The sequence below is a fragment of the Arcobacter sp. s6 genome, assembly GCF_040884245.1.
Taxonomy (GTDB): Bacteria; Campylobacterota; Campylobacteria; order Campylobacterales; family Arcobacteraceae; genus Aliarcobacter.
Genome location: NZ_JBEVTN010000003.1, coordinates 115,343 through 173,013 on the forward strand (window position 1 = coordinate 115,343; position 57,671 = coordinate 173,013).

General features: G+C 26.7%; 62 protein-coding genes and 1 tRNA gene (2 of these 63 running past the window's edge). 22 read left to right on the top strand and 41 right to left on the bottom strand.

Annotated features, from left to right (window positions below; all coding sequences use genetic code 11):
• The 3 genes from alaS to ABVS04_RS02570 form a co-directional block, all read left to right on the top strand.
• Positions 1-100, top strand: the 3' end of a protein-coding gene (gene alaS, locus ABVS04_RS02560; protein ID WP_368029097.1) for an alanine--tRNA ligase. Its footprint begins 2,456 nt before the window's first position; only the last 100 of its 2,556 coding nucleotides appear in the window; its start codon lies beyond the left edge, outside the window; the stop codon is at positions 98-100.
• 9 nt (positions 101-109) lie between these two features.
• Positions 110-589 carry a hypothetical protein gene (locus ABVS04_RS02565; RefSeq protein WP_368029098.1) on the top strand — a complete coding sequence of 160 codons (480 nt, stop codon included), beginning with the start codon at positions 110-112 and terminating at the stop codon, positions 587-589.
• Between the two features lie 110 nt (positions 590-699).
• Positions 700-1,269, top strand: a complete 570-nt coding sequence (locus ABVS04_RS02570) for an NlpC/P60 family protein (RefSeq protein WP_368029099.1) — start codon at positions 700-702, stop codon at positions 1,267-1,269.
• Between the two features lie 36 nt (positions 1,270-1,305).
• On the opposite strand, the gene ABVS04_RS02575 is transcribed toward ABVS04_RS02570, so the two are convergent.
• A complete protein-coding gene (locus ABVS04_RS02575; RefSeq protein WP_368029100.1) occupies positions 1,306-1,872 on the bottom strand; it encodes a hypothetical protein in 567 nt (188 codons plus the stop codon).
• Positions 1,873-1,988: 116 nt separating this feature from the next.
• Here ABVS04_RS02575 and ABVS04_RS02580 point away from each other — a divergent pair, with 116 nt between their 5' ends.
• Entirely contained in the window at positions 1,989-2,606 is a 618-nt protein-coding gene (locus ABVS04_RS02580; protein ID WP_368029101.1) for an NlpC/P60 family protein, read from the top strand.
• A gap of 18 nt (positions 2,607-2,624) precedes the next feature.
• Complete coding sequence (locus ABVS04_RS02585) at positions 2,625-3,272, top strand: NlpC/P60 family protein (protein WP_368029102.1); 648 nt, start codon at positions 2,625-2,627, stop codon at positions 3,270-3,272.
• Between the two features lie 285 nt (positions 3,273-3,557).
• On the opposite strand, the gene ABVS04_RS02590 is transcribed toward ABVS04_RS02585, so the two are convergent.
• Together ABVS04_RS02590 and ABVS04_RS02595 are read right to left on the bottom strand one after the other, a co-directional pair.
• Positions 3,558-4,844 carry a tellurium resistance protein TerC gene (locus tag ABVS04_RS02590; protein ID WP_368029103.1) on the bottom strand — a complete coding sequence of 429 codons (1,287 nt, stop codon included), beginning with the start codon at positions 4,842-4,844 and terminating at the stop codon, positions 3,558-3,560.
• A complete protein-coding gene (locus tag ABVS04_RS02595; protein WP_368029104.1) occupies positions 4,841-5,731 on the bottom strand; it encodes a DMT family transporter in 891 nt (296 codons plus the stop codon). Before ABVS04_RS02595 ends, ABVS04_RS02590 begins: the two co-directional genes overlap by 4 nt.
• Before the next feature lie 87 nt (positions 5,732-5,818).
• On the opposite strand from ABVS04_RS02595, the gene maf reads away from it, so the two are divergent.
• Positions 5,819-6,364, top strand: a complete 546-nt coding sequence (gene maf, locus ABVS04_RS02600; protein ID WP_368029105.1) for a septum formation inhibitor Maf — start codon at positions 5,819-5,821, stop codon at positions 6,362-6,364.
• Between the two features lie 43 nt (positions 6,365-6,407).
• Here maf and ABVS04_RS02605 read toward each other — a convergent pair whose 3' ends face one another.
• From ABVS04_RS02605 to gap, 10 genes are all read right to left on the bottom strand, one after another.
• On the bottom strand, positions 6,408-7,433 hold the full coding sequence (locus ABVS04_RS02605) for a cytochrome-c peroxidase (RefSeq protein WP_368029106.1): 1,026 nt from the start codon (positions 7,431-7,433) through the stop codon (positions 6,408-6,410).
• 190 nt (positions 7,434-7,623) lie between these two features.
• Positions 7,624-8,094, bottom strand: a complete 471-nt coding sequence (locus tag ABVS04_RS02610) for a hypothetical protein (RefSeq protein WP_368029107.1) — start codon at positions 8,092-8,094, stop codon at positions 7,624-7,626.
• Positions 8,094-9,899 carry a 1-deoxy-D-xylulose-5-phosphate synthase gene (gene dxs / locus ABVS04_RS02615; protein ID WP_368029108.1) on the bottom strand — a complete coding sequence of 602 codons (1,806 nt, stop codon included), beginning with the start codon at positions 9,897-9,899 and terminating at the stop codon, positions 8,094-8,096. The genes ABVS04_RS02610 and dxs overlap by 1 nt, the downstream gene beginning before the upstream one ends.
• Before the next feature lie 12 nt (positions 9,900-9,911).
• Entirely contained in the window at positions 9,912-11,018 is a 1,107-nt protein-coding gene (gene hisC, locus ABVS04_RS02620) for a histidinol-phosphate transaminase (protein WP_368029109.1), read from the bottom strand.
• Positions 11,019-11,043: 25 nt separating this feature from the next.
• Entirely contained in the window at positions 11,044-12,120 is a 1,077-nt protein-coding gene (gene pheA, locus ABVS04_RS02625; protein WP_368029110.1) for a chorismate mutase, read from the bottom strand.
• Positions 12,121-12,140: 20 nt separating this feature from the next.
• The gene (lysA, locus tag ABVS04_RS02630) at positions 12,141-13,349 is read right to left on the bottom strand and encodes a diaminopimelate decarboxylase (RefSeq protein WP_368029111.1); all 1,209 of its coding nucleotides are present in this window, start codon (positions 13,347-13,349) and stop codon (positions 12,141-12,143) included.
• Positions 13,350-13,574: 225 nt separating this feature from the next.
• Positions 13,575-14,399 (bottom strand): enoyl-ACP reductase FabI, encoded by an 825-nt coding sequence (fabI, locus tag ABVS04_RS02635; RefSeq protein ID WP_368029112.1) that lies wholly within the window; start codon positions 14,397-14,399, stop codon positions 13,575-13,577.
• Position 14,400: 1 nt separating this feature from the next.
• Positions 14,401-15,108: a triose-phosphate isomerase gene (locus ABVS04_RS02640; protein WP_368029113.1), complete on the bottom strand. Its 708-nt coding sequence runs from the start codon at positions 15,106-15,108 to the stop codon at positions 14,401-14,403.
• A gap of 1 nt (position 15,109) precedes the next feature.
• Entirely contained in the window at positions 15,110-16,312 is a 1,203-nt protein-coding gene (gene pgk, locus ABVS04_RS02645) for a phosphoglycerate kinase (RefSeq protein ID WP_368029114.1), read from the bottom strand.
• 19 nt (positions 16,313-16,331) lie between these two features.
• Positions 16,332-17,327 (bottom strand): type I glyceraldehyde-3-phosphate dehydrogenase, encoded by a 996-nt coding sequence (gene gap, locus ABVS04_RS02650; protein ID WP_368029115.1) that lies wholly within the window; start codon positions 17,325-17,327, stop codon positions 16,332-16,334.
• A gap of 88 nt (positions 17,328-17,415) precedes the next feature.
• Between gap and nadD the strand changes: the two genes are divergently transcribed.
• Both nadD and rsfS read left to right on the top strand, forming a co-directional pair.
• Positions 17,416-17,958, top strand: coding sequence for a nicotinate (nicotinamide) nucleotide adenylyltransferase (nadD, locus tag ABVS04_RS02655; RefSeq protein WP_368029116.1), 543 nt, complete (start codon positions 17,416-17,418; stop codon positions 17,956-17,958).
• A gap of 6 nt (positions 17,959-17,964) precedes the next feature.
• Positions 17,965-18,294, top strand: a complete 330-nt coding sequence (rsfS, locus tag ABVS04_RS02660; RefSeq protein WP_368029117.1) for a ribosome silencing factor — start codon at positions 17,965-17,967, stop codon at positions 18,292-18,294.
• A 14-nt stretch (positions 18,295-18,308) separates the two neighbouring features.
• Here rsfS and ABVS04_RS02665 read toward each other — a convergent pair whose 3' ends face one another.
• The 10 genes from ABVS04_RS02665 to ABVS04_RS02710 all read right to left on the bottom strand — a co-directional run bounded on the left by ABVS04_RS02665 (position 18,309) and on the right by ABVS04_RS02710 (position 25,747).
• A complete protein-coding gene (locus ABVS04_RS02665; RefSeq protein WP_272953559.1) occupies positions 18,309-18,431 on the bottom strand; it encodes a hypothetical protein in 123 nt (40 codons plus the stop codon).
• Complete coding sequence (gene argS / locus ABVS04_RS02670; protein ID WP_368029118.1) at positions 18,431-20,020, bottom strand: arginine--tRNA ligase; 1,590 nt, start codon at positions 20,018-20,020, stop codon at positions 18,431-18,433. The genes ABVS04_RS02665 and argS overlap by 1 nt, the downstream gene beginning before the upstream one ends.
• Positions 20,021-20,029: 9 nt before the next feature.
• On the bottom strand, positions 20,030-20,260 hold the full coding sequence (locus tag ABVS04_RS02675; RefSeq protein WP_368029119.1) for a twin-arginine translocase TatA/TatE family subunit: 231 nt from the start codon (positions 20,258-20,260) through the stop codon (positions 20,030-20,032).
• Positions 20,261-20,326: 66 nt separating this feature from the next.
• The gene (locus tag ABVS04_RS02680) at positions 20,327-20,713 is read right to left on the bottom strand and encodes a CrcB family protein (RefSeq protein WP_368029120.1); all 387 of its coding nucleotides are present in this window, start codon (positions 20,711-20,713) and stop codon (positions 20,327-20,329) included.
• Positions 20,703-21,389: a lysophospholipid acyltransferase family protein gene (locus ABVS04_RS02685; protein ID WP_368029121.1), complete on the bottom strand. Its 687-nt coding sequence runs from the start codon at positions 21,387-21,389 to the stop codon at positions 20,703-20,705. Before ABVS04_RS02685 ends, ABVS04_RS02680 begins: the two co-directional genes overlap by 11 nt.
• On the bottom strand, positions 21,376-22,446 hold the full coding sequence (locus ABVS04_RS02690; RefSeq protein WP_368029122.1) for a hypothetical protein: 1,071 nt from the start codon (positions 22,444-22,446) through the stop codon (positions 21,376-21,378). The genes ABVS04_RS02685 and ABVS04_RS02690 overlap by 14 nt, the downstream gene beginning before the upstream one ends.
• 30 nt (positions 22,447-22,476) lie before the next feature.
• Positions 22,477-23,148, bottom strand: a complete 672-nt coding sequence (gene purQ / locus ABVS04_RS02695; RefSeq protein ID WP_368029123.1) for a phosphoribosylformylglycinamidine synthase I — start codon at positions 23,146-23,148, stop codon at positions 22,477-22,479.
• Position 23,149: 1 nt separating this feature from the next.
• The gene (purS, locus tag ABVS04_RS02700; protein WP_368029124.1) at positions 23,150-23,395 is read right to left on the bottom strand and encodes a phosphoribosylformylglycinamidine synthase subunit PurS; all 246 of its coding nucleotides are present in this window, start codon (positions 23,393-23,395) and stop codon (positions 23,150-23,152) included.
• 91 nt (positions 23,396-23,486) lie between these two features.
• Positions 23,487-24,440, bottom strand: coding sequence for a phosphoribosylaminoimidazolesuccinocarboxamide synthase (locus ABVS04_RS02705; RefSeq protein WP_368029125.1), 954 nt, complete (start codon positions 24,438-24,440; stop codon positions 23,487-23,489).
• Between the two features lie 8 nt (positions 24,441-24,448).
• A complete protein-coding gene (locus ABVS04_RS02710) occupies positions 24,449-25,747 on the bottom strand; it encodes a S41 family peptidase (RefSeq protein WP_368029126.1) in 1,299 nt (432 codons plus the stop codon).
• A 114-nt stretch (positions 25,748-25,861) separates the two neighbouring features.
• Between ABVS04_RS02710 and ABVS04_RS02715 the strand changes: the two genes are divergently transcribed.
• Both ABVS04_RS02715 and ABVS04_RS02720 read left to right on the top strand, forming a co-directional pair.
• Positions 25,862-26,443 (top strand): hypothetical protein, encoded by a 582-nt coding sequence (locus tag ABVS04_RS02715; protein WP_368029127.1) that lies wholly within the window; start codon positions 25,862-25,864, stop codon positions 26,441-26,443.
• Positions 26,444-26,452: 9 nt separating this feature from the next.
• The gene (locus tag ABVS04_RS02720; protein WP_368029128.1) at positions 26,453-27,436 is read left to right on the top strand and encodes a hypothetical protein; all 984 of its coding nucleotides are present in this window, start codon (positions 26,453-26,455) and stop codon (positions 27,434-27,436) included.
• Between the two features lie 74 nt (positions 27,437-27,510).
• Here ABVS04_RS02720 and ABVS04_RS02725 read toward each other — a convergent pair whose 3' ends face one another.
• Positions 27,511-28,509 (bottom strand): tRNA pseudouridine(13) synthase TruD, encoded by a 999-nt coding sequence (locus ABVS04_RS02725; protein ID WP_368029129.1) that lies wholly within the window; start codon positions 28,507-28,509, stop codon positions 27,511-27,513.
• Positions 28,506-28,877 (bottom strand): RNA polymerase-binding protein DksA, encoded by a 372-nt coding sequence (gene dksA, locus ABVS04_RS02730; RefSeq protein WP_368029130.1) that lies wholly within the window; start codon positions 28,875-28,877, stop codon positions 28,506-28,508. Before dksA ends, ABVS04_RS02725 begins: the two co-directional genes overlap by 4 nt.
• Positions 28,878-29,326: 449 nt before the next feature.
• On the opposite strand from dksA, the gene ABVS04_RS02735 reads away from it, so the two are divergent.
• The 3 genes from ABVS04_RS02735 to ABVS04_RS02745 are packed head-to-tail and all read left to right on the top strand — an operon-like array spanning position 29,327 to position 32,134.
• Positions 29,327-30,505 carry an ABC transporter permease gene (locus ABVS04_RS02735; protein ID WP_368029131.1) on the top strand — a complete coding sequence of 393 codons (1,179 nt, stop codon included), beginning with the start codon at positions 29,327-29,329 and terminating at the stop codon, positions 30,503-30,505.
• A complete protein-coding gene (locus ABVS04_RS02740) occupies positions 30,502-31,173 on the top strand; it encodes an ABC transporter ATP-binding protein (protein ID WP_368029132.1) in 672 nt (223 codons plus the stop codon). Before ABVS04_RS02735 ends, ABVS04_RS02740 begins: the two co-directional genes overlap by 4 nt.
• Positions 31,166-32,134 (top strand): hypothetical protein, encoded by a 969-nt coding sequence (locus tag ABVS04_RS02745; protein ID WP_368029133.1) that lies wholly within the window; start codon positions 31,166-31,168, stop codon positions 32,132-32,134. Before ABVS04_RS02740 ends, ABVS04_RS02745 begins: the two co-directional genes overlap by 8 nt.
• A gap of 53 nt (positions 32,135-32,187) precedes the next feature.
• On the opposite strand, the gene ABVS04_RS02750 is transcribed toward ABVS04_RS02745, so the two are convergent.
• Positions 32,188-32,475: a hypothetical protein gene (locus ABVS04_RS02750; RefSeq protein WP_368029134.1), complete on the bottom strand. Its 288-nt coding sequence runs from the start codon at positions 32,473-32,475 to the stop codon at positions 32,188-32,190.
• 151 nt (positions 32,476-32,626) lie between these two features.
• Here ABVS04_RS02750 and ABVS04_RS02755 point away from each other — a divergent pair, with 151 nt between their 5' ends.
• On the top strand, positions 32,627-33,742 hold the full coding sequence (locus ABVS04_RS02755; protein WP_368029135.1) for a DUF475 domain-containing protein: 1,116 nt from the start codon (positions 32,627-32,629) through the stop codon (positions 33,740-33,742).
• Here ABVS04_RS02755 and ABVS04_RS02760 read toward each other — a convergent pair.
• On the bottom strand, positions 33,739-36,003 hold the full coding sequence (locus ABVS04_RS02760; protein ID WP_368029136.1) for a cache domain-containing protein: 2,265 nt from the start codon (positions 36,001-36,003) through the stop codon (positions 33,739-33,741). The two genes, ABVS04_RS02755 and ABVS04_RS02760, sit on opposite strands and share 4 nt — an antisense overlap.
• Positions 36,004-36,100: 97 nt before the next feature.
• Entirely contained in the window at positions 36,101-38,047 is a 1,947-nt protein-coding gene (locus ABVS04_RS02765; RefSeq protein WP_368029137.1) for a cache domain-containing protein, read from the bottom strand.
• A 311-nt stretch (positions 38,048-38,358) separates the two neighbouring features.
• Here ABVS04_RS02765 and ABVS04_RS02770 point away from each other — a divergent pair, with 311 nt between their 5' ends.
• Positions 38,359-38,955: a peroxiredoxin gene (locus ABVS04_RS02770; RefSeq protein ID WP_368029138.1), complete on the top strand. Its 597-nt coding sequence runs from the start codon at positions 38,359-38,361 to the stop codon at positions 38,953-38,955.
• Between the two features lies 1 nt (position 38,956).
• Positions 38,957-39,277, top strand: coding sequence for a thioredoxin (trxA, locus tag ABVS04_RS02775; protein ID WP_368029139.1), 321 nt, complete (start codon positions 38,957-38,959; stop codon positions 39,275-39,277).
• 123 nt (positions 39,278-39,400) lie between these two features.
• Here the strand turns inward: trxA and ABVS04_RS02780 are convergent, their stop codons facing one another.
• The 10 genes from ABVS04_RS02780 to ABVS04_RS02825 all read right to left on the bottom strand — a co-directional run bounded on the left by ABVS04_RS02780 (position 39,401) and on the right by ABVS04_RS02825 (position 50,959).
• On the bottom strand, positions 39,401-41,152 hold the full coding sequence (locus ABVS04_RS02780; RefSeq protein WP_368029140.1) for a transporter substrate-binding domain-containing protein: 1,752 nt from the start codon (positions 41,150-41,152) through the stop codon (positions 39,401-39,403).
• 99 nt (positions 41,153-41,251) lie between these two features.
• Positions 41,252-42,553, bottom strand: coding sequence for a leucine-rich repeat-containing protein kinase family protein (locus ABVS04_RS02785; RefSeq protein WP_368029141.1), 1,302 nt, complete (start codon positions 42,551-42,553; stop codon positions 41,252-41,254).
• Positions 42,554-42,627: 74 nt separating this feature from the next.
• Positions 42,628-43,221, bottom strand: coding sequence for a nucleotidyltransferase family protein (locus ABVS04_RS02790; RefSeq protein ID WP_368029142.1), 594 nt, complete (start codon positions 43,219-43,221; stop codon positions 42,628-42,630).
• A complete protein-coding gene (locus ABVS04_RS02795) occupies positions 43,208-44,098 on the bottom strand; it encodes an XdhC family protein (protein ID WP_368029143.1) in 891 nt (296 codons plus the stop codon). The genes ABVS04_RS02790 and ABVS04_RS02795 overlap by 14 nt, the downstream gene beginning before the upstream one ends.
• Positions 44,099-44,102: 4 nt before the next feature.
• The gene (locus ABVS04_RS02800) at positions 44,103-46,238 is read right to left on the bottom strand and encodes a molybdopterin cofactor-binding domain-containing protein (RefSeq protein WP_368029144.1); all 2,136 of its coding nucleotides are present in this window, start codon (positions 46,236-46,238) and stop codon (positions 44,103-44,105) included.
• Between the two features lies 1 nt (position 46,239).
• Complete coding sequence (locus ABVS04_RS02805) at positions 46,240-46,695, bottom strand: (2Fe-2S)-binding protein (protein WP_368029145.1); 456 nt, start codon at positions 46,693-46,695, stop codon at positions 46,240-46,242.
• A gap of 351 nt (positions 46,696-47,046) precedes the next feature.
• Positions 47,047-47,859: an ion transporter gene (locus ABVS04_RS02810; protein WP_368029146.1), complete on the bottom strand. Its 813-nt coding sequence runs from the start codon at positions 47,857-47,859 to the stop codon at positions 47,047-47,049.
• A gap of 100 nt (positions 47,860-47,959) precedes the next feature.
• On the bottom strand, positions 47,960-49,969 hold the full coding sequence (locus tag ABVS04_RS02815) for a PAS domain S-box protein (protein WP_368029147.1): 2,010 nt from the start codon (positions 49,967-49,969) through the stop codon (positions 47,960-47,962).
• 19 nt (positions 49,970-49,988) lie between these two features.
• Positions 49,989-50,738: a CHASE domain-containing protein gene (locus ABVS04_RS02820; protein ID WP_368029148.1), complete on the bottom strand. Its 750-nt coding sequence runs from the start codon at positions 50,736-50,738 to the stop codon at positions 49,989-49,991.
• A gap of 133 nt (positions 50,739-50,871) precedes the next feature.
• A tRNA-Ser gene (locus ABVS04_RS02825) sits at positions 50,872-50,959 on the bottom strand.
• A 571-nt stretch (positions 50,960-51,530) separates the two neighbouring features.
• Between ABVS04_RS02825 and ABVS04_RS02830 the strand changes: the two genes are divergently transcribed.
• The 3 genes from ABVS04_RS02830 to ABVS04_RS02840 all read left to right on the top strand — a co-directional run bounded on the left by ABVS04_RS02830 (position 51,531) and on the right by ABVS04_RS02840 (position 52,274).
• Positions 51,531-51,833 carry a DUF2958 domain-containing protein gene (locus tag ABVS04_RS02830; RefSeq protein WP_368029149.1) on the top strand — a complete coding sequence of 101 codons (303 nt, stop codon included), beginning with the start codon at positions 51,531-51,533 and terminating at the stop codon, positions 51,831-51,833.
• A gap of 65 nt (positions 51,834-51,898) precedes the next feature.
• Positions 51,899-52,075, top strand: coding sequence for a hypothetical protein (locus ABVS04_RS02835; RefSeq protein WP_368029150.1), 177 nt, complete (start codon positions 51,899-51,901; stop codon positions 52,073-52,075).
• Position 52,076: 1 nt separating this feature from the next.
• Positions 52,077-52,274: a hypothetical protein gene (locus tag ABVS04_RS02840; protein WP_368029151.1), complete on the top strand. Its 198-nt coding sequence runs from the start codon at positions 52,077-52,079 to the stop codon at positions 52,272-52,274.
• 176 nt (positions 52,275-52,450) lie between these two features.
• On the opposite strand, the gene ABVS04_RS02845 is transcribed toward ABVS04_RS02840, so the two are convergent.
• From ABVS04_RS02845 to ABVS04_RS02855, 3 genes are all read right to left on the bottom strand, one after another.
• Positions 52,451-52,762, bottom strand: a complete 312-nt coding sequence (locus ABVS04_RS02845; protein WP_368029152.1) for a hypothetical protein — start codon at positions 52,760-52,762, stop codon at positions 52,451-52,453.
• Between the two features lie 67 nt (positions 52,763-52,829).
• Positions 52,830-53,099: a type II toxin-antitoxin system YafQ family toxin gene (locus tag ABVS04_RS02850; RefSeq protein WP_368029153.1), complete on the bottom strand. Its 270-nt coding sequence runs from the start codon at positions 53,097-53,099 to the stop codon at positions 52,830-52,832.
• The gene (locus ABVS04_RS02855) at positions 53,092-53,358 is read right to left on the bottom strand and encodes a type II toxin-antitoxin system RelB/DinJ family antitoxin (RefSeq protein ID WP_129094293.1); all 267 of its coding nucleotides are present in this window, start codon (positions 53,356-53,358) and stop codon (positions 53,092-53,094) included. The genes ABVS04_RS02850 and ABVS04_RS02855 overlap by 8 nt, the downstream gene beginning before the upstream one ends.
• 305 nt (positions 53,359-53,663) lie before the next feature.
• Between ABVS04_RS02855 and ABVS04_RS02860 the strand changes: the two genes are divergently transcribed.
• The 3 genes in view from ABVS04_RS02860 to ABVS04_RS02870 are tightly spaced (at most 25 nt apart) and all read left to right on the top strand, a layout consistent with a single transcriptional unit that may run on beyond the window.
• On the top strand, positions 53,664-55,706 hold the full coding sequence (locus tag ABVS04_RS02860) for an ATP-binding protein (protein ID WP_368029154.1): 2,043 nt from the start codon (positions 53,664-53,666) through the stop codon (positions 55,704-55,706).
• A gap of 25 nt (positions 55,707-55,731) precedes the next feature.
• The gene (locus ABVS04_RS02865; protein ID WP_368029155.1) at positions 55,732-57,228 is read left to right on the top strand and encodes an AAA family ATPase; all 1,497 of its coding nucleotides are present in this window, start codon (positions 55,732-55,734) and stop codon (positions 57,226-57,228) included.
• On the top strand, positions 57,228-57,671 hold the 5' portion of the coding sequence (locus tag ABVS04_RS02870) for an HNH endonuclease (RefSeq protein ID WP_368029156.1). 399 nt of this gene lie beyond the right edge of the window; 444 of the gene's 843 nt are visible here — the first part of the coding sequence; the start codon lies at positions 57,228-57,230; its stop codon lies off the right edge, out of view. Before ABVS04_RS02865 ends, ABVS04_RS02870 begins: the two co-directional genes overlap by 1 nt.

The following is a 57,671-nucleotide window of genomic DNA, read 5'->3' on the forward strand; positions in this document are numbered from 1 at the left end:
AGGAGGAAGACCTGACTTCGCACAAGCTGGTGGAAAAGATGTAACAAAAGTTGAAGATGCAAAAATTGCAGCTTTAGCGTATGCTAAAGAAAACTTATAGGAAATAATTTTGACTGAATTATTTAATAGTTTTTCATCTTTAATAGTTTTTTTACATGTTATTTCTGCTGTAATTTGGGTAGGAGGAATGATAGCAATTAGATTTGCTGTACATTACTCTATTCAAGAGATTGAAGAGCCTAAAATAAAACTAGGAAGAACCTTAGAAAATTTACGAAGATTTTTTAATATGGTTATTCCTGCTATCTTGGTTCTTCTAATTACTGCTATTATAATGATAATAGCTCTTGGATTTAAAGGTACTGAACTTTATAATATAGTAATTATAAAAGAAGCTATATGGTCTATAATGACTGTAATCTTTATAACTATATATATAAAGAGAAATAAAGCACAAAAAGCTTTTAACAATGGTGATTTTGCAAATGCAAAAAACAATTTACTTCCAATTGCAACTTATTTTATACCTGCAAATATAATCTTAGGATTAATTGCAATCTTTTTAGGAATAACTCTTAGAGGATTTTAATAAAGATTTATTTTAAATAAATCTTTATTTAAGATATTAAATTCTAACTTGACATAATTGTTATTTTTTCTTATCATAATAAATATACTTTAATATTAGGACTTAAAACTATGTATTTTAGAATTTTACTTACATTTATTTTTTCAATTATCATTTTTACAGGTTGTTCTCAAAAATATGAAGATCAAAATATTGATTATAGAAATAACAACACTCAAAATACTCTTCAACAGAGATATTTAAATATGCTAAAAAACAATAACTATGTTTTGAATAAAAAATATGTAGATTTTAATAAAGCTCAACAAACAGATTTAAATAGCGCATTAATAGAATTTTATAAAGATTGGTCTGGTGTAAAATATGAATATGGTGGTAATTCTAAAAGTGGCATAGATTGCTCTTCATTTATACAAAAAGCTTATGAAGATAACTTTAGTATAGTTTTACCTCGTACAACAGATTCTCAAGCTAATGCAGGAATGCAAATAGATAAATCACAACTTGAAATGGGTGATTTAGTTTTTTTTAAAACTAGTTCAAGTTCAAATCACGTGGGAATTTATTTAGAAAATGGTAAATTTATGCATGCTTCAACAAGTATTGGTGTTACAATTTCTTATTTAGATAATGTTTATTTTGACAAATATTATTGGAAAGCACAAAGAATAATTTATTAAACAAAAGAATGAAGATTTAAATTAAATCTTCATTTTTTACTTATCATACATAGTTTCTCTTTCTCTTGAGAAATATGAATTTATAAAATTCATATTAACTAAGCTTTTTGAATAATCACTTTTAAATCTTAATTTATCTATATATCTATTAGTGTATGTTTTATCAAATTTTGTTCTTAATAATGAATAATATTTTCCTTCATAATCCAAAATAAATAAATCTTCATATGTTGAGTATTTATATATTAAATCCACATAATATTTATCATCTATTATATATGTAGTAAATTCATAATTTTCATAATCTACTCTTTCAACAACTTTCATAGATTTTAGTTTTAAAGTTGATTTTAATAAATATTCAAAATCACCCCTTTGAAAACTATTCCATGAACATGAACTATCTAAATAAATATATTCACTAAATAATCTACCAAATTCTTTATCATTTATATTAGATATATATGAAGAAATTGCACAAGAATCTGAGGTATTTTTTTTTATAATTCCATTAAATTTTTCAATATTATTATCAAAATGATTAATTGAATTACAGCCATAAATTAATAGGCTTAATATAAAAATGACAAAAAAATTTCTCATAATAAATCCTTTTAAACAAAAAAATATTATACTCCTAATACAATTAAGACTTGACATATTTTTTATTTTCTACTAATATAAGAAAAAAATTGTGTCTTTGAGGAGCTAATGTTCGTATGAATTTTAAAAATTTACTAATAATATCTATGTGTATTTACCTGTTTACCGGGTGTTCATATAAAAATATAGAAGATGCTATAGATATATCAGATAACAATTCAAATTCTACTTTTAGAAGTGCTTCATTAGAAAATACAATAAATCAGAAAGATTTAAAGTATAATAAATACAAAACAAACCCAACAACTCAAGCTGAAAATGAAACTTTTGAAAATTACGATTATTCAAGTTTTATAGAACCCAAGCACAATTTAAATAGTGACTTATATGATTTCTATGCTAAATGGGAAGGTGTAAGATATAAATTAGGAGGAGAGTCAATGACTGGCATTGATTGTTCTGCTTTTATTCAAAAAGCCTTTGAAGAGAAACTTGCTTTAGAAATGCCTAGAACTACTTTGTTACAAGCGAAAGTTGGTAAAGAAGTAAGCAAGGATGAATTAGAAGTTGGTGATTTAGTTTTTTTCAAAACTGGAAAAACTAAACATGTAGGAATTTACATGGAAAATGGTAAATTTATGCATGCATCAACAAGTAACGGTGTAACTATTTCTGACTTAGACAATTCTTACTTCGCTAAGAATTACTGGAAAGCCAAAAGAATATTAAATTAATTAACTCAAGGAGTAATAATGACCAAGAAAACCTTTCTACTTTTACCTGTAGTTTTACTATTTACAGCATGTAGTAATAAAGATGTTCAAGTGAACTCTAATGAAATTAAAACAAATGAAATAACTCTTACATATAATGAATACAAAAGCTTATATGAGTCAAAGAATCAAAAAGTAAAAAACAAACCTATTGCTAAATATGAACCTATCATTACACCTGATGAGTACAAAAAACTTATATTAACAGAAGATAAAGAAGAAACTACTACTGCTACTTCTTCAAATAATATTGAAGCACCAGTTAAAAAACAAGCTTTTACAGATTTTTATAATGAATGGAAAAATGTAAAATATAAAATGGGTGGAGAATCAAAGAGCGGCATAGATTGCTCTGCTTTTACACAAAAAATATATAAAGATAAATTTGGAATAGAGTTATCAAGAACTACAAGAACTCAAGTTAATGAAGGGGTAGAAGTAGCAAAATCAGACTTACAGCCTGGAGATTTAGTTTTCTTTAAAACAGGAAAAACAGATAGACATGTTGGTGTTTATGTTGGAAATGGTAAATTCTTACACTCTTCAATAAAAGGTGTTAAATATACAAGTCTTGATAAACCTTTTTATAAAAAGAACTACTGGACTTCTAGAAGAATTATTGAATAATTCTTCTTTCTAAATATTAAGAGACTTTTTTAAGTCTCCATTTTTAAACTTTATTCCAAGCAAATTAAACTTCACAATCCCTTAAATTAAAACATCAAAATTAAATCACATAATATAAGAAAAATTGATTGATTTATATAAAAAATAGAATATAGAAAGAGATTTATAATAAATAAGGTAACGCAAATAATTTATAACTTAGGAAGCAGAAAGGATACAAATGAAATACGCTAAGCCTTATTTGAATTAATTCTACAAAAGATATATGATAATTGTATGATTTTATTACATCAATAAATATTTTGATAATAAAAATAGACAAAATGTACAAACTAAGTACATTTTTATTGCATAAAAAATATTTAAGATAAGAATCTCTTTTGCATCATAATTATATCTAGCCACTATAGTAAGATTTAATCCAGAAAAAGGCGAAGTTGAAACTGTCGTTGACCAAGCCATTAAAAATGTAATTGCTAATAAAGTATGATTAACTCCACCTAAAAAATCTCCAATGATTGCAATTGTAATAATTGGATGAATTCCTACAAATCCTAATATTATAAATACTCCTAGTAATATGGAAGCTATAAACCAATCAAAAATTTCAAAAGGAAGTTTAAGATTTAATCCTAAAAGAATAGAGCCTACCAGAATACCGAACATACCTGCAACTAAAAATAAAGATAATTCTGTTTTCATTTTTGGCAATTCTTCTAAAATATGGTTTTTTAATTTTATTTTAGATTTTAAATAACTATATTTAAGTGGTATTACAAAAATAGTTAATAGAAATGAAAATAGCGATATTAAAATTATAACTTTTATATTTGGGAAGAATGTATGTGTAAGTAAAACAAAAAAAGCTAGAAGTATAGGTAAATAAATTGTATCAAAAGAAATTGGATAACCTCTAAATTCAGCTAAATTAAACTTTTTATTCTTTTTTACTTCAATATATGTAATTATAAATCCAATTAATGCTAAAACAATTCCATTTAAAACTATTATTAGTGTATTTAATTTTGGTGCATAAGTAATCGCAGCTGCAAAAGCTACAAAAAAAGGAGACCAATAAGCATCACTTGCAAATGCTCTTGTGAGTAAAACAATCTGAGTATTACTTAAGGATGCTTTTTTATACATTTTATCTGCAACTAATATAAGTGATGATAGATTAATTACTGAACCAAAAAGATGTACACCTAAATATGTTTTTAAAAATGAACTTTCACCCTGTGGTAATTCTTTTATTTTTGCTATTTTAGGAGTGGCTATTAATCTTAAAAAACCAACTGCAATTAAAAGCGTTATTAAGTATTGATTTACAGTAAAAACCTTATAGAAGTCAATTTTATAACCATTTATAATACAAATTGCAAATGATAAAAAACTTAAAGCAAAAAGTGTGTAAAGAAACTTCTTATTTTTTAAACTTGAAAATAATAATATAAAAGCAATCCAAGCAAATAAACCAGATACTATTAATAAATTTTTTTGGAAAAAATATGAATATATACTAAGAATAAATGATAAAAAGATTAATATCCCTGCAAAATTTGATCTATTCAATTTAAATTACCTCTTTTAAAAAACATTGTTAAATATATTCCAATTGCAATTAAAATAATTCCAATTATATGATAAAATTCTAATACTTCATCTAAAAAAATATAAGCTAAGAAAGCACCAAAAATTGGCATTAGATGAGCAGATTGACCAGCTTTATTTGCCCCTAATTCAATAGTTGCCATATTCCAAAAATAAAAAGATAGTATTGAAGGGAAGATTACTATATAAATAAGTGAATATAATACATCTTTATTTGATAAAAAGCTAAATCCTACTTTATAACCTTGTAATACAAACGCAATATACAGAATAATAACACCAATAATAGTAGTAATAGTTAAAAAATCAAATGAACTCAACTCTTTTGGTTTAAATTTTAATAACACTGAATAAATAGCCCAATCAAGTGCAGCTGCTATTATCCACAAATCACCAGGAGTGAAATGTAATTCTAAAATATGATTTATATCACCTTTTAATATAAGATACAAAACTCCCAATGTGGAAAGAACAACTCCTAATATTTGTATTTTAGTAATTGCAATTCTAAAGATAACACTTGTTATAAGTATTATAAAAATTGGGGTACTTGAGTTAATTAAAAGTGCATTTGTTGCTGTTGTTGTTTGTAAACCATAATATAAAAATGTATTAAATCCAGCAATTCCAAATGCTCCAAAAACAACTAAAAGCAAGGAGTCTTTTTTAAATCCAATAATTAAATTTTTATAGTTCATAAATATATAGGGTAATAATAATACTAAAACAAAAAACCACCTATAAAATGATAATTGCATGGGTTCAATACTATTTGAGATATATCTTCCAGATATAAAATTACCTGACCAAAATAAAACCGCTAAAACTAAGAATATATAATATTTCATTTAATTAATTTCTTTTATAATTTATTGTATTTTTTTAAAAAGTTATTATATACAAATTGAGTATAATCTAAATAAAAAAGGCTTAAATTGATTAGATTAGGTTCAAATTCTCCAACTCGTGCACTAATTCTTAGAAATTTTGAAATTGATTTTATTCAAAATGGTGGCGAATTTGATGAAGACTCAATTCAAACTACAAATCCAAAATCTTTTTGTTATGATGCTACAAAAGGTAAGTTTGATGAGTTATATAAAAAATATGGAATTGAAGATATGCCTTTATTAGTAGCTGATTCAGTTGTAACTTGTGATGGTAAACTCTTAAGAAAAGCAAAAAACTTAGACGATGCAAGAAATATGCTAGAACTTCAAAGTGGAAATAAAACTTCTGTAATTACTTGTATGATTTATAAATCAAAAGAAAAAGAACTTATTGATATTTCTATTACAACATATGAATTTTTACCCTTTAGTAAAAAGCATATGCAAGAGTATTTAAATTCAGGTGAATGTTTTGGAAAAGCAGGTGCTATTATGGTTGAAGGATTTTGTAAACCTTATATAAAAAATGTTAAAGGCTATGAAAGTACGGCTATGGGTTTATGCGTTGAAAAATTAAGTTTTTTTCTTTAAATATATTTTCAAATTAAGATTATGGGAAAAATCCCATAATCTTTTAGTTAGATTCAGGTTTTGCAGTATCTATTGTTGATTCTGGAAGTTGAGGATAAGAAATAGCTGGTTTATCACCTTTTAATGTTTTTAAGAACGTCAAGATTTTACTAGCTTCATCATCAGAAATTTTTATTCCTAATTGAACAGATCCCATCTCTTTTATTGCATCTGTTAGAGCCCAAATTTGTCCATTATGGAAGTATGGTGCTGTTTCTGTGATATTTCTAAGAGTTGGAGTTTTTACCATACCTTGAGCATCACCTTTAAAGTCACCTACAGCAGTAAATTTATATTTAGCAGCTAATTCAAATGGTTGCATTGTTCCACCTAAAGCAATACCAGTATGACAAGAAGCACATCCTTTATCAATAAAAGTATTTAATCCTTCTTTTTCTTCTTTAGATAATGCATTATCATCACCATTTAAGAATTTATCATATTTAGATGGAGTTACTAAAGTTTTTTCAAAAGTTGCAATAGTATCTGTAATTTTTGCAAAATCAACTTTCACATCTTTTCCATATGCAACTTGGAATTCATTTACATACTCAGGAATTGAGTTTATTCTTTGCTCAACTAGTGATGGAGGTGCTGCCATTTCCGGACCTGCTTGAACTGGACCTTGAGCTTGATCAGCTAAGTGAGGACTTCTACCATCCCAGAATTGTGCTTTAAAGAACACAGAGTTATAAACAGTTGGAGAGTTTAGGTGATGAGGATTTGCTGTCCAACCATGACCAATAGCAGCAGGAATACCATCTGCACCACCTAATCCTAAATTATGACAAGTATTACAAGAGATAATTCCACTTTTAGAAATCCTTGGATCAAAGTATAGTTTTTTTCCAAGTTCTACTTTTTCTTTTGTAATTGGATCTTTTTTATCATCAATTAACTTCATTAATTCAACTTCACTTGAAGGAATAGCTTGTAAACCATTTGTTTTAGCTTTTTCAATCAAAGATGTATTAGCAAATAAAGAACTTGCACCTAAAACACAAACCGCTAAAGAAACTACTAATTTCATATTAAACTCCTTAAATTATAATTTTAAGTTTAGGATAATAATTATTAATTGAATATTAAATTTATAGTTTTTTATGATTTTTTTTATAAATTTTACTTATAATAGTAGATAAAAAATGTCCTATTTAAAGGGATTTATTGGAATTTAATAGGATATTTTTTGTCTTGTTTTGTATAAGTTTTATGAAAGATTAGTTTAAAAGATTTTTGATTATTGTAATCATTCCTTGATGAAGGTTATAAATAGACATGGGAAAATCTAAACTATCTTCATCAATTATATTTACTTTATTTGAAGATAAATAGCTTCCTAATTTTTCTAGATCTATCTCTTTATATTTAACATCAAGATAATCAGTTCTAAGTAATTTATGTTTTTCATTGCTTTCTTGAAGAATAAAAGCAAGTGTTTTTAAGCAAACTAAATCACTCCATCTAAAAAATATTTCACTATTTAGTTCTTCTACTATTTGACCTTCTGGATTAAATAGTAAGTTTTGTTCTTTTAAAGGCATTAAAACTGAAAGAATAGCTTCAGTAAAAGGAATAATTTTTTCTTTCCAGAAATCAGGTTCTTCACTTTTGTCTAATTTATCTTTTAATACTTCTAAAATATCTTCTATAGAAGAATTTTGAAGCATTTTTGTGAAATTATCATTCATTATTTTACCTTTGTTACAAGTTGTTCTGCTAATAATCCTAAGTTTTTCTCAACAATTTTAGTATCACCATGTTCTATAAAACTATCATCATATTCAAAGCTTGTAACTTTTATATTTTGTATATTTTCATCATTTAGAACTTCTAAAATTGCACTTGCAACTCCACCTTGTTTTTGTGAATCTGAAAATACATACCAATCATCATATTTTTTTGAAAGCTCAAGTAAAATATCTTTATCAATTGGTTTTATAAATCTTAAATCTAAAATAGCTATATCATCATTATGTAATGCTTCTGTATCAATAGCTCTACTAACTCCTGCTCCATATCCAATAAATAGTTTTTTTGAACTACCCTCTTTTAGAAGCTCTGCTTTACCCAAAGTAAATGGTGTTGAAGTAAATTCTAACTCTTTAAAAGCACCTCTTGGATATCTAATAGCACATGGAGAACTTAGACCATATGCGAATTCTAAGCCCTGTTCTAATGTTTTATTATCACGAGGTGCAAATAAAATCATATTAGGGATAAATCTTAAAAAAGAAATATCAAATACACCTTGATGAGTTTCTCCATCATTTCCTACTATTCCTGCTCTATCCATTGCAAAAACAACTGGAAGATTCATAATACAAACATCATGTATTATTTGATCGAAACCTCTTTGAAGAAAAGTTGAATATATAGTAATAAATGGTTTAAATCCTTCTTTTGCCATTGCTGCCATTGAAGTAATAGCATGTTGTTCAGCAATTGCAACATCCCAAAATCTTTCAGGAAATTTATCCATAAGTTTATTTATCCCTGTACCACTTGGCATCGCAGCTGTTACTCCAACTACATTGTCATATTTACAGGCTAATGCTGATAAGGCATCTGCAAAAACAGCAGTTGCTGCTTTTGGAGCTTCTTTTTTTACAAATGCTCCATCTTCTACATTAAAAGGACCTACTCCATGCCAGTGTTCATGTTGACCTTCAGCTACTTTATAACCTTTTCCTTTTACTGTTCTTGCATGAACAATAACTGGTTTTCCCATAGCTTTTGCAATTTCTAATGTTTCAATAATTTCTTGTATATCATGTCCATCAATTGGACCAATATAATCAATTCCCATCTCTTCAAACAAAATCCCAGGAGTGATAAGCTTTAGAGCTTCTTCCATTCTTTTTGCTATATAAGTTGTTCCCTCGGGCATATTATTTTTGATAAATTTATCAACTTTTCCTTTAAACCCTTGATAATATTTACCAGCAAGAAGTTTTGATAAATATTTTGAAATAGCACCAATTGGTTTTGCAATCGACATTTCATTATCATTCAAAATAATTACAACTGGAAATTTCAAGTCACCCAATTCATTTAATGCTTCATAAACCATACCAGCTGTCATAGAACCATCACCAATCATAACGATTGGAACTCTTTTTTCTTTTTTTAATTTTATAGCTTTTGCAGCACCTACAGCTAAAGAAATAGAGGTTGAGCTATGTCCTGCTACAAAATAATCAGCATCACTCTCATTTGGCTTAGTAAAACCACTTAAACCATCAAATTGTCTTATAGTTTCAAACTCTTCCCAACGTCCTGTTAATAATTTATGGGGATAACACTGATGAGATACATCAAAAATAAAAGGATCACTATATGCATCAAATACATAATGCATACCAAGAGTTAATTCAACAGCTCCAAGTGTAGATGAAAAATGCCCACCCTTCCTTGATACCACATCAATAATTCTATCTCTTATTTCTTGTGATAGTGCTTCTAACTCTTTTAATGATTTGTCTTTTATTTCCATTTCTTCAATACTTTATTTTAAATTTTCTAATACTTTGTCTAACTGTTCAAATACTTTTGTATTTTGTTCATTTCTTCCTATTGTAATTCTAATTGCATTTTGACCATAACCTGTTAAGTCTCTTACTATTACACCTATTTCAAGTAGTTTTTGAGCAACTTCTTTTGAAACAAACTTGTCACCAAATTTAATAGTGATAAAATTTGTATATGAAGGAATATATTCAAAACCTTTTGCTTTTGCATACTCTTCATATCTTGTCATCTCTTCAAAATTTTTAGCAATACACTCATTTACAAACTCTTCATCTTTTAGAGCTTCAATAGCAGCTGCAAGTGTTAGAGTTGTAATATTAAATGGAGCTCTTAATTTATAAAGTGTTTTTATAATAGAAGCTTCACCAATACCATAACCAACTCTCATTCCACCAAGGGCATAAGCTTTTGAAAAAGTTCCTAAATAAATAGCATTTGGAAATTTAGCAATTAAATCTTTTGCGATAATTCTTTTTTTCTCATCTTTAAAAGCTGCATACTCTTGATAAGCTCCATCAACTACAACTAAAGTATTTGAATCAATTGTTTCTAAAAAAGAATAGACATCATCTTTATCTAAACACTCTCCTAATGGATTATTTGGCAAACATAAAAATATTACATCTGCTCCATGCTCTTTATAAAGTTTTGAAAACTGCTCAAGATTATGTTGATCATCAGCAGTTTTTATGATTGTTGCACCTGTTTGTTTTCCATAAATCTCATACATTGCAAATGTAGTTTTTGCCATTAAGATTTTTGAATCTTTCTCACATTTTGCATGCACACAAAATTCTAATATTTGGTCACTTCCTGAACCAATAATCACATTTGAGCTTTCAACTTCGAATTTATTTGCCAAGGCTTCTTTTAATTCATACATTGAATCATCAGGATAAACAAACATATTTTTAGCTAATTCTTGAATTTTTGAAGTAACTTTAGGACTTGTTCCATAAGGATTTTCATTCGAAGCTAATTTTATAACATCTTCAGGTTTAACACCATACTCTCTTACAACAAGTTCAATTGGTTTCCCAGCTTCATAAGTTGTAACATTTTCTAATACTTTATTAAATTTCATCTATATTTCCTAAATTAATTAATTTTTAAATATCATTTATCTCTTTAACATATGATCCTAATACTTTAACACTATTTGTGTATTTTTGTAGGATATTTTTAACATTTTCATCGTCTTTATGTCCATCAAAATCTATAAAGAAAATTGAATTTCCCTCGACAATATGTGATTTTATTTTTGTTAAATTTATTCCAGCATTGTTAAAATCTGTTAAAAATTCAACTAATACACCTTGTCTATCAGGTAATTTTACTAAAATTGATGTTTTATCATTTCCACTTTGAGCATTTTCAAAATCACTTATAATAAAAAATCTTGTTTTATTGTTATCTTTATCTTCAATATTTTCAAATAAAATTGGAAGATTGTGTATTTTTGCTCCAACATGGGCGCAAATTGCTGCAGTTCCTGGTTCTCGTGCTGCTAATTTAGCTGCTTTTGTTGTTGATTCAACAGGAATTTGTTCAACTTCATCAAGTCCCATATTTGTCAAAAATTTTCTACACTGATCAAAGGCAATATCTTTTGAATATATTCTTTTTATGTCTTGTATTTTATCACAAGTACTAGCTAATGTATGATGAATATCTAATACAACTTCTGCAATTATTTTTAAATTATATTCACTTAAACATGTAATTGTATCTGTAACTATTCCATTTGATGAATTTTCAATTGGAATTACACCAAATTTTACTTTTTTAGTACTAACTTCTCTAAATACACCTTTTATTGAACTAATTGAAATATATGAACTCATAGCTCCAAATCGACCTTCAGCTGCTTGATGAGTAAAACTTCCCTCAGGTCCTAAATATGCAATATTTTCAGGCAACTCAATATTTCTAGAAATTGCAAATATCTCTAAAAATAATGCTTCAATAGCACTTCTATTTAATAATCCATTTTTTTCATTATTAATTTTTTCAAGTCTATCAATTATTGCTTTTTCTCTTTCAGGTCTATAAATTGCTCCACCACTTTTTGCTTTTAAAGCTCCAACTTGATGTACAATATGCATTCGTTCATTTATTAGTTCTAAAAGTTTATTATCAATATTATCAAGCTTATTTCTTAAGTCTAATAATCCCTCTTCACTCATATAAAGCCTTTTTAATCAATTTATTTAATAAACTCTTCTTCTAATGCAATTAAATCTTCAAAAGTTTCTCTTTTTCTAATTAATCTATCATTCCCATTTTCAATAGCAATTTCAGCAACTCGGCCTCTTGTGTTGTAATTACTAGCCATCGTAAATCCATAAGCACCTGCACTATAAATAGCGACTAAATCATTGTGTTCTGTTTTTGGTAATTGTACATTTTTAGCAAAAAAATCTCCACTTTCACAAATAGGACCAACTAAATTGCAGTCTGAAAAATCTTTATTATCGTTTAAAACTTCAATCCTATGATATGCATTATATAAAGATGGTCTAATTAAATCATTCATAGCACCATCAACAATAACAAATCTTTTATTTCCATTTACTTTTTCATATAAAACTTTTGTTACAAATGTTCCAGAATTACCTACCATAAACCTACCTGGTTCACAAATAATTGTAATATCTAAACCAAACATATTTTCTAAAACTGATTGAGCATACTCTTTTGTATCAATTAGTTTTTCATCATCATAAACAATACCTAAACCACCACCAATATCCACAAATGATAATTCAATTTTAATTGCTTTTAGGTTTCTAACTAAATCTGTAACAATTTTTATAGACTCTTTTATTGGATCAAGCTGTGTTAACTGAGAACCAATATGACAATGCATTCCAACAGGCTCTAAATTAGGCGAATTTTTACATTGAATATACATTCTTTTAGCTGTATCAATATCAACACCAAACTTATTTTCATGAAGACCAGTTGAAATATAAGGATGAGTTTTAGGATCAATATTTGGATTTACTCTAATAGAAATTCTAGCAACTTTTCCAAGCTCAGCAGCAATTGTTTCTACCCTATTTAACTCAGCATCACTTTCAACATTTATCATTAAAATATCAAGTTCTAAAGCCTCTTTAATCTCAGAATCAATTTTCCCAACACCAGAAAAAATAATCTTATAAGGAGCAATACCAACTTTTAAAGCTCTTTTAACCTCACCAATACTAACACAATCAGCACCAGCACCTAAATTTGCAAGATGTTTAATAACAGACAAATTTGAGTTTGCTTTTACAGCATAAGCAATAAGCGATTTTCTAGCTTTAAAAGCCCCTTTTAATTCTTCATATTGACCCGTTATATAATCAAAATCATACACATAATAAGGTGTTTGATATTTTTGCGCTAATTCTTTAAAATTTATACCCATATTCTATAATTATCCTATTCTTAAAATCTTAATTTAAAATTTCATTAAATTCAAAAGTAAAATTTTGTTTTAAAATACTCACACCCAAAAAATAGCTATAAAGTGTGAGATTTTGAGTGGAATTCAAGGCGACAAGTAAATTTAAAATAGGAGCTTACTAAAGTAAGTGAGTATTTAAAATTGACTTGTCAACGCAGAAATACGCCAAAAGCTTACGCTTTATAGCTATTTTTCACCGTTCCAAGCTATTGTTGGTCTTCCTTCATCATCGAATTTCACTGCTGGCATACCCATAATATTATATCCACAATCCACATAATGAATTTCACCTGTAACTGCAGAACTTAAATCAGAAAGTAAATACATTCCAGAGTTTCCAACTTCTTCAATTGATACGTTTTTCTTTAGTGGAGAGTGAGCTTCATTCCATTTAAGCATAAATCTAAAATCACCAATACCTGCTGCTGCTAAAGTTTTAATAGGACCTGCACTTATAGCATTTACTCTAATTCCATCTTTTCCTAAATCTTCAGCTAAATATTTTGTAGTCATTTCTAAAGCTGCTTTTGCAATACCCATTAAATTATAATTTGGGATATATTTTGCTCCACCATAATATGTTAGAGTTAATACAGATGAGTTATCACTTAATAATGGTTTCAATTCTCTTACTACTTCAATTAAAGAGTAAACAGAAACATCCATAGCGATATCAAAAGCTTGTTTTGAGATATCATAGAATCTACCTGATAATCCTTCTTTTGGTGCAAATGCAATTGAATGAACTATAAAGTCAATTTTTCCCATATCTTTTTCAATAGATTCTTTTAAAGCTTTGATTTCATCAGGATTTGATACATCACAAGGATATACAAAATCTGCACTTCCAAACTCTGCAGCAATTGGTTCAACTCTTTTCTTTAAAGAATCATTTAAATAAGTAAATGCAATTTGAGCACCTTGGTCAGCACAAGCTTTTGCAATTCCATAAGCAATAGACTTATTGTTTGCAACTCCTAAAATTACACCTTTTTTACCCTTCATAAACATCTTATAAATCCTTTGTATTTTCTAATATTTGTATAAAATCTTCTGTTTTCCAAGAAGCTGTTCCAATTAATGCACCATCTACATTTGGTATTTGGCAAATTTCTCTTACATTTTCTACTTTTACACTTCCACCATATAAAAGTGGTTTTGAAATTTTTTCTTTTATTGCACTATGTATAATTTTTATATCATCATTAGTTGCACTTACGCCTGTACCAATTGCCCATACAGGCTCATATGCTAGAATTAAATTTTCATATTTTGTATCAATTTCATTAAATTGTTCATAAATATACTCTAATGTTTGCTCAAGTCCTCTATTTTTAACTTCTAAAGGCTCTCCTATACAATAAATTATTTTATACCCTAACTCTTTATAAAATTCATATTTTTTAGCAATCTTATTTTGCGTTTCACCTAAAATATGTCTTCTTTCACTATGACCTATTAAAATTGTTTTAATTCCAAACTCATCAAGTTGAGAAGTTCCTATTTCTCCTGTAAACGATCCTGCAACAATAGGGTATGCATTTTGAGCACCTATAGAAAAATTTGGAACAGTATTAAAAGAATCAAGAGAAGTAGTTGTTGGGAAAACATAAACTTCACTTGAAATATTATTTTCTTTCATATAATCATTAACTTCATTTACAAATAATGCTGTTGATTTTCTTGTATGATTTGTTTTGAAATTACTTGCAATTATCATATTAATTATCTTCCTCTATAACAAGAGCTTTAACACCAGGTAAAATTTTTCCTTCGATTAACTCTAAAGAAGCTCCACCACCTGTAGATATAAATGTCATTTCATCTTCATCACCTGTAACTCTTACAAGGTCAGCGGTATCCCCTCCTCCAACTACTGTTGTAGCAAATGAAGATGCAACTGCATGGGAAATTTTAGTACTTCCTTTTGCAAATTTATCCATTTCATAAACACCCATTGGACCATTCCATAAAATAGTATTTGCATCTTGTAATGCTTCTGAAAATAATAAAGCACTAGCAGGTCCAATATCTAAGCCCATCCAATCTTTTGGTATTTCTTGAACAGTTACAATTTTTGCAATTGCTTCTGCGTTAAATGCTTCTGCGGCAACAACATCAACAGGTAAGTACAATTTAACACCCAAAGTTTTTGCTTCTTCCATTATCTTTATTGCTTCTGGAATTAAATTTTCTTCTACTAAAGAGTTACCAATTTCATGTCCTAAAGCTTTTAGGAATGTAAATGCCATTCCTCCACCAATAATGATTTTATCAACTTTTGGTACAAGATTATATAAGGCTTCAAGTTTTCCTGAAACTTTTGAACCTCCAACAATAGATACAAAAGGTCTTTTTGGGTTATGAACAATATGATGGAAAAATTTAATCTCTTTTGCCATTAAGAATCCAGCTGCTTTATGCTCCATATCAAAATATTTTGCAATTCCTTCAACTGATGAATGAGCTCTATGAGAAACCCCAAAAGCATCATTGATATAAACATCTGCCATTGAAGCAAGTTTTGAACTTAATTCTTCATCATTTTTAGTTTCACCTAATTCAAATCTCATATTTTCTAATAATAAAATTTCACCAGCTTTTAACTCTTTTGCCATTTTCATTGTTTCATCACAAATAATACTTGGTGCCATTTTAATTTCTTGCTTTAAAAGAGTATGTAATCTTTTTGCAATTGGTTGTAATGAAAATTCTTCTTCAAATCCACCTTTTGGTCTTCCAAAATGTGATGCTAGAATAACTGGACAATCATGATCCATACAATATCTAATAGTATTTAATGCACTTCTAATTCTTCTATCATCAGTGATATTATTATACTCATCCATCGGTACATTAAAATCACATCTAATGAAAACTTTTTTCCCTGCTATATCAATATTTTTAATTTCTTGTAATTTCAAAATGCTTCCTTAATTAAAATTATTTAGTTGCTACGTGAATACCCATTTCTACAAGTCTTGTAGAGTATCCCCATTCATTGTCATACCATGATAATATTTTTACCATATTTCCACCAATTACTTGAATAGTATCTACAGGAACTACTGTTGATAATGTTTCACCATTAAAATCAGAACTTACTCTATACTCTTCATCAACACCTAAAATACCTTTTAGTTTCCCAGTACTTGCATTTTTGAATTCTGCAATTACTTCAGCAGCAGTTACAGATTTATTTAAAGTAACTGTTAAATCAACTAAAGATACATTTGGAGTTGGTACTCTAATTGCTTGACCATTTAATTTTCCATTTAAGTGAGGCATTACTTTTCCAATAGCTTTTGCAGCCCCTGTACTTGATGGAGTTAAATTAGTAGCTCCTGCTCTTCCTTTTCTTGGATCTTTTTTGTCTTTACCATCTAGGATTGGTTGAGAACTTGTATATGAGTGAATTGTAGTCATTAAACCTTTTTCAATTCCAAATGCATCATCAAGTACACGTGCAACTGGTGCTAAACCATTTGTTGTACAAGAAGCATTCGATACAATTGGTTCACCTGCATATGTCTCTTCATTTGCTCCAAGTACAAAAGTAGGAGTATCATCATTTGCAGGAGCGCTCATAACTACTTTTTTTACACCGTTATCAATATATGCCTGAACTGATTCTTTTGTTAAAAAAGCACCTGTACATTCTAAAACAACATCTGCACCATAAGATGCGAAATCAAGTTTAGCTGGTTCTCTTTCGTTTAATAATTTAGCTTTATCGTTACCAATATAAATATATCCACCCTCAACTTTTATATCTTGTCTTGGACCATGAACAGTGTCATATTTTAGATTATATTGAATCATTTCTTCACTACCACTAGCGTTTACTGCAACTAATTCAACATCATTTCTACTTGCAACAATTCTTGCAACACATCTTCCAATTCTACCCAAACCGTTTATTGCAACTTTAACAGCCATATTTTCCCTTTATGTAAATCTAAGTGTAGATATTTTATCGAAAAATTGCTATAATAATATTTAAGTATATTACAAAGGTTTTAAATAGGTGCGAATTGCAATATTTGGTGGAAGTTTTGACCCATTACATTTGGCACATGTTGCTATTGTACAAAATGCATTGAATCAACTAGATATTGATAAATTGATTGTCGTTCCTACTTATCTAAACCCTTTCAAAAGTAGCTTTTATTTAGATCCACAAACTAGATTTGAATTATTAAAAAAAGTTTTTATAAAATTTGAAAAAGTTGAAGTTTCAAATTATGAAATAAATCAACTGACACCAAGTTATTCTATTAATACTGTAAATTATTTAAAGAATTTATATAATCCATCAAAGATTTATTTAATCATTGGTGAAGATAATATAAAAAATTTAGAAAAATGGTATAAATATGAAGAATTAAAAGAACTTGTAGAATTTGTAGTTGCTTCTAGAGCTGGATTTGAGTCAAAAAAAGCTAATGAGTTTAAGTGTTTGGATATAAATATTGATATTAGTTCAACGCAACTAAGAGAAAAAATCAATTTAGATTATATTCCAAGAGAAATTAAAGATGATATATTAAATCTTAACAAAAAAAGGTAAAAGTTTTTGAATACTAGATTAGAAAACATAAGAAAAATTTTAGATGACAAAAAAGCGGAAAATATAGAAATAATTGATTTAACATCAAAAGACTATATAGTTGATTATGTTGTAATTGCTACAACACTAAATCCAAAACATGGATATGCATTATTAAACTACTTAAGAACAGATTTAAAACCTACAGGTGAAGAGTTTTTAAGAGTTGATGAAGATGATGAATGGACTATAATTGATTTAGGTGATATGTTTATTCACCTAATGAGTGAGAATTATAGAAAAAAATATTCTTTAGAAGATTTTCTATCTAAATTAGGGACAAAAGAAGAAGAATAAAAAAGGAGAGAATTTTACTTCTCTCCTCCTTTCATAATCTTATTATAATTTCCAGCAGCATCTCTCGCGCCACCCATATTATCTGTATAAATTGCATAACCTACAATTATAACTAAAATCAAAATTACCCATTTCATTACATCACCTCCCGAGCTTTAATTCCTAATAATGATAATCCAACATTAATACTTAATGATGCAATACTAAGAACTTTTAGGTAAGTATTTTGTTCATCACTACCTATAACTTTATGCTCATTATAGAATTTATGAACACTTGAAGCCAGCGAATATAAATATTCTGTGATTTTTTGCATATCTCTTTTTGTAAATGCTTCATTTAAAATTGATTCTAAAAGTAAAGATTCATAAACTAAATTTAATCCATCTTGATTTAAATTATCAAAACTTACATCTTTTATATCTTCAAAAGTAATTCCTGCTTTTACAAAAACTTGATTTATTCTTGCATGGGCATAGTTAATATAAAAAATAGGATTTGATGAATCTTGATTCTTTAACATGTCAATATCAAATTCTAAATGAGTATCACTTTTTCTTGTTAAAAAGATAAATCTTAATGCATCAGAACCTATTTCTTCTGTAATATCAGACATTAAAATTACATTACCTGCACGCTTACTCATTTTATAAGGCTCGCCACCTTTTAAAAGTTGAACCATTTGAGATAAAATTACTTCAAGTTTTGAAGAATCATTACCTAAAAATTCAATAGCTGCTTTTACTCTTGGAATATATCCATGGTGATCAGCACCCCAAATATTAATATATTTATCAAACTGTCTATCAAATTTATTTTTATGATAGATAATATCACCTGCTAAATATGTAGGAATTCCATTATCTCTTACAACAACTCTATCTGAGTCATCTCCATAGGTAGTTGATTTAAGATATATTTTTTCATTTTTTTCATAAAGTGAACCATTTTTTTCTAAAACTTCTTTAGTACTATCCCATGAAGAGTATAAAGACTTTTCTGATACAAAATTATCAAACTCAATACCTAAATCTTTTAAATCTTTAATAATAATATCCATAACTAAGTCTTTTGAAAAAAATGCTATTTCTTTATATTTAGAATCATCATAAATAACTTCTTTTCCAAACTTTTCAATTACAACATTTGCAATATCAAGTAAATAATCCCCTCTATAGTATGTTTCTGGATATTCAACTATTTCGTTAAATATAAAATCTCTTGCTGCTAAGCATACAGATAAACCCAAAAGATCCATTTGTGCACCAGCATCATTTATATAATACTCAGTTGTGATATCATAACCTAAATGTTTTCCAACACGAGCAAGTGAATCTCCTGCAATTGCACCTCTTGCATGACCAATATGTAAAGGTCCTGTAGGATTTGCAGAAACATATTCTAATAGAATCTTCTCATTTTTTTTATCTTGTTTAGCAAAATCATTTCTATTTGATAATGCTGTGTCAACTAATGATTGTAAAAAAGAAGTTGACAATTTAAAGTTAATAAAACCTTTTACTGCTTCAACTTTTTCGAACATAGAACAATTTTCAAATTTTAAAACTAATTCATCAGCGATAGCCATAGGTGATTTTTTTAATTCTTTAGCCAAAGAAAATGCAACAGGCGTTGCATAATGACCAAAAGATATATCTTTTGGTTTTTCTAGGACTACACTTGTATCTAATGTTTTTTCAATAAATTCTTTTACTAAATTCTGCAATACTTTCTCTTATACTTGTTTTGATTCATTTTTATCAGAAGTTGTTGCTTCTGCTTTTTTCTCAATTTCATCTGATTTTTTAACTTCAGCAACTTCATCTTCATCATCTTTAACAGCTTTTTTGAAGTTCTTAATTCCTGAACCTAAACCTTTTGCTAATTCTGGTATTTTTTTACCACCAAACAATAATAAAACTACGAACGCAATTAATAACCACTCCATACCACCAGGCATACTCATGACTTATCCTTCTATTGAATTTTGCGAATATTATAACTATATAATGCTTAAAGAATTTTTGAAAGACTATTTTAGAAGAAAATGAATTAACTTATAACCGCTACCAGCTGCAATTATAGTACCAAATAAATTTAATGCTATATTTGTAAGTGCTAAATAAATTGAAGTACCAAATAACAAGTAAGATTCAATTGCAAAGGTTGAATAAGTTGTTAGTGCACCTAAGAAACCTGTTGTTAAGAATGCTTTTAAATTTACTGAAACAGTATAGTGAGAGAAATAGGCAAATAAAATACCTATTATAAAAGATCCGATTAAATTAACAAGAAGAATTCCTAAAGGAAATTCTATTGGTATATGTTTATTTGTGAAATGTACAGCATAGGCTCTAGCAATGGCTCCTAGGAATCCTCCTAAACCAATAGCTAGAATTGTTTGCCAACTAAGAGACATAATTTTTATACTCTTTGTTGAAAACTTCATTCATATTTTGTTCTGTTTGCTCAAACCAATCTGTAGATTTGTTTGCTTGGATTGGTTCTAAGAAAACAACTTTTACAATTCCAGGAGATGCTTTTAAACTTTTTGAATCAACTATATTTCTTGTATTAAATAATACAATTGGTTGTACTTTTAGGTTGTATTTATTTGCAATCATTTTAGCACCTGGTCTAAATTTTAACATTGATTTTCCATCTGATCTTGTACCTTCTGGAAACATTGCAATCGGTCTTTTTTTATCTAGTCTATCTTTCGCTTCTTTTAAAAGATGAATTAATCCTGCTTTATTTTCCCTATCAACACTTATCATTCTTGGAGCTTTTATAATGTGTCCAAAGAAAAATAAATCAGAAATTTCTTTTTTTGCAACCCATGCTAAATCTCTATTATGAATATATTCTATTACTATAATATCAAGTAACGATTGATGATTCATTAAAACCATATCACAAGAGTCATCCAATGTTCCTTCTGTTTCAATTTTAATACCCAAAAGAAATATCTGAAATGACATCCATGCTTTTATGACTTTATGAGTATGTTTTCTAAATATATACATTAAAACAACAGTTATTGCAACTGTTATTGAAAATTGTATTAAAAGAATTATTCCTCTAATTCGTTTCAAAACTATCTTCCTTTATCCAACCAATAAAATCATTGTCAAGTCCTAAGACTTTTATAAAACCATTCTTTCTTTGTAATACTTCAATATTTTGATTAGAATCTACTTTGAAGAATATTGTTGAATTTTTAGTTGGCAAAATATAAATATATGAATCTTTTTTTACAATTCCTTTACTATTAGGTAAATTATATAAAAGAGCAATAATAAAAGCAAAAAGAGTTAAAATCATTAATATTTTATTTCTTTTAACTAAAAGTAAAATAAGTAAGATTACAAAAATTACTATTGAAAATATTTTTTTATATTTTTCAAAATTTGAATCATTTGGATTTAAATCAGTTTGAGTACTAACTAATTCATTTTGCAAAATTAAAGGAATTCGTATATCTTTAAAACTTTTTGTTGCTAAATTATAATATGTAATAACAACTTTTTTTTCATAAATAGGAGTAACAAAATAGTACACTAGATTTTGTGTACCACCTTCATCTTTTATATTTGAAATACCTTGTTCAGTTATACCTTGAAGTTTAAAATCTTCTAAATTTGAATTTAATGCATCAACATCAATTATTGTTAAAGCTTCTTTATTGTTGTATTGTTTAGTTTTGTATGCTTTTAATACAAATTTATCAGCTATTACCCCTGAGAATCTTGTATCTCCAGTACCAATATCAGAATATCTAAGAGATGGACTTGATAAATCACTAATATCGATTACTGATCCATTTGATAATAGTTTAACACTTATATTTGGTAGTTTAAAGTTTCCTTGCTTTATTTTAAAATAATAACTATTTTCATAAGTATCATTAGATACTTTTCTCCAAGAACTATTTGGATTTAAAACATTTGCATTTGATGAATCCGAAAAAGATGTAGACAGAGTATCAAAATTATCTGTCGTAATTAAAGCCTTAACAATAATTTCTATTTTTTGATTTTTATATGCTTGATTTGGAACTTTTTTATAAGAAAGGTATAAATTTTTTGCAGCAAAAAGATTTATTGATAAGAAAATATTTAATAAAATTATTAGATAAAATGTTTTTTTCATTTTACTTTTTACAAAAAGAGAAAGTTCTCTTTATTGTAAAAAACCCTTTAGCATATTAATACCATCAGTAGAACCTAATAATTTTTCAATAGCTCTTTCAGGATGAGGCATTAATCCAAAAACATTTTTTTCCTTGTTACAAATACCTGCAATATTTGATACTGAACCATTCATATTTACAAGATTTCCATCTTTATCACAATATTTTAAAAGAATTTGACCATTTTCTTCTAACTCTTTTAATCCATTTGAGTCAATATAATAATTTCCATCATGGTGAGCAACAGGAATATTTAATACTTCATCTTTTTTTAATAATGATAAGAAAGCATTGTCATTATCTACAACTTTTAAAGTGTGAAATTTTGAGATAAAATGTAAAGAATCATTTCTTTTCATAGCTCCAGGTAACAAACCAGCTTCTAGCAAGATTTGAAATCCATTACAAATTCCTAATACTTTTCCACCTTTTGCAGCATATGCTTGAACAGATTCCATAATAGTAGCAAATCTAGCAATTGCTCCAGATCTTAAATAATCACCGTAAGAGAATCCACCTGGAATTACTAATAATTCTGTGTTATCTGGGATATTTGTTTCTTTATGCCAGATAATCTCTACATCACATCCTAATTGTTCAAAAGCATATTTTGTATCATATTCACAGTTTGTTCCAGGAAATTGTAATACTGAAATTTTCATATTAACCTACTATTTCTATATCGTAATCTTCAATAACAGTGTTGGCTAAAAGTTTTTGACACATTTTTGTAACTTCTTCTTTTGCAGCCGCTTCATCTGAAGAATTTAATTCTATAATAATTTGTTTACCAATTCTTACATCTTTAACTAAATCTTTAAAACCTAATGTATCTAAGGCATGATGCGTTGCTTTACCTTGATCGTCAAGTACACCTTGTTTTAATCCTACATTTATAATTGCTTTCATTTGTCACCTTCAATTTATATTTTTGCGATTATATCTAAAACTGCCTTATAGCAATTTAGAGTAAGAAAAGCTTAGCTTTTCTTAGTTTAAATTATTTACTTAATCTATTAAATATAGTTGTATATCCAGCTAAGATTTTATCTTTAATAGTTTGTGGAACATTTACTTCTAATTTTTCACCAGCTTTAAGATCTTTTGATTTTTCTTTCCAATTATCAGCTTTTCCAAAATCTCTTAAAATTTGTTTATCCATTGAGATATAATTTTTAGCATCAAAATCTTCTTTTGAAATAAATCTAGAACTTTCAGGTGTTAAAACTTCATCACCTAAAACCCATTCACCTTTTGAATTAACAAAGATTTCAAATTTTGTATCAACAACAATAATTCCTCTTTGTTCTGCAAATGCTGTAAAATCTTTAAATAGTTTTTCAAGACTTGTTACAATCTCAGGGAATAATTCTCTAACTTTTGCAGAGTTTAAAGGCTCATCTTTAATTCCTTTAGTAGTTGGTGTAAAAATTGGAGTTTCAAATTTATGCCATTGTTCTAAACCACTTGCTAATTCTAAACCGTATGGATCACTTCCATTTTGACAAGCATCAAATAAAGAACCTGTTAAATAATTTCTATAAATTAATTCAAATTGAACAATATCACCATCAACATTAGCTTCTAAAGGTTTACATAATTCCATAAGTTGACATCTAGGAGCAATAGCTAAAGATTGATCAACTGTTTCAGACAAAATAGCTGTTCTAATTCCTGATTCTTTTGCAAAAGCAGCTCCATTATTAGAAATAGCTGTTTGAGAAACGCCTTTACCATCAATTAATAAATTTAATGGAATATCAAATACAGAACATCTATCACTTCTTACAAGTAATACTTTTGGCTCATCTCCTGGACAAGTATAAAGATCTGCATTTTTACCAATATAAAATAAGTTATATCCTAAATCTTCTAATTCAGATATACCTTTTTGAGATGTTGTTTTTTTTGAATCTGGCCATAAACCAAGGGCAACAATATCACTAATTTTCATTTACTCTCCTACTTATTATTCATTATAATTAAACTTTTTAAGATTGCAATAGAAGTATTTAATTGATTATCTTCTAAAATATCTTCACCAGAAATTACTTTTTTAGTTTCATTCTGTATAACTTTCACTTCTTTTTTTACATCGCTTATTTTTTCGAGTTCACCTTCAAGATGTTTTTTCAAGTCTGCTTCTTTTATCTTAAAAGCATTATCTTCAGCTTGTGTAACTTTTCCAGCATTCGCAATAATATCAGGAGTAACTCCAACTGCCTGAATTGTTCTTCCACTTGGTAAATAATATTTTGCAATAGTTAATTTAATATTTTCAGTTCTTTCATTATCAATAGGAAGTACTGCTTGAACAGAACCTTTACCAAACGTTTTTTCACCAATTATAATAGCTCTCTTATGATCTTGTAATGATCCACTAACAATTTCAGAAGCAGAGGCAGAACCTTCATTTACAAGTACTACTAAAGGAAGTTTTGTTTTTGTATTTGAACTTGATGCTTCAAATTTTTCTTCATCTTCAGCATTTCTACCTTTTTGAGAAACTATAATTCCCTTATCAACAAATAAATCAACTACACCAATTGCTTGAGATAGTAATCCTCCTGGATTATTTCTTAAATCAAGAATAAATCCTTTTTTATCTTTATTTTCACTAATAATTTTTGCTAAATCATCTGTTACATTAGCATCAAAGCTTGCAATTCTTAAATACAATAAGTCTTCTTTTTCAATAGTTTTTGAAAATACAGATTGAATTTTTATAATATCTCTTTGAATTTTTATTTCTATTGGTTTTAATTCACCTTTTCTAACAATTGTTAATACAATATCAGTTTTAGGTTTTCCTCTCATTAAATTAACTGCTTCATCTAAAGTCATGTTAATTGTTGAAGTTTCATCAATTTTTAAAATAATATCTAAAGCTTTAATTCCAGCTTTAAATGCAGGTGTATCATCAATTGGAGATATTACTGTTAAAGCAGCATCTCTCATACCTACAGTAATTCCTAAACCACCAAACTCACCTTGAGTTTGAACGTTCATTTCTTTTGAAGCTTTTTTATCAAGATAACTTGAGTGTGCATCAAGCTCTTGCATTAAACCTTTTAGCGATTTATCAACTATTTCTTGCAGTTTTATGTCATCAACATAATACTTTTCAACAGTTCCTATAACTTTTGTTAATTTTGATAACGACTCAAATCTTGATTGTTCAGGTGCTACAACTTCTTCTTTTGCAAAAAGTGTTTGAGATAGAACCACAGCTAATGTAGAAGCTAATAATAATTTCTTCATATTTTTAATAACCTTATAAATTTATAGAGAATTATTATACAAAAAAGTTTATAAAAGTAAGATTTTATTAAAACTTTTGTATCATATTAATTACTTTTTGAAAAGGTCATAAAAATGAGTATAAAAGAAAATGTTGATTATGTTAAAGAAGAATTAAATAGCCAAGAAAAATTTCTTGAAAGTTTCGTAAAAGGTGAAAGATTTTACAAAAAATACAGAACATTAATCTTTGCAAGTATTGCAATAATTGTAATAGGATCTATTGGATTTGTAATTAAAAAAAATGTCGATGAATCAAACAAACTAGAAGCAAATTTAGCTTTTAATAAAGTACTTCAAAATAGCAATGATAAAGAAGCTCTCGAATTATTAAAAAACAAAAATGAAAAACTTTATGAAGTTGCATTATTTTTACAAGCAAAAAATGAAAATAAAGCTTCTAATATAACTATTCCTGTATTAAAAGAACTAGCAGAATATCAAGTTGCATTATCAAATAAAAATATTGATGAATTAAATAATTTATCTATGCAAGGAGATTTTTTATTAAAAGAGTTTGCAATTTTTAATAAAGCTTTATTATTATCAAATGAAGGTAAATATGAAGAGGCTAAAACTGTTTTAAAATTAATTCCTCAAACATCAAAAGCGTTTGAGTTGTCTAATTTATTAAATCACTATTTACTTACAAAATAAGGAAAAAATATGAAATATCTTTTAATTTCAATCTCTGCACTATTTTTATTTACTGCATGTTCTGGTAAAAAATACTTTGAACCAGAAGATGTAAGTAATAACATCGTATTAAGTAAAGAATCATTACCTTCATCAATTACATCAATAAATAAAATTGGTGCGACACTTGAAGATAAAAAATTCTTAACAAAAAATGGTATTTCTACAATTGAATTACCAGAAGGATATGATTTCCTTAATCTAACAGAAGATGGAAAGGTAATTGCTACAAACTATCTTGATAAAATATTAATTGGTAATGAAGAAAAAACTATTAAAGATGTAGTTGTTGCTGCATCATTAAAAGATGGAAAACTTGCACTTGTTTATTCAAATAATACAATTGAATTACAAGATATGGCTACTTCTAAAACACTATTTAAAGAATATCTACCTCTTTCATTAGCAAATGACACTAGAATTACTAATCCATACTTTATGGGTAATTTAGTTTTATTCCCAACTTTAAATGGAAAAGTAATTATTGTTTCAATGATAAATTTTGAATCAATTAAAAATATTGCAGTTGATCCAGATAATGAATTTAACAATATTATTTCATTAAATGTGATTGAAAGCTCTCAAACACTTATTGTGGCAAGTCCAAATAAAATAGTTTCGATTTCTCCAAAAGAAGTTATATCTAAAGATTATGAAGTAAGAGATGTTATTGTAAATAAAGAAGATATTTATGTAGCAACTATTGATGGTCAAATTAAAAAATTAACTCCTAATTTAAATGAAGTAGCTAGCAAAAAGTTTAAATATGCAAAAATACATGCATTAGCATTTACAGATTCTTTATATGCAGTTGAGTCTCAAGGATTTTTAATTAATATAACTAAAGACTTCTCAAAAGATGTTATTTATGATTTTAGCTTTGATAATGAAGAAAGAATGATTGCAATTGGAAATAAAATATATTTTGATTCACAATATATAACTTTACCATAAGTAAAAATTCTTAAATAAAAAAGGGATATTTGGTTTTCCAAATATCCCTTTTTTTTGCTATATTTTATGCTGTTTTATGAAAAATTTCTATTAGCTAAATATTCAACTAAAACTGTTGCATATGAACCTTTAGGCAAAATAAAATCTAAAGTACATACTTTATTAGCAGCATCATACTTACATGATATATCTCTTGGAAAAACTATAGCTTCCCTTCTATATCCTTTTTCTTGAATATATAAGTCATCATACTTCTCTTCTATTACTCTTGCTTCAGCCATAGCTTTAAATACTTTACGACCAGGTAAAAGTCCAGTTGGAGTAATTTTAGAATTTTTAAAATCATTTAATATATTTGCAGTAATTGATTTTGGAGTAAAAATTTTATATTTTTGTAAATCTAGAAAAACATCTCCATCTAAAAGATCAAAGTAATCTTTTGAGAGTTTTAATCTCTCAACAAGCCATGCATTAAAAAAATTACTTTGATAAGCAGCAACCAACATTTTAGAAAGTTTCTTGTCTTTTACTATTTCTTCACCATATACAACATCTTTTGCTTTAGCAAGATTATCAACAACTTCTTTTCCAAATCTTTGATAACCAAAATAGTTAGGCATACCATCTCTTGAAATAAGTTTTATAATCTTTTGAATATGATTTACATCTGCAATTTCAACTTTATGAAGATTAATCTTAAAACGATTTCCTTCTAAATCTCCAATATTTAACTTTGCATTATGTAAAAAAGTATCAAGAATAGTGATTTTTTTATTTTTAAAAAGTTTTATTTCTTTTGAATATTTTTTTGGGATAGTTATGTATTGAGTAGTAGTAGCTCTTTTATCTTTTAAACCAGCGTATCCAATTTCATTTGAATAAACATTTAAAAATTTTGCTAATCTATCTATTAGTTCCCAAGTATCGCAGTTTGATTTTTCTATTTTTAAAACCAAAAAACTTCCAGCACCAGAAAATTTTATAGCTTGCTCTTCAACTATAAAATCTTCTTCATTTTGTACAAATTTGAAATTTAAAACTTTATCATTCGCAGGATAAAATCGTTCTATCAATTTTTTGCTCTTCTTACAAATTCATGTTCATAAGCTGTTCTACATTCTGTACAGAATTTTGCAAATGGTTTTGCTTTTAATCTTCCTAAAGGAATAACGATACCACACATATCACAAATACCATAAGTACCTTTTGATATTTTTACAAGAGCTTCTTCAATTTGTTTAAACTCTTCCAATTGATGATTTGCAATCATTCCTTCTGTAAAAGAATCACTTACAAGCTCAGCATAATCTAAATCATCTTTTATATCTTGGTCTTTTAATTGATCAATATTTAATCTACTATTATTGATGTTAGATAATATATTATCTCTTCTTTCAAGTAAAATTACTTTAAGTTCGTCAATTTGACTTTTATTTGGCATCTCTTCTCCTTAAATATTCGCGCAATTATATACTTTTTATTATATATAACTTATTAATAAAAATAAAAGCCGTTATTTTGGGCCTTTTGAAGCTCTTAAATAATTAAGAAATAAATATAAAATAAAGATTTTTTATTTATTAAAAATGTTTTAACACTTAATTAACTAAAAAAAGATAAAATACCTAATAGATAAAAAGGAGTTTATTATTACTACTTTATCCAAAAAGTTCATTACTTCAATTACTATTATTTTATTGTTTTTTTTCTTTCTTTTTTTTATTTATTCAAATAAAAGCATAAACTATACATCAAAAATAAGTGCTATTACAAAACTTCCTAGCATATCTTTTTCAAATAATATTTATGAAACTAGAATAAGAGAATACAAAGATATTTCAAATGATATTCATCCTATAAATCTGCAAATTAATTATTTGGATTTTGTATATGAAAAATAGTGTATTTTTAAACTTTTTATTTTTATTACTTACAAAACATAAAAGTAAACACACAGCAATTTTTTTAATTTCAATTTTAATAGTTTTTCTAAGTTCATCAATACTTTTTATTTCTTCTACACTAAAAAAAGAGATTTTTTTAACTTTAGAAAATCAAAGTGATTTTGTAATTCAAAAAATAAATAGTGGAAAGACTCTATATTCTCCTACTTCTTGGATCGATGATTTTAGAGAAATAAATGGGGTAAAGAATGTTCAACAAAGGGTTTATGGTCAATACTATTTTATGCCTGAGAATGTTTATTTTACTATTGTTGGAGTTGATTTATTTGAAGAATCCATTAATAAAAATATAAAAGAGTTATTGATTCAACTTAATATCTCTGATTTTTTACAAAAAGATTCTATGATAATAGGAAATGGAATTAAAAAAATATTTGATAAATACCATTATTTTGATTCTTATGATTTTAAACTTTCAAATAATGAATTAAAAGAGATAAAAATATTTAACGAGTTGCCTAAAGAAGCTAATCTTGTAGCAAATGATTTAATAATTATGGATATAAATCTCGCAAAAGAAATTTTAAATATAAAAGAAAATGAAGCCACAGATATAGTATTTAATGTTCCAAATAATCTTGAAAGACAGAATGTAAAAGAACAATTAATTTTAAAACACTCAAATATTAGAATCTTACAAAAAGAAAATCTTAAAAAGGAGTATGAAAATATGTTCAACTATAAAGGTGGGATTTTCTTAATTTTATTTATAATTGTTACTGTAACGTTTACATTAATCTTATATCAAAGATACTCTATGATTAGCTCCAATGATAAAAAAGAAATTGGGATTTTAAAAGCTGTTGGTTGGAGTATTAAAGATATTATCAAATTAAAAATCATGGAAAATTTCATAGTTGCATTTATGGCTTTTATTATTGGATCCATTCTTGCATATATTTTTGTTTTTATCTTAAATGCACCTATTTTAAGAAATATATTTATTGGCTCTTCAAATATGCAGAATGAATTTATTTTTAATGCAAATGTGGAAATTAGTACTTTAATCACTCTATTTTTATTTTTTATAATTCCATTCTTATCAGCTATTTTAATTCCTGTTTGGAAAGTAGCCATTATAGATTCAACTGAGAGTATGAAATGATAAAAATCACAAAATTAAATAAGATATTCAATGAAAATACAAAAAAAGAGTTTCATGCTTTAAAAGATATAAATATAGAGATAAAAACTTCATCATGTGTAATACTAAAAGGAGTTAGTGGAAGTGGAAAATCAACTCTTTTATCAATTATTGGAACTTTGTTAAAACCCACAAGTGGTGATATAAGAATTGATGATGAGAGCATTGCTAAACTTCCTGACTTACACGCTTCTAATTTTAGAGCTAAAAAACTAGGCTTTATATTTCAATCATATAATTTATTCAGTGAATTAAGTGTAAAAGACAATATTTCTATTCCTCTTATTCCCCTTGGATATTCTCAAAAACAAATAGATGATATGAGTAAAACAGCACTTAAACTTGCAAATATTGAACATAAAGAAAATGAGCTTGTATATAACCTCTCTGGTGGTGAGAAACAAAGGTGTGCAATTGCTAGAGCATTAGTTAATAATCCTGATATTATTCTTTGTGATGAGCCTACGGCTAATTTAGACTATGATAATTCAATGAAATTTATAGAAAGTCTAAGAGAGTTTAAAAAACTAAATAAAACAATAATTGTAGCAACTCATGATCCAATATTTGAAAACCTTGATTTTGTGGATGAAATAATTAATATAAAAAATGGAATGATTTGTGAGTAGTATACTTCTTTCAAATGAAATTGTAATATATCTTTTCATACAAATAGTTTTATTTATTTTACTTTTTATTGCATTTTATTTTTCTATTTCTATTATTAAAAACTGGGATTATGAAAAAACTACTACCAAACAATACAAACTTGAAAAAACCTCTTATTTAGTTATTTTAATTATAAGTTTTACTTTAATAGTAAAAATATTTCTTTTCCCCTACTTTGCATATAGTTTAGATAATTTATCAAATATAGTTCCAGGTGCTATGTGTGCTGCTGGTATTGTAGGAGCAAATGAATTTGGACAGATAAATTTAGCACTTAAAATTCTAATACTATTTTTTATTGGAGTTTGGTTAATAATCAATACTTTGGATTTAAAAGCAAAAACATATCCTTTTACAAAAAAGAAATATTTGTTTTACACTTTTATTTTTACACTTTGTACCGTTGAAACTCTTTTAGATTTTCTTTTTTTAAATGGAATTCCTACAACTGAGCCTGTTATGTGTTGTTCTACTATATTTGGAGTAAACAATGTGGGAACTAAAATACCTTTTGATTTGAGTATTTCTATGCTTTTAATCATATTTTATCTTTTATATTTACTTATTGTTTTTGTAAATATTCAAAAGCAAGCTTTATTAAATCTCATTGTAAATTTCCTTTTTTTATATATTGGATATTATGCGGTTACTTACTTCTTTTCAACTTATGTATATGAGCTTCCAACGCACCAATGTCCTTTTTGCATGTTACAAAAAGAGTATCACTTTATAGGATATTTTATTTGGTCAACACTTTTTTTAGGTACTTTTTTTGGAGTTGCCTCTTATATTTTAAAAGTTTTTATTAATGAAGAATTGAATTATACTTATAAGTATTCTTTGATTTTCAATACTATCTTTGTATTTATTTGCAGTTTTTATGTAATTAGATTTTATTTGATAAATGGAGTTTTTTTATAAAAGATTCTGTATTAGTTTTAATTAGTACAGAATCTCTAAATACGAATTTAGAATTATTTACTTTGCTCTACTGGTTCTTCATCTTGAATAGGAAGTTCTTCTTCACCCTCATCTGGTGCTAATTCATCTTTTTCAAGCTCTTCATCAGATGGATTTAAAAGTACAGGCATTGCATCTTCTTTTTCAATTTCTTCATTAGATGGCATTACCATAACAGGCATAGCATCATCTTTTTTAACATCTTCGCTTACTGCTTGAGTTTGCTCAGGAGCTTTTTCTTCTTCTGAACAACCTGTTAATAGTGCTAATAATATTGCTGTTCCTAATAAAGTTTTTTTCATGGATTATAATCCTTTTTCAATATAAATAATTCTTGTTTTGATAAAACAATATAGAATAATAGCAAAATAATTGTATAGAAATTGTGATAATCACTAATTTAGTTTAATATCGATAATATTCGAATTTATTTGAATAAATTTAGGATAAATCATGACTGAAGTAATCAAACAAAAATCAACATTAAGTTATTTTAATACTTTCTTTTTATTTTTTGGTGTATCTGTTATTATTGAATTATTTTATATGGGAATTTTAGGAGTAATTCAAGGAACCACTCTTACAATTTTAGAATTAAGTTTATCTTTTGATAATGCGGTTATAAATGCACTGATTCTTGCTAATATGCCGCCTATTTGGAGAAAAAGATTTCTTACATGGGGTATGTTAATTGCCGTGTTTGGAGTAAGACTAGTCTTCCCTATTTTAATAGTTTTTGCAACAACAGATTTAAGTTTGCTAGAGTCATTTACCCTTGCTATAAATAACCCAGCTGAATATGAAAAAATCATTACTGCTTCACATCATATAGTTATGGCCTTTGGTGGAATATTTTTATTAATGATATTTTTATCATTTTTATTTAATGAAAATAAAGATGTTCATTGGATTGCAATAGTTGAAAAATATGCTTCTAGATGGTCAAGTGTTGGTGATTTAAAAATATTAATTGCAATATTAACAATATCAATAATTGGATTTTATACCCCATCTGAAATTTTAGTTGCAGATGAAATAAAAAAAATTGATAAAGGTGAAATAATTCTACCTATGGTTTATGGTATTTTACTATTTCTTAGTATTGAATTTCTAAGAGGTATTTTAGAAGATGATGGTAGTAAACACGAGTCAAATAGTATGGAAATTGAAAGAGAAAAAATTGAAAATGTTGTTAATTCAAAACTTGCAAAAGGTGGCTTTGCATCATTTGTTTATTTAGAACTTATTGATATGTCTTTCTCATTTGATGGAGTTTTAGGAGCTTTTGCAGTTAGTCAAAACATCATTATTATTATGTTAGGTTTAGGAGCTGGGGCATTTGCTGTTAGAAATCTTACTATTTTAATGGTTGATAGAGGAACAGTTTCTGAATATAAATATTTAGAGCATGGAGCAATGTGGTCTGTAGGATTGTTAGCTATAAGTATGATTATTCAAATATTTATGCATTTACCACATGGTTTAATAATAGCTCTTGCAATTATTCCTATTGCAATTGCATTTATTCACTCAGTAAGAGAAAATAAATTAGACAAGTATAAAATCTAATTTTTTAAAATCTCAATTGTAAAACAAGCACCCAAATAAGAGTATCCATCAAAGGTATACTCTTTATTTGATACAAATAGTTTTCCATTTAGATGTTTTTCTATAATCTCTTTACTCATATATAAACCAATCCCTGTACCTTGAGATTGATGTTTTGTTGTAAAGTATGGTTCAAATATTCTATCTATTATATCTTCTGGTATTCCCTTTGCATTGTCTTGTACTTCTAAATACAAAGTATTATCTTTTGAATATGTATTTATAAAAATTAATCTTCTTTGATTTTCTGTTATATCTAATGCATCTCTTGCATTATTTAAAAGATTAACTAATACTTGAATCAATTCATTTTCTATTGAGTTTATTTTATACTCTTCTATGTTTTTAATAATCTCTATATCTTTTGCAACAAATTGTGCTTTTACTAAATTTAAAGTTTTAGAAATAGCATCTGAGATATCAAATTCACTAACTTTATTATTACTTGGATTAAAGAAATCCCTAAAATCATCAATTGTTTTAGATAGATATTGTGCTGAGTTATTTATTGAAGTTAAAGCTGAGTACAAATCTTCATCAGATAAGCAATTCATCTCTTTTTGTAATTTTGTTCCTGTTGATGCTGTTGAGATGGTAGACAATGGCTGTCTCCACTGATGTGCTATATTTCCTATCATTTCACCCATTGCTGCCATTTTACTTTGTTGATACAACAACTCATCTTTTTGTTTCTTTTCTATTTCAAGATTTTTATTATCAGTTATATCTTGTATTGTTCCAATCATAAATAATTTATCTTCTTCTAACTTTCCTCTACAATCTATCCATCTAATATCTGTATCTGTTCTTTTTATTCTATAAATCAATTGATGATCTATTCCTTTATTTATACAGTTACTTATTGACTCTTCTAAATGGGCTATATCTTCAGGAAACATTTTATTTTTTAGAAGTTCAATTCCAATCATATTTTTATCTTTTCTATCAAGGCCTAATATGCGAATAATCTCATCTGACCAATAAGCTTTATTTGTTTGTAAATCTAATTTCCAATCACCAATATGAGCCACTTCTTGCGCTCTTATTAAAGTCTCTTTTTGCTTTTTATTTTCACTTATTTGTTTTTCTAAATCTTTTTTATGTATTAAAAATTTCTTTTCTAATAATTTTGAAATTAACAGTGATGCAATTAAAAATAAAATAGTCATTGAAGTAGCAATTATCAATGTAACATACATATGTTCATCATATTCTTTCTCTAATTCTTTTTGTTTTTCTTTTATTTTTAAAATTAACTTATCTAAGTTAAAACCTGTTCCTATTACCCAATCATAGATCTCTACTTTTTTAAGATATGAAATTTTTTCTGAATTTGTTATATATTCATATTGTGAATATATATCTTTATCATTAGAATTTTTAAGCTTCCAATATGATTTAAAAAATATATTTTCTTTATCTATATCCTTAACATTAAAATATTTAGTTCTTGTTAATAAAAAATCTGCATTTTTATCTATTATAAAAACATATCCTTTTTCACTATCTCCAATATCTTTTATATATGCTATAGTTTCCATTTTTACTTGATTTTCAAAATCTTCTTCAAATTCTGCGGTGGTAATAATAAAATTATATGGTTCAAACTCTTTTACAATACCAAGTTTTTTTAATTCTTTTGATTTATCTTTTAATTTATAATAATACCAAGAGAAAAAACCTTCTGTTTTTGCTTTTGCAATAGCAATAGCCTCTTTTACAGGATAATCGCCATTGATGTCCCTTCTATTTAATACAGAAGTCCCTTCAAATTCTTTATATATTGGATGAAAAATATTTATACCTTCCATTGTATGAATGGAGAAATATCCTCTTCCATCATTAAATCTAAGATGCTCTAAAGATGCTTTCATTATTTCAATTATTTCTTCTTTTGATTTTTCATTTTTAAATCTTTCATAGATAGAAAACATAATATCATGAGCATTATTTATTTCATGTTTAAGTTTTATTTTTAAATATTCATTAGATCTAGCATTTTGTTTATTTATGTAGTTATAGATACTATTTATATTATTTTCAATTAATTCTTTATTGAATTTTATATATTCATCTTCTATTTTTTCTTTTTCTATTTTTAAAGTATTAATATAATTTAAAGAAATATATGTAGTAGTTAAAATTGAAGCTATTAAAATAAATATTAAAGGAGCATATTTAATTATCTTTAATATAAGCTTTTCATTTGATATGGTTTTCATATTACTCCTTTTCCTTAAACTTTACTTATATTCTAACATAATAAAATATGAAATCAAAATCCAGAAATACTTATGTATATCTTTTCACTTACAATTTTTAATTTATTTTAATAATAAATTTTGCACCATTATATTCAGTACCATTATATTGATAAGTTTCGTTTTCTACGATAAGTGTTCCATTTAGATGATTTCTTATAATTTCTTCACTCATATACAAACCGATTCCTGTGCCTTGAGCCTGATGTTTTGTTGTGAAGTATGGCTCAAAAACTCTATCTATTATATTTTCAGGAATTCCACCTGCATTATCTTTTATTTTTATATATATATGATTATTTTTTTGATAAGCATCGATAAAAATCAATTTTGTTCTTTTTCCACTTAATTCTAAAGCATCTGCTGCATTATTTAAAATATTAACTAAAACTTGAATAAGTTCATTTTCTATTGTTAGTATTCTAAATTCTTCTATATTTTTAACTAGTTCAATATTCTTATTTATTAACTGTGCATTTATTATTTCTATTGTTTTGTCTAAAATATCATTAATATTATATTCATTCATTCTGTTATTACTTGAATTAAAGAACTCTGCAAAATCATCAATTATTTTAGATAAGTATTGAGCTGAATCATTTATGCTTGTTAATGCTGTGTTTAATTGTTCATCGGATAAACAGTTCATTTCTTTTTGTAATTTTGTTCCTGTAGCCGCTGTTGAAATTGTAGATAATGGTTGTCTCCATTGGTGAGCAATATTCAATATCATTTCACCCATTGCAACAATTTTACTTTGTTGCGTTAGCATATGTTCTTGTTTTCTTTTATTATCTTCATAAACAATAATTGCATTTGTATATTCTTTAATTGTTTTATCAATTTTCAAAGATACAAATATTGCCACTAAAATAGAAAGAAAAGACAATAAGCCAACCCAAAAAAGTGTTTCTTTTATTATATTATTCGTATATGATGAAATTGATTCTTTCATAGCAGAAATTTGATTTTCTAAATCATCATAATAAAATCCACTTAAGATTATCCAACTCCAATCTTTTTGAAAATAAATATATGATATTTTTAGTTCAGGTAAATTTGTAGATGGTTTTTTGTACCAATACTCAGTAAATCCTTCTCCTTTATTTTTTATTAAAGTGAGATAATCTTTTTTATATCTATTTCCTTTAATATCCAAATCTTTATCAGAAGTTTTTTTTCCTACTAGTTCAGGTTTATTTGAGTTTAATAATACTGTAGCAAAATCATCTCCGCCTTCTAAATTATGTACATCAAGGATTGCTATGTATTTATCTTTTTCATAGTATTTTGTTTGTGAAAATCTATTAATTACATATTTTTTACTTTTTTCTTCAACTACATCAAGATATTCTCCGATACCAAATACTAAATTAAGTGCTTCAAATTTTGCTATACAATTAATTTTAGGAAATTCTTTATTTTTATCATTTGGTTTAGCAAAAAAGATTTTGCTATAAGCAATCTTATTTTTTTCTAATTCGGAAGAAAATTCATTTACTATATTTTGCCCATTATGAGTCTCAAAATTTGTCACATCTCTTCCAACAAATTCAGTTAAGGGATGCCCAAACATTACTTTAGTTTCATTATCATACATGAAATAGTAACCTAAACCATCATCAAATTTAATTAGTGAAAGTGCTTTTGCTATTTTTTCTTTTATTTCTTCTTTATTGAGAGTATCTTTATAAATATCATAGATTGAATTTGCTACATTTAAAGCAATATTTATCTTATCTTTTAACGTAGCTTTTAGTATGTTTTCTGCTTCTGCTATTTGAAATTGAATTGATTCTTTTACAAAATCAACTTCTTTATGTACTCTATTTTTTTGATCTTGGGTATAACTTATTTTTGTTTTTTCAATTTGTTCTTCCATATGAGACTTAAATATTTTAATTGTTATATAAGAACTTATCGAAGCTATCAAAACAATCGATACAAGAACTAAAGAAAGAATTGGTAGTAAAAACCTTTTTGATTTATATTTTTTATTTTTCATTTAAATATCCTAAATATAATTAGTATTTAATTGTTTTCAATTGTTTTGTAAAAATAACACTTGAATAAACTCCATATTTTTATTATTAATATTTTAAATATAAGAAATTATAACTACTATACTATTAAACTATAGCTGTTATTTATTGATTAAAAGTATTCCATTTGCATTTCTAAATTATTTTAATATCCTTTTCCATAAATGATAAAAATTATCCTTTGATATATTTTATTAAGTAATCTTTAATAAAAGTTACATTATACTTTCATCACAAAACAAATAATTAATAAAAAATATAAAAGGATTTAAATATGTTAGTAACAAAAAAAGCTCCAGATTTTACAGCTAAAGCTGTACTTGCAGATGGTCAAATTGTAGAAAATTTTAACTTATATGAAAACATTGGTGAAAAAGGTGCGGTATTATTTTTCTACCCATTAGATTTTACTTTTGTATGTCCTTCTGAAATTATTGCATTCTCTAAAAGAATTGAAGATTTTACATCAAGAGGTGTATCTGTAATTGGTTGTTCAGTAGATTCTCAATTCTCACACTTTGCATGGAGAGAAACTCCTGTAGAAAATGGTGGAATTGGAAGAGTTAAATTCCCACTAGTTGCAGACCTTTCAAAATCAATTTCAAGAGATTATGATGTATTATTTGGAGAATCAGTAGCATTAAGAGGATCTTTCTTAATTGATGCAGATGGAACAGTAAGACATGCAGTAATTAATGATTTACCACTTGGAAGAAACATTGATGAAATGATTAGAATGGTAGATACTATGATTTTTACAAATGAGCATGGAGAAGTTTGTCCAGCTGGTTGGGTAAAAGGTGACGAAGGAATGAAAGCCTCTACTGCTGGTGTTGCTGAGTACTTAGGTAAAAATGAAGGAAAATTATAAAATGAGTAAATATATAGAAGTAACAACAGAAAATATTGATGATGTAATAAAAAGTGGTGTAGTATTATTAGACTTTTGGGCCACATGGTGCGGACCTTGTAGAATGTTATCGCCTGTAATTGATCAATTAGCAATAGACTTTGATGGAAAAGCAAAAATTTGTAAAGTAAATTCAGATGATCAACAAGATTTAACTGTTAAATATGGTGTTAGATCAGTACCAACACTTCTTTTCTTAAAAGATGGAGAAATTGTAGGTCAAATGATTGGAAGCTCTGCTAATAAACAAACTATTACAGATAAATTAAACTCTTTAATATAATTAAATAAACTATTAAAAAAAGTTCACATCCTAAATTTTAGGATATGAACTTAATATTATAAACAAATCTAATTTTTCCCTCTATTTTTAGCTTCATAAAAGTAAAATTTCTAAATATTCTTCTTATTTTAAAGCAGGTAAAGAAATAGTAAATTCTGCTCCTTGATATTTTTCATTTTCATATATAAAAGTTGTATTTGACACTTCAATATTTCCCTGCATTTCACTAACTATCAAGTTATATGTTAAATAAAGACTTAATCCTGTTCCTTGAGCTTGATGTTTAGTTGTAACATATGGCTCAAATAACTTATCTAAAAGTTCGAGGGGAATACCTTGGGCGTTATCTTTTATTTTTATTATTACTTTATCTTCAATAAGTGAACTTGATATTATTATCAGTTTTCTTTCTATGTTTTTTTCACTTAATGCTACTCTTGCATTATTAAAGATATTAATAAAACATTGAATTAAATCATTTTCATATCCATTGATTTTTATATCTTTTTCTAAATCTAATATTATATTAATTTGCTCTTTATAAATTAAATCATACATTAAATCCATAAAATCATTAATTGCATCTTCTACATAAAATATTTTTTTATTTCTATCATTTTGAACAAAATTTCTAAAATTATCAATTATTTTAGAAAGATATTGAGCTTTATTATTTATAAGATGACAGTTTTCTTCAAACTCTTTATCTTCTAAAATACCACACTCTTTTTTTAATAACATTCCAGTTGCTGCTGTTGATATCAAAGAAAGTGGTTGTCTCCATTGATGAGAAATATTATTTACCATCTCAATCATCGAAGAAATTTTTTCTGTAATAAAAAGTTTCTTTTGTATTTTTATATTTTTTTCAACTTCTTCTTTGATTTTTAATTCTAATTTCTGATTATAAACTTTTAATATTTGTTCACTTTTTTTCAATTTATTATTTGAATCAATCAATAACTTTGTTTTTTCTTCAACTTCTTTTTCCAATTTTTCATTATATTTTTTTAAAAGTAATTGTTTGTATATAATAAAAATTGCAATAATAAATATCAAAAATAAAATTTTATAAACTAAAGAATAATCTATGGAATGAGTATATTTAATATTTATCCAGTTATTCAATACTTTATAATGAAAAGACTCATCAATATTTTCCACTTCATTTTGTAATAGTTTAAAAAGAATAGGTTCATCATTTCTAACTCCTATTCCAAGTTCTAAATTTACTTTATCAGTTTTTCCTGCAATTTTCAAAGAACCTGCAAAATCTGTAGTAAAAAAGTATCCAATACAAGCAAGAGTTCCGACTTGCCCATATAATTCACCATTTATAACTTTTTTTAAACCCTCTTTTATTGTTGATACTTCTACATAATTTATATTAGGGTAGATTTTTTTCAATTCTTCTACGTAAGCATAATTTTTTGGTACACCAATTTTTTCATTTTTTAAATCTTTAAAATCAGAAATAAAATTGGCCTTATTTTTAGTTGCAATTACAAGAGGTGTTTTTAAATAAGGACTTGTGAAATTTAAAAATTGTTTTCTTTCTTCTGTTTGCATAGCTGAGATTATGTCGCAACTTCTATCTTTTGCAAAATCGAGTGATTCTTTCCATGTTCTTGCATACACAAGATTAATAGGAATATTTAAATTTTCAGAAAATATTTTATAATAATCTGAAGTTAAACCAATGTGCTCACCATTTTTTCCAAAATCTTCAAAAGGCATAGAATCAGGACCAATGCAAAGTTTTAGTTCTTTTTTAGAATTAAGATAAGTTATTTCTTCTGCTGTTAATCTATTGTTATTTGGAATTTCTTGTGCAAATATATTAAGACTAATTATTAATAAAATTAATAATTTCAATATAATCCTTTTTCTATCGTTTAAATATATGTTACAAAATTGTAACAATTAATGTATAAAAAGGTTATTAATAAAAAGCTAAATAATCATAGTAATAGTTTATAAAATCTTATTTAATTTTTTTGCAATTTCATTAAAGAAAGGACGTTTATTTGGTATTTCATCAAAACACGATATTTGTAGGCTAAGAAGAATTTCTCTTATATTTTTATCTTCACGGTCATATTTTGACAAGTCTAACAATTCTTCAATTAAACAGCCAAAAGCTCTTACTTCTAATTGCTCAAGTGCATTATGTGTTGATAAGTCCTTTGGCTCATAATATGAAGCTCCGCCAAAATCTCCCAAAATACTATTAAAATCTTCATCTATCATAATATTATGAGCATAAAAATCCCCATGCATTATATTTTGTTCATGCATATGAACAGCTGCCTTGGCCATTCCTTTTAAAATTTTTAAAGCTGATTTTGTTGATAGTTTGAAATCTTTTGCATAAATATCCCTTGAACAAGTTTCAAAAGTAGGAGGTAAACCTAAATTTTTAAATGCTGAGGAAATTAATTCTAACATCAATACATCTTTATTTTGGGGATGATTTGATACTTGTGCTAAAACATCAATAAGATTTTCATGTACACCCATAGAAATATTTATATCCATCTCTTCTTGGGGTAGACCATCTGATGTCATCTCACCTTTAAATACTTTTATGGCAACTTCTTTATTTTCATATATTGCTTTATAGATATTTCCAGAAGCTCCTTCCCCTAATAGTTCTTTAATTTCCAATTCATTCCATGGAATTATTTGTAATTTAGTATTTAAGTTTGGATGCTTTTTACAAAAAGGATTTCCACTATATGCAAGCCATGAAAGTTTTGGTAATGAAAGTAATATATTAGGAAAAGAGCTAAGTTTATTTGCAGAAATTCTTAAAAGCTCTAAATTTCTACACTTACTAATACTATCAGGTAAAGATGTTAATTGATTTCCTGAAATCATAAACTTTTGAAGAAGAGCTAAATCACCTATAGAATTTGGAAGAGTTTGCAGATTGTTATCTGTTAAGATTAGCCATCTTGTACTAAGAGGCAATGAATTTTCTTCAAATATTTTAATATGATTATTTCGTATCCCAATCATTGATAAGTTTGGAAATTTTGCTAATACTTTTGGAACATGATTAAATTGATTATTTGATAAGAAAAGTCTTTTTAGTTTTGTAAATCTATGAAAATCATCAGGTAAAGAAGATAAGTTATTATCTGTTAAATCCAAAACTTCTAAACTATTTTCTAAGCTAAATAATTCTTTAGGAAAGTTCTCAAGTCCACATGCTATTTTGATATGAGTTGAATTTTTTAAATTGCCAGCTTGTAATTCTTTTAGTGTTTGCATCTATCTTATATTCCTATATTTTGTCTTTATTAATAAAGATAATAACATAAATCATCTTGGCAATTATTTATAATTTATAAAGTAATTAAACTAAGATCTAAACTTTCAAAATCTTCTTTTGTATCAATATCAACAGAGAGTTTATCATCTAAAGTTATATAAGCTATTGGATTGTTTTTTAAAAGTTTTCTTGCACCCTCATCACCTTTTAATTCTAATAAATTTTTATGATAGATTTTAGGGAATAATGAAGGAACTGCAAATCTATCTTGATATTTTGAACATATAATTAAATTTTCATTTTCTATTGATTTTTTGATTAATAAATTATAATGAGATAAAGGAATCAATGGCTGATCACATAACATAATCAATACTTTTTTTGATTCACTAAAATCCTTCATTCCAAAAGAGATTGAAGATCCCATTCCTTGTTCATAGTTTGGATTTACTGCTATTGATATGGCAAAATCTTTTATCTCTTGCATAATTTCGTGGCTTTTATGTCCCAATACGACTTTTACATCATTCGTTAGATTTAAAGCTTTTTTTATAGCAATTTTTATTAATGCTTCATCTTTTATTTTTAGTAATTGTTTAGGTTCTCCTAAACGAGATGAAGTTCCTGCTGCTAATATTAAAACAGCAAAATTATTAGATTTTTCCATTTTTTCTAGCTTCTATTTGTGAACAAATTGATAGTGCAATAGACTGATGTGTATTTCCACCAATATCAAAACCAACTGGAGCAAAAAATCTTTTATCGTTTTCTAGTTTAAATTGTTCAATTTTTCTTTTCATATTTTTTTTATTTCCCATAAGACCAATATATTGTAAATCTGAATTAATCAAAGCTTTCAAATAAGTATCATCTGTTTTTGGGCTATGACTTAAAATAACAGAGGCATTATAAGAGCTTAAATCCATTGTTAAAATATCTTCTAAGTTTTTTAGTTCAATTAATTCATCTGCTAAAAATACATACTCTTCTTTTATTTGTATATCAATTACAGTTGTTTTCCAAGCCATTAGATTTGCCATAGAGATAAGTGATGCAACATGAGCACCTGAACCAAAAATCAAAAGAGAATATGCTGCTTGTATTTCTTGATAAAATTTATCATCTTCTAGTTTTGTTTCGCTTCTTTCATTTAAGATTTCAAATTTATCATCTTTTATAGACCTAATTAACGTTTTACCAATATTTTCAAGAGCTGTACCTAATGCACCATAATTATTTTCAAAAAAGAATCCTTGCAGAAAATATTTACTTGAGCCATGACCTGAACTTTCATCTTCAGGTATAGATTCAAAATATTGATTTTGTTTAGTTTTAAAAGTTTCTTTTGCTAAATCTAAAAGTTTGTTATGTAGAAATTTACTACCTAAAACACCTGTAAACTCCCCTATTGAATTTACAAGTATCATATTTCCAGGCTTTGCATATGTAGAGCCAACTGTTTGAATAACACTTGCTCCTACAATATCTAGTCCTTTTTCTTTAGAACTTTCTATAAATTTTATATACTCTTTATTGCTAAACACTTTTTTATCCCATTTTTATAGGCATTGAAGTGTATAACTTTCCTGTTGCATCAAAGATTGCATTTGGAACAGCTGCTAAAATAGGAGGAGTTCCAGGCTCACCAATACCACCTATTTTTTCACCTGAATTTATAACACTTACTTCAATATCAGGAGCATCTGAAATCCTTGTAACCGTATAATCATAGAAGTTACTTTGAACTGCTGCACCATCTTTAATAGTAATTTCACTACTTAATAAAGTTGCAATTCCGAAGTTAATAGAACTAATCATTTGATTTTCAACATTTTGTGGGTTAAAAGCAAAACCACAGTCAATAGAACACCAAACTTTTTCAACTTTGAAATCATTTTTACCAACTCTTACCTTTGCAATTTGAGCACAAACACTTCCAAATGATTCAACAATAGCAACACCGTATCCTACATTTTCTTCTTTTTTTCTATTTTTCCAATCTGCTTTTAAAGCCACATCATCAAGTAAGTTTATAAATCTTTTATTTGTTAACATAGATTTTCTATATTCAATTGGATCTTTTTTTGCTATATGTGCTGCTTGGTCGATACTACATTCAACTGTTTGAGCTGATTGTGTATGTCCAACTGATCTCCACCAAAGTACAGGAATTGGAGATTCCATAACATGTGCTTGCATATCATGACTATTGATACTATAAGGATGACTTGCTAGCCCTTCTTTTTGGGCACCATCAACTCCATCTTTAAAACCAAAAGCTTCAAAAGGTGAACCTTTAAAAATAGATTGACTTACAACTTTTGCATCAAATGCTGTAATATCTCCATGCTCATCTAAAGCTAATTTAACTTTATTTTTATATTTTGGTCTATAATTTCCAAGTTTTATATCATCTTCTCTAGTCCAAAGTGTAAGAATAGGATAACCTTCATCTTTTGCTACATAAAGCCCATCTAATATAAAGTCTAAATTAATAGCTCCACGTCTTCCAAATGCTCCACCTAAATAAGGAGTATTATAAGTGATATTTGAAGCTTCAACTCCAAGAACTTGTAGTGCTGCTCCAAAAGTTAATGTTTGAGATTGAGCACTTGACCATAAAGTAGCTTTCCCATCTTTATGTAATGCTGCAAAACTTAATGGCTCCATTGCTGCGTGTGCTAAAAATGGGAAATCATAATCAAGTTCGATTACATTTGCAGCTTCTTTAAATGCTTTTGCAGAATCTCCATCTTTTCTCATAGAAGCACCCTCTTTTTGCATTGCCTCTTCGTATTGTTTATCCATATCAGCTGTGCTTATTTTTGCAAATTCCCCTAAATCCCATTCAACTGTAATATCATTTAAAGCCTCTTTTGCTATGTACCAAGTATCTGCAATTACAGCTATTCCTGATGAAATTTGTTTTACTTTTACAACTCCAGCTTTTTTCTCTACTTTACTTGCATCAAAACTTTTAACTTTAGCACCAAAAACAGTAGGATGTAAAACTGCTGCATATTTTAAACCATCAACTCTAATATCTAATCCAAAATCTGCTTTTCCAGTTACTTTAGCCCAAGCTTCTTTTGGATGTCTTGAATGTGGTTTTCCAACAATTGTACAATCTTTTAAGTCTTTTATTTTTGGATCACTTGGAACTTTTATTGAAGCTAATAAAGGAACTAAATCCCCAAAAGTAAGCTCTTCTTTTGTTCTTTTATTTATAACTTTTGAGTTTTTTGTTTCAACATCATAAGTTCTTACTTTCCATTTTTTAGAAGCAGCTTCAATTAACATAAGATTTAATGAAGCTCCTATTTTTCTCATTTCTAATTGTTTTGCAACAATTGAACTTGAACCACCTGTAATCATCAAAGGACCATAAAAATGATTGTAAACAGGAGCCACTTGTGCACCTTTGAAGTTAATCTCTTCCCAGTTTACATTTAACTCTTCTGCAATACACATACCTAAAGTTGTATATGTACCTTGACCCATTTCAACTTGCCCCATAATAAAATTAATTGTATTATCTGATTTGATTTCTACAAAGGCATTTGGTTCTAAAGCTTTTGCTTCTGCTTTTACATCTGATGCTCTTGTTTTAGTTGGAAGATAAAAACCAATAACAAATGCTGAACTTACAAGTGAAGTTGTTTTTAAAAAATCTCTTCTTTGCATCTTAAGCCTCCACTATCGCAGCTTTAATTGCTGTTTTGATTTTATTATAAGTTCCACATCTACAAATATTTCCATTCATAGCTTCTAAAATTTCGTTATCACTTGGTTTTGCATTAGATTTTAATAATCCTGCTGCATTCATAATTTGACCTGATTGACAGTAACCACATTGAACAACATCTTCTTGAACCCAAAACTTTTGAAGTTTTTGAACAGTTTTATCTTCTGTTGTTTCAATAGTAGTAATTTGTGCATTATCTAATGTATTAATAGGTGTTGCACAAGCTCTCGTAGCAACTCCATTTACTAATACTGTACATGCTCCACATTGTGCAACACCACAGCCAAACTTTGTTCCAGTAAGATTTAAAGTGTCTCTTAATACCCATAAAAGTGGAGTATCAGGATTTACATCAACTGAATAAACTTTTTTATCAACAGTTATTTTTATTGACATTTATTTTCCTTTTTATATAAAATTTTAGATATTTATTTTATCCATAAATTAAAATAATTCAAATATTCAAAAATACAAATAACATGGTAAATACTACAAATTTATATTACACGATAAAATTTAGGATATAAAAATAATAAATTTTACTAGACAAAAAAAAAGCTCCTTTTTCAAGGAGCTTTTTCTTAAGGAGAACAAATTTTTTGAGTTTAAAAGGTTCGCGGCCTTTAAACCTTTTTAAGAAGATTCGCATTTCTTCTTAAACATAAAGTAATTATAATAGATCAGCATTAACTGAAATACAATCAATAGTTAACAGAAAGTTAATTTCCCCTTAATAATCATATAAAATCAGTTAATATTGTTTTTAAAGTTCTTTTCTATCAAAAATTTAAGCTCACCTATTTCTGCTCTTAATTTTTTTATCTCATCATTCATATGAGATTCATGTGAATGAACTTCTTCTAAAATATGCTCTTCTTCTTTTTGATTTAAAATTGCCATTGCATCAACAATGATTGCAACAACTAAATTTATCATTACAAAAGTTACTATAAAAATAAAAGGTACAAAAAACACCCATGCATAAGGATAAACTTCCATTATAGGTCTCACTATTCCCATAGACCATGATTCTAAAGTCATAATTTGAAATAAAGTGTAAAAAGACTCACCTAATGTACCAAACCATTCAGGAAATTTTTCTGAAAAAAGTTGAGTTGCCATAATTGCAAATATATAAAAGAATAAAGTCATTAAAGCAATTACAGACAACATTCCTGGAATTACACTAATTAATGCTGAAACTATTTTTCTCATTTGAGGTACTGCTGTTATTAATCTAAATAATCGAAGTACTCTTAAAACTCTCACTATCTCAAATCCTGCACTTGTTGGAATCAAAGATATACTCACAACAAGAAAATCAAATATACTCCATGGATCTTTGAAAAAAGATACTCTATGTACATAAATTCTAAGTATAATTTCAATTGTGAATATTGTTATAACTATTTGATTAAATATTAAAGCATAATCTCCATAATTAGCCATAAATGATTTAGAAGTTTCCAACCCCATTGTAATACCATTTAAAATAATAAGATATATAATAAATTTTGAGAATAAATTACTCTCAACAAAAATTTTTATTTTAGTATTCATTTTGCCTCCAAAAATTTTAGAATAATAGCAAAAAAAAACCTTATAAAGCTATTTGAAAATAATTACTAAATTCTTCACTTGAACTGATAAATTTTTAGTTTTAGTTTTTCTCAAAAATAACTTTAAAACAAGCACCTGTGTACTCTTTACCTTTATATTCATACACTTCATTACAAACGGTAATTAATCCATCATGTCGCTCACTTATAATTTTATTTGCCATTGAAAGACCAAGACCTGTTCCAACAGATTTATGTTTAGATGTAAAATATGGCTCAAATACTCTATTTATTATCTCATTTGGTATTCCACCACCATTATCTTTAAAAGTGATTTCAACTTTATTATTTTCAATTTTTCTTGCTTGAATAAATATAAATCTTTCATTCTCATTTTTAACATTTGCTTTAAGTGCATCTTTTGAGTTATTTATAATATTTATAAAAGCTTCACTCAATTCATTTTTATTTCCATCAATATATAAAGTTTCATCAATATCATCTATTAATACAATAAAATTATTTGAAATAGTTGCACTAATTAAAGAAAAAGTATATTCTAGTACATCTTTTATATTAGTCTTAAAGTGTCTTTTATCTCCTTTTAAAAAATCTCTAAAGTTATCAATAGTATTTGAAAGATATTCTGTTTGTTTTATAATAAGATCAGAAAAATCTGAAATATCTTTTTTACTAAGATCTACACCAAAATCAGATTTTACTTTCATTCCACTTGCACTTGTTGAGATTATAGAAAGTGGCTGACGCCATTGATGAGCGATATTACCTATCATTTCTCCCATAGATGCCATTTTCGATTGTTCTTCCAAAAGCTTAATATTAGCTATATCTCTTATGGATAAAAGTAAATGCTCTTTATCTGGCATTAATGCAATACTAGTATGAACAGTTATTTGTTTTCCATCTTTATTAATACATCGTTTCTCCATATTTTCAGCAAAACCTACTTTTATAGCTTCTTCAATTGCTGCTTTATGTTTATCTCTATCTTCTAGCACAATTAAATCTGAACATTTTTTTGTGAGTAATTCATCTTTTGAATAAGCTATTAAATCACTAAAAGCCTTATTACAATTTATAAAATTTGTATCTAAATCAATAATTGCAATACCATCTTTTATTGTTCTAAATATTGTTTCAAACTCTTTCTTTTGCTCCAATGTAATAAGTTCAAGTCTTTTCTGCTGAGTTATATCTCTAAATGAAACATATATATAATCTTTATCAAACAATTTTATAGAAACGGCATTTACCATTACATCTATAATTGTTCCATTTTTTAATTTATGCTTTGATTCAAATCTATCCCAACCTTGTTTAAGCATACGATTTTGAGTCTCTTTTATTAGCTCATCATCGTGTAAAACTTCAATATTTTTTATTCCTAAATTTAAGAATTCACTTTTTGTATAACCATATAATTCACAAGCTTTAGGATTTACATCATCAAATTTGCCACTTAAAACATCATAAAGAACAATAGCATCTAAAGATCTATCATAAATTGACCTAAATTTAATATTTGTTTTTTCTATATTTTTTTGATACTCTTTTCTATCATCTATATCTGTATGAGTTCCAATAAGTCTAATTGCCTTTCCATCTCCATCTCTTTGTACAATAATACCACGATCAAGAATCCATTTATAGCTACCATTTTTACAAAGTACTCTATGCTCATTTTCATAGGTCTCTGTTCTTCCTTCTAAATGATTATTTATATCTATATATACTTGTTTTAAATCATCAGGGTGAACTCTTTTCTCCCACTCTTCAAAGGTATTTTGAATCTCATGTTCTTCAAAACCAAGCATATTTTTCCATCTTTTAGAGAAATATACTTCATTAGTTTTTTTATTCCAATCCCAAAGTCCATCTCCACTTCCTTCAACAGCAAATTTCCATCTAAATTCACTATCTTCTAAAAGAGTTTTTTGTTTAAGAAGATCAGTTGTTCTTTTTTTTAATTCATTCTCTAATTTATCATTATAATTTTCTAAAATTTCATTATTTTTAGCAAGTAATTTTTCATATCTGTAAGCAAACCATGCAAACAATAAAGCTATGATTGTTATTAAAGCATAAATCATATTAGTTCCATTTCACATATTATTTTTTTTCTAAAGTAAATATCCACTTACCATTTGGAACAACAACATCAAACTCTAAAGTATCCTTCCCTTTAAAATTTTTACTTTTAGAAAGTAGTGGCCGTTGTTCAATATCAGGATCAAAACCTTCTAACTGATATTCAAAACCATTGTCAACAATTTTTTGTTCAAGTGATTTCATAATACCATCTACATAAAGAATTACAGTAGAAAAACCCCAAAACTTTTCAGTTTCACCACTATTATTAAATATAGGTTTTCTCGCGATTAATGCATATTTTCCATTTTGAATAAGTTTGATTGGACCCACAAAAGTTATACCTTTTTTTTCAATAGCTAAAAGAGCACCATCATCTCTTCTTTTATCTTTTAAAAGATCATGTCCCATTGCACTTTTATTTTCTTCATAAGGATAAACATTTGACACAATACCATCTTTTGCAAACTGCAAACATGCTACAGAATCTTTACCTTCCATAAGATCTTTTGCCCAATTATTAAAATCTTTTGTGTCATAATTATTTTGTTTAAGTAGAAGTATTTGAGAATCAACAACTGTTGTTCCTTGTGATATTTTTGATTGGATTTCATTGATAATATTTAACATTAATAAATTTGCTTTATCAGAATTTCTTTTATTTTCTTTTTCTTCATAAAACATATAAAAACTAATTAAAGTTGAAAAAACCACAATAAATGTTATAAAAAAACTTATTATTGGTTTTTTTTCTTTCAAAATATTAGACATTGAATCTCCTTAAATTTACAATTATAACTTAATATATAGAATTTTAAAAATAAATCTGTTTGTAAATTATATAAATTATCAATTAGAATATTAAAATTAAAATAAGTTTGTAAAAAAGAAAAAGCCTATAAGTTGGCAGACAATGTCGGATTTGAACCGACGGTAGGTTTCCCTACGCTATCCTTCCAAGATAGTGGATTAAACCGCTCTCCCAATTGTCTGTATAAAAAAGTATGTTGTATTATAACTCGCCGGTTATAATAACTGGTACATATAAAGTAAAAAGTCTTGTAATTCTGCCCTGACTAATTCCGGTCAAAAATTAAGAAAAAATGTAAAAAATTTGTTTGATTATTTGGATAAGAAAAGTGGAGGAGGTAGTCTCCTTAACAACTAATCAAATATACGCCAATAAATAGGCATTCTAACAATATTGAAATCATCAATAGGCCAAAACGATAGGCCATTTTTTATACACTTTACAATTAATAAATCTACGTTGGATTATATTAGACTCTCAAAATTTATTACAAAAAAACATTAATTTCTTTTGAAAGGATTGAATTATAACCTATAATTTCTTATTAAAGATAAAATTTACCTATATTACCTATACATCCTATATTTCTTACTATATCTATGATTATATGTTTATATCTTTTCTGAAAAAAAAGATTTTTTAAATCTTTTCAAAAGAAAAGCTATCCATATATCTATACTAAAACTCTCACTATTCCAAGACTCTTCTCATAGATATTATTTAATCGAATACTAAATAAACAAGGAGATTAAATGACATTACTACCGAAAGAAATAGAAGAAAAATTACCACCACTTTACGCAACTGAGAAAATTGCTACAAAAGACAAGATAGTAAAGATTAAATTCTTTACCCCTGATAGCTCATGGACTTGGTATGTGGTTGAGTATGATAAAGAAGACAAAATATTTTTTGGCTATGTAGATGGCTTGTATCCCGAGTGGGGTTACTTTAGTTTAATAGAACTAGAGGAAGTAACAGGCCCTTTGGGATTAAAAATAGAAAGAGATTTACATTTCAAAGAAAAACCATTTGGAAAAATAGAATTACAATGATATAGATTAAAAAATCAAAAATATAGAAAATTAGACCAAAAAAGAAAAAAACAAGGAAGAAACAAATGAATAAATATAATCCAAGAACTGAGTATTTCAACAGAAAAAATAAAACTCAAAGAAACAATGATAGTGGAAGAGAAAACCATAAAAATACAAATAGCATAGGTGGTTGTAGCTGTAATTATATAATTAACACTACAACTGAACAAAAAGATACAAAATTAAAAAAAGAGAAATAAAATGAAAAAGTTTGATGAATTAAATGAGTCTTTACAAAATGAAATTATTGATATTTGTAAAGATGATATATATGACTTAAACCCAAGGTTTCTGTACGTAAATATATATTTCAGTACAGGATCTACTCGAATGCTTTCAGAATTATTTGAAGTACCAGAGGCATTAATTATAAAGATAAAAGAAGAAGGAGAAAATTAAAAATGATACAAGAAGATATATCGATTATGTATTAGAAAAAGATGGATAATCCCATCTTTTTAACAACTTAATTTTAGAAGTATTTTTTTATAACCATACATTAAATTAAAAGATGGTGATTTTGAGCAAGGGAGTCTTTTACATAAACCTTATAGAAAATATAATTGATTTTTATATTAGTTACATGCAACAATATGAGAAGCAATAATTTTACCATCACATTCTAAAATAAATTTCTCTACACCTGCTAATCTAAACCAATTACGAATAGGACTTCTATATAAATATAGTTTATCACCTTCTTGAATTTTTGATTTAAATCCTTCCCAAAAAGTATTCATTTTTCCAAAAGGAACAGGTTCTTCCCAAAGTTGTCCATAAACTAAATGTTCTTTTTCTGCTTGTTCAATTGTATATTCTTTTTTATAAGGGAAATACCATAAGTATGGATACATTAGGAAAAATTTAACTGGATGCATTTTTATCATTTTAACTCCTGAAATATTTAGGATAATAGGTACTTTTTGATTAAAAGATTATGAGTGATAAATAAACTTATTTAAATAGTTGAGAATGCGTTCCAATTCTAAGAAGTTGTAAAGTATTATCATTTATCATGTAAATAACAAGTAAATCGCCACTTATATGAAATTCTTTTGTATCTTTCCAATCTCCTGTTAAAAAATGATCTCTGGCTTCTTGAGGCAATTCTTCATTATTTAAAAGTAACGAGATATACAAAAATAGTTTTGCACTATTTGTAGGATTTAATTGAGCTTTTTTTAAATCTTTTGTGAAGATTTTATGAACAGATAAATCAAGCACCTAAATCCTTTTTTAAATCCTCTAAACTAACTTTTGTCATATTTTTATTTGCTCTTGCATCTTTAATAGCTTCAAGTGTTTCATCATTTGGAATTTTTATTTCAAAAGGAATTCCTCTTTCCAAAACAGACTGTGTTAAAAATATATTAAAAGCTTCACTTAGTCCTAAACCATATTGTTTAAATATCTCTTGAGCTTTCTCTTTTGTAGTTGCATCAAGGTAAACATTTGTTCTAACTTTATTTGTTGTTGCAGTCATTTCAAATCCTTTATTTATTAAAGAATTATAACACACAATGTGTGTTATTGTCAATTTGATTTTGAGGAAATGAGTTCATAATTTGAAAAGAGATAATTTGCTAAAGCATATAAAATATATTATTTTATTCGCATTTATTTATATTTTCAATATAGAATTTTAAAAATAAAAGTTTTAAATATCTAAAGTATTTAAAAAATGCATTCACGTTATTGGATTTTAATGGTATTTAGATAAAATAATTTTGAATTATATTTTACTAAGTATAGGTTTTTAGAAAATAATTATTAGGTGTTAGGAATAGTATGAGTTTAACAACAAATTTACATGGAAGATTGAGAAATACACATTTACCAACAAGTCAAGGATTAATGCCTTTGTATGAGGCAGTGGTTAATTCTATTCATTCTATAGAAGAATCAGACATGGCAATTCAAGATGGAAAAATAGTTATTGAAATTTTAAGAAAGCCACCTCAATCTGAAATAAATTTTGAGAATAATAAAAAAGGTATTACTACACAAAATGATATTGTTGGATTTAAAGTTATAGATAATGGTGTTGGGTTTAACGATAATAATTTAAAATCATTTGAAACATTAGATAGTGAACATAAAATTGACAAAGGATGTAGAGGAATTGGTCGTTTATTATGGTTAAAAGCTTTTGATGAAATAGAAATAGTAAGTACTTTTATAGACAATCAGAAATTAATAAAAAGACTTTTATCATTTAATGCTAGAGCAGGTGTAAGCCAACCGTCAAATCAGATTTTAGAAAATGGAGACATTAAGACAACTATATATTTAAAAAAATTTAAAGAAGAGTATAGAAAAGCATCTTTTAAAACCACAAATAAAATAGCAGAAAATCTTTTGGAACATTGCCTATGGTATTTTATAAGAGATATAGGTGTTCCTAATATAATTGTTAAAGATACAGAAGAAGAAATTTCATTATTCGATTTGTATGATCAATATATGTTATCTTCCGCAAATACAGATTTTGTGATTATTAAAAATCAAAAATTTGATATAACGCATATTAAATCAAAACCTGTATCTTCTAAGAATCATACTATGGTATATATTGCAGGAAGTAGATTTGTAAAAGAAGAAAATATAGAACAAAAAATTCCAGGTCTTTATGGAAAACTTAAAGAAAATGATAATGAATTTATTTATAGCTGTTATATAAGTGCTGAATTCTTAGATGAAAGAGTTCGTCCAGAAAGAACAGGTCTTGATATAGTTGAAAATGCTGAAGGACTTATCGAAGATATAGAAATATCTTATAAAGATATTAGAGATGCAGTATTTATTAAAATTAAAGATTTTTTATCTCCCTATTTAGAAGAAAATATAACTGAAAGCAAAAAAAGAATTAATAATTTTATTGATACAAAAGCTCCGAGATATCGACCAATTATGTTAAGAATCCCTGATGAACAATTAAATATTAATCCTGAGATGACAGACAAAGAATTAGATGTAATACTTCATAAACATCTTTATGAAATAGAAAAGAATGTATTAGAAGAAGGTCATTTAATTATGGAACTTAAACAAAATGAAACATTTAAAGATTATCGACATAGAGTACAAGAATACTTATCTACTGTAGAAGATATAAAGAAATCTGACTTAGCAAATTATGTATCACATAGGAAAGTAATTTTAGATTTATTTGAAGCATCTATTCAAAAACAACCTAATGGTAAATATGTTAGAGAAGATTTGATACATGAACTAATAATGCCTATGCAAAAAGAATCAAATGAATTACAATTTGAGGATATGAATCTTTGGTTATTAGATGAAAGACTTGCTTTTCATAATTATTTAGCTTCAGATAAAACGCTTAGTTCTATGTCCATTACTGATTCAAAGTCTACAACAGAACCTGATTTACTTTCTTTACATGTGAGAAACAATCCTATTCTAGTTTCTGAAAATAATAATGCTTCTTTAGCTTCAATAATAATTGTAGAAATAAAACGACCTATGCGAAATAATATGAAAGCTGGTGAAAAAGATGACCCTATTGAACAGTCATTAGGATATTTAAATAGAATTAGAGAGGGAAAAGTAACAACTGCTCAGGGGAGACCCATTCCTAACGCAAAGAATTTGCCAGGGTTTTGTTATATAGTGGCTGATTTAACAGAGACATTAATTTATCGTTGTAAAATGTCAAATTTAACACCTACTCATGATGGTATGGGCTATTTTGGATTTAATAAAGAGTTTGAAGCATATATAGAAGTAATATCTTTTGACAAGCTTGTTCAATCAGCAAAAGAAAGAAATAGAGCTTTCTTTGATAAGCTAGGTCTACCTACAGTTTAATTGAATCTTTAAAAGAGAGGTATATATGGAATTAACATTTTATACAAAACCTAGAGGTTTTAAAATCCCTGAAACAAGTAATCTAAAAGTTTATCTGACATTGGATAATTGGAATGATTTTAGTTATCGTACGCTATATGAAATAACACTTTTTGATGAGAATGGAAAGAAACATGATTTAGGATATATAAAGATTGCTAATTTTGGTCAAACTATAGAATCACGGATTAAACTAGAAAATGAATTTGATGCTTTGGATGAAAGATATTTCTCTTTAGGTCAAGGTACTGATTATTATTCATCAATTCAAGCTTTAAGTTTAGAATTAAAAGAATTATTTTTATTAAGTATAAAAGACATTGTGTTTGACGAAGAATTACAAAGAAGGGCTTTAGAAGAAAATGTAACTCAAATTTCATTATTAAGAGATACTACTTTAGTTACTTTAACAGGGCAATATAAAAGAATATTATCGGGTGGAGCTATTTTGACTCCATATAATTTTTCATATCAAATGATACAAACTGAAATTCAAGCAGGTTACGAACTATCATTTGATGTAGAACCTGAGTCTAACCCACCTACAAATATACACGTACTAATAGGAAGGAATGGCGTTGGGAAAACTCATTTACTCAATAATATGATAGAAAGCTTTATAGGAATTGATAGTGTTAGTGGTAGTTTTCAACAAGCTGAAGATATGTTTGGAGATACAGGGGAATTTTTTTCTCGTGTGATATCAATATCATATAGTGCTTTTGATCCATTTAAACCTTATATAGAAGTAGATTATCCAAATTATTCATATATTGGGTTAAAGAAAACAGGAGAATCAGCTTTAAAAAATGATGTAGAGTTAGCTAATGAATTTGCAGATAGTATATTAAGAGATATGAATCGAGCAAAAATAAATCAATGGTTGAATACAGTAAGAACTTTAGAATCTGACCCTCTTTTTGCAAGAGTTAATATCACTCAAATTATTAATGAGTCTTTTAATAGAGAACAGATAATTCATTTGTTTAAAAGATTAAGTTCGGGTCATTCAATTGTTTTATTAACAATAACTAAACTAGTTGAAAAAATAGAAGAAAAAACATTAGTATTATTAGATGAACCTGAAGCACATTTACATCCACCACTCCAATCTTCATTTGTAAGAGCATTATCTGATTTATTAATAAATAGAAATGCAGTTGCAATAATAGCAACTCATTCTCCTGTGATTGTACAAGAAATTCCTATGAATTGTGTATGGAAATTAAGTAGATATGGTTATAGAGCAAATGCAGAGAGATTTGTTTCAGAAACATTTGGAGAATCTATAGGAAAAATAACCCGTGAAGTTTTTGATTTAGAAATTAATGAATCGGGTTTTTATAAATTGCTTTCTGATGATGTAAATAATGGTATGTCATATGAACAAGTTATTCAAAAGTACAATGATCAATTAGGTTTTGAGGCAAAACTACTATTGAGATCACTTTTAAATAGTAGTAACCGTGGAGGAGTTGTTTAATGATAGTAGTAGATAAACCAAAATTGAATAAAATAGATGTTTTTAATACTTGTTGTGCAAAGGTTACTTCGTCTAAAAAAAGTTCTATCCAAAAATATTTATATACTTTTTTATTAAATAGTGCATCTTATGAAAATAGAGCATTAAATGCAGAGTTATATTTATTAACGTCTACTATTATTCCAATTGATAAAAATCAACATTGTGGAAATATTGATGAGTTAAAAAAACTATACTCAGGGCAAATGGTTCCGGAAGATAAACCCGCGAGATACTTTTATGATGAATTAATGTTATTAGCACCATTAAATAAATGTCCTTATTGTGGTATTGGAAAAGTCTCAACACTTGACCACTATTTACCAAAGTCAATATTTCCAGTATTTTCAATACTGCCAAATAATTTAGTAGCTAGTTGTAAAGATTGTAATACTGGCAAATCA

Excerpts from the sequence above, each read along its gene's own strand:
- ABVS04_RS02570 (WP_368029099.1), top strand. The coding sequence starts at position 700 with ATGTATTTTAGAATTTTACTTACATTTATTTTTTCAATTATCATTTTT.
- ABVS04_RS02575 (WP_368029100.1), bottom strand. The coding sequence starts at position 1,872 with ATGAGAAATTTTTTTGTCATTTTTATATTAAGCCTATTAATTTATGGC.
- ABVS04_RS02580 (WP_368029101.1), top strand. The coding sequence starts at position 1,989 with ATGAATTTTAAAAATTTACTAATAATATCTATGTGTATTTACCTGTTT.
- ABVS04_RS02585 (WP_368029102.1), top strand. The coding sequence starts at position 2,625 with ATGACCAAGAAAACCTTTCTACTTTTACCTGTAGTTTTACTATTTACA.
- ABVS04_RS02595 (WP_368029104.1), bottom strand. The coding sequence starts at position 5,731 with ATGAAATATTATATATTCTTAGTTTTAGCGGTTTTATTTTGGTCAGGT.
- ABVS04_RS02605 (WP_368029106.1), bottom strand. The coding sequence starts at position 7,433 with ATGAAATTAGTAGTTTCTTTAGCGGTTTGTGTTTTAGGTGCAAGTTCT.
- ABVS04_RS02610 (WP_368029107.1), bottom strand. The coding sequence starts at position 8,094 with ATGAATGATAATTTCACAAAAATGCTTCAAAATTCTTCTATAGAAGAT.
- dxs (WP_368029108.1), bottom strand. The coding sequence starts at position 9,899 with ATGGAAATAAAAGACAAATCATTAAAAGAGTTAGAAGCACTATCACAA.
- hisC (WP_368029109.1), bottom strand. The coding sequence starts at position 11,018 with ATGAAATTTAATAAAGTATTAGAAAATGTTACAACTTATGAAGCTGGG.
- pheA (WP_368029110.1), bottom strand. The coding sequence starts at position 12,120 with ATGAGTGAAGAGGGATTATTAGACTTAAGAAATAAGCTTGATAATATT.
- lysA (WP_368029111.1), bottom strand. The coding sequence starts at position 13,349 with ATGGGTATAAATTTTAAAGAATTAGCGCAAAAATATCAAACACCTTAT.
- fabI (WP_368029112.1), bottom strand. The coding sequence starts at position 14,399 with ATGTTTATGAAGGGTAAAAAAGGTGTAATTTTAGGAGTTGCAAACAAT.
- ABVS04_RS02640 (WP_368029113.1), bottom strand. The coding sequence starts at position 15,108 with ATGATAATTGCAAGTAATTTCAAAACAAATCATACAAGAAAATCAACA.
- gap (WP_368029115.1), bottom strand. The coding sequence starts at position 17,327 with ATGGCTGTTAAAGTTGCAATAAACGGTTTGGGTAGAATTGGAAGATGT.
- ABVS04_RS02665 (WP_272953559.1), bottom strand. The coding sequence starts at position 18,431 with ATGAAATGGGTAATTTTGATTTTAGTTATAATTGTAGGTTATGCAATT.
- ABVS04_RS02675 (WP_368029119.1), bottom strand. The coding sequence starts at position 20,260 with ATGAGTATGCCTGGTGGTATGGAGTGGTTATTAATTGCGTTCGTAGTT.
- ABVS04_RS02680 (WP_368029120.1), bottom strand. The coding sequence starts at position 20,713 with ATGTCTCTTAGTTGGCAAACAATTCTAGCTATTGGTTTAGGAGGATTC.
- ABVS04_RS02690 (WP_368029122.1), bottom strand. The coding sequence starts at position 22,446 with ATGAAAAAAACATTTTATCTAATAATTTTATTAAATATTTTCTTATCA.
- purQ (WP_368029123.1), bottom strand. The coding sequence starts at position 23,148 with ATGAAAATTTCAGTATTACAATTTCCTGGAACAAACTGTGAATATGAT.
- purS (WP_368029124.1), bottom strand. The coding sequence starts at position 23,395 with ATGAAAGCAATTATAAATGTAGGATTAAAACAAGGTGTACTTGACGAT.
- ABVS04_RS02705 (WP_368029125.1), bottom strand. The coding sequence starts at position 24,440 with ATGAAAATTAGTGATATTGTTGCCCTTGGTTTATGGCCAGATTCAAAA.
- ABVS04_RS02710 (WP_368029126.1), bottom strand. The coding sequence starts at position 25,747 with ATGAAGAAATTATTATTAGCTTCTACATTAGCTGTGGTTCTATCTCAA.
- ABVS04_RS02715 (WP_368029127.1), top strand. The coding sequence starts at position 25,862 with ATGAGTATAAAAGAAAATGTTGATTATGTTAAAGAAGAATTAAATAGC.
- ABVS04_RS02720 (WP_368029128.1), top strand. The coding sequence starts at position 26,453 with ATGAAATATCTTTTAATTTCAATCTCTGCACTATTTTTATTTACTGCA.
- dksA (WP_368029130.1), bottom strand. The coding sequence starts at position 28,877 with ATGCCAAATAAAAGTCAAATTGACGAACTTAAAGTAATTTTACTTGAA.
- ABVS04_RS02735 (WP_368029131.1), top strand. The coding sequence starts at position 29,327 with ATGAAAAATAGTGTATTTTTAAACTTTTTATTTTTATTACTTACAAAA.
- ABVS04_RS02740 (WP_368029132.1), top strand. The coding sequence starts at position 30,502 with ATGATAAAAATCACAAAATTAAATAAGATATTCAATGAAAATACAAAA.
- ABVS04_RS02750 (WP_368029134.1), bottom strand. The coding sequence starts at position 32,475 with ATGAAAAAAACTTTATTAGGAACAGCAATATTATTAGCACTATTAACA.
- ABVS04_RS02755 (WP_368029135.1), top strand. The coding sequence starts at position 32,627 with ATGACTGAAGTAATCAAACAAAAATCAACATTAAGTTATTTTAATACT.
- ABVS04_RS02760 (WP_368029136.1), bottom strand. The coding sequence starts at position 36,003 with ATGAAAACCATATCAAATGAAAAGCTTATATTAAAGATAATTAAATAT.
- ABVS04_RS02765 (WP_368029137.1), bottom strand. The coding sequence starts at position 38,047 with ATGAAAAATAAAAAATATAAATCAAAAAGGTTTTTACTACCAATTCTT.
- ABVS04_RS02770 (WP_368029138.1), top strand. The coding sequence starts at position 38,359 with ATGTTAGTAACAAAAAAAGCTCCAGATTTTACAGCTAAAGCTGTACTT.
- trxA (WP_368029139.1), top strand. The coding sequence starts at position 38,957 with ATGAGTAAATATATAGAAGTAACAACAGAAAATATTGATGATGTAATA.
- ABVS04_RS02785 (WP_368029141.1), bottom strand. The coding sequence starts at position 42,553 with ATGCAAACACTAAAAGAATTACAAGCTGGCAATTTAAAAAATTCAACT.
- ABVS04_RS02790 (WP_368029142.1), bottom strand. The coding sequence starts at position 43,221 with ATGGAAAAATCTAATAATTTTGCTGTTTTAATATTAGCAGCAGGAACT.
- ABVS04_RS02800 (WP_368029144.1), bottom strand. The coding sequence starts at position 46,238 with ATGCAAAGAAGAGATTTTTTAAAAACAACTTCACTTGTAAGTTCAGCA.
- ABVS04_RS02805 (WP_368029145.1), bottom strand. The coding sequence starts at position 46,695 with ATGTCAATAAAAATAACTGTTGATAAAAAAGTTTATTCAGTTGATGTA.
- ABVS04_RS02810 (WP_368029146.1), bottom strand. The coding sequence starts at position 47,859 with ATGAATACTAAAATAAAAATTTTTGTTGAGAGTAATTTATTCTCAAAA.
- ABVS04_RS02815 (WP_368029147.1), bottom strand. The coding sequence starts at position 49,969 with ATGATTTATGCTTTAATAACAATCATAGCTTTATTGTTTGCATGGTTT.
- ABVS04_RS02820 (WP_368029148.1), bottom strand. The coding sequence starts at position 50,738 with ATGTCTAATATTTTGAAAGAAAAAAAACCAATAATAAGTTTTTTTATA.
- ABVS04_RS02830 (WP_368029149.1), top strand. The coding sequence starts at position 51,531 with ATGACATTACTACCGAAAGAAATAGAAGAAAAATTACCACCACTTTAC.
- ABVS04_RS02835 (WP_368029150.1), top strand. The coding sequence starts at position 51,899 with ATGAATAAATATAATCCAAGAACTGAGTATTTCAACAGAAAAAATAAA.
- ABVS04_RS02840 (WP_368029151.1), top strand. The coding sequence starts at position 52,077 with ATGAAAAAGTTTGATGAATTAAATGAGTCTTTACAAAATGAAATTATT.
- ABVS04_RS02845 (WP_368029152.1), bottom strand. The coding sequence starts at position 52,762 with ATGATAAAAATGCATCCAGTTAAATTTTTCCTAATGTATCCATACTTA.
- ABVS04_RS02855 (WP_129094293.1), bottom strand. The coding sequence starts at position 53,358 with ATGACTGCAACAACAAATAAAGTTAGAACAAATGTTTACCTTGATGCA.
- ABVS04_RS02860 (WP_368029154.1), top strand. The coding sequence starts at position 53,664 with ATGAGTTTAACAACAAATTTACATGGAAGATTGAGAAATACACATTTA.
- ABVS04_RS02865 (WP_368029155.1), top strand. The coding sequence starts at position 55,732 with ATGGAATTAACATTTTATACAAAACCTAGAGGTTTTAAAATCCCTGAA.